The sequence below is a fragment of the Bacillus sp. BS3(2021) genome, assembly GCF_021043345.1.
In the GTDB taxonomy this organism is placed as follows: Bacteria; Bacillota; Bacilli; order Bacillales; family Bacillaceae; genus Bacillus; species Bacillus paralicheniformis.
Window position 1 is genome coordinate 1 of record NZ_JAJNDM010000003.1, and the last position, 57671, is coordinate 57671.

A 57671-nucleotide genomic window follows, 5' to 3' on the forward strand; every position below is an offset into this window, starting at 1 on the left:
TCTTTTTCGATCAGGACGAGTGAGGCTCCGTTTAAGAGAGCGCCGAAGATGTCGAACACCGATCCGTCAAACGAATAATTGGACAGCTGGAGAATGGCGTCATCTTCTGTGATGTCGATATAATTGGTATTTTGAACGACTCTCGCCGCACTGTAATGCGGGATGACCACTCCTTTTGGTGTTCCGGTTGAGCCGGACGTGTAGACGATGTACGCTGTATCGCTTGAGCTATTTACACGCGGAAGATTCTCTTCGCCTAGTAAGTGCAACTCGTCCGAACGCAAATCAACGGTTCTTATATCAAAAGGTTGAAGAAGCGAATCTGTTGTTACTAACAATGCCGCACCGCTATTTTTCAACATATAATCGATTCTGTCTCTAGGCGTTTCAGGGTCGATCGGCAGATACGCACCTCCCGCTTTTAAAATGCCAATGATGCCGATGATCATCTCAAAGGAGCGCTCCGCGATGATCGCGGCAATCGAGCCTCTGCCGATACCCTTTTCCCTGAGGAGTCTCGCGGTTTGGTTTGCTTTCTTATTCAGCTCTTTATAGGTCATGCGCTGAGCACCGAACACAAGAGCCGTCTGGTCAGGCGTCTTCATGGCCTGTTCCTCAAAGAGCTCATGAAGCGGCTTGTCTTTCGGGTAATCCGTTTTTGTATCGTTGAATGTGTGTAAAATCCTCTGTTTTTCTTCTTTTGACACAAGGTTGATGTCTCGTAATGTTTGTATCTCATCTTCCGCCACTTGTTCTGCGACGGTGATGATATGCTTTTCTAGTGTTTCGATGATGGTGTCGTCATACACATTTTCATTAAATGTCAATTTGAGTTTCAGCTGCTCATTTTCTAAAACGCCGGTCAGATTAAAATCATAGTTGGTTTGTTCTTTTCCATGAACACCTTCCAGTTCAAAACCGCTTTCCCCGGATTGGCTTCTGAACAGCTCTTCATCAAACGCATAATTTTGAAAGGCCATGACATGGGTGATCAGCTCTCTTTTCATTTCACTCAGTTCCTGAATTTCCGATAAATTCATATAGCTGTATCGATTGCTTTCGATAGACTCGGCTTGTGTTTTCTTTAACACCTCTTTAAAGCTTCTTGCGCCTTCAAAGCTGATCCGGGTCGGTATTGTATGAATAAACAAGCCGACCATCTCTTCGATGCCGTCAACAGGAGCCTCCCGTCCCGAGACGACGGTTCCGAATACGACTTCATCGGTATTGTTGTATTTGGCGAGAATCATGCCCCAAATTCCTTGAAGAACCGTATTGATGGTGACATGATGCGTCTTGGCGATCCGGGTGATTTTCGTTGTCAGTTCTTTTGAAAACGATATGACTTTTTCTTTGCCGCCATATTCTTCTGACGTTGCGCCGCGATTGAACGCCGGAAGTTCAGACCGCGACTCATACCCTTTTAGATAATCCTTCCAGTATGCCGCCGCTTCTTCTTTATCTTGTTCTTCCAGCCATTTGATATAGTCTCCATACGGCTTCGGCTCTTTTAATCGGCGGGATTCACCTTTCATTATTTTTCCATATAGACTGAACAGCTCGCTCAAAACAATACCCAGACACCAGCCGTCCAGGAGGATGTGGTGATGACTCCAAATCAGCCGATACGATTCGTCATTCATTCTGATCAAACAAACCCTCATGAGGGCTTCACTGCTCAGATCAAAGCCTTTTTCCTGATCTTCTTTTAAATATGTTTCTATGAACCTATGCTGGCGAGTCCGATTTTCGCCTGTCAGATCTATTGATGCGAAAGGCGTTTTCCGTTCTCTAGCTATAATCTGTCTCGGTTCGGATGTGATTTCATATTCAAAAGACGCCCTTAAGATTTCATGCCTCTTCACGATCTCGTGAAAGCTTTCTTCTAAAATGTCCGGATCGACACGTCCTTTTAATTCGATGACAATTTGCTGGAGGTATGCCCCTGATGTCTGATCCATAGCGTTATGAAATAGCATTCCTTTTTGCATGTTGGCCAGCGGATAGATCTTTTCGATTTGAAAAGCGCTGTACTTATCTTTAATACGCTCCAGCTCTTCAAGACCAAGTGAGACATCGCCATAATCGGAAGGCGTCATGTCCGATCCTTCTTTATTAACGCAATGATCGACGATCTTTTCCAGGTTTTCTTTGAATGATTGATTGAGTTGTTCGATTGCGCTTGTTTGGTATTGGTCCTGGTTGAACGTCGTATAGATTGTCAATTCGCCGTTTAAAGAGATCGCATTCATTTCGACGGCGCAGTGCCTAGCGATTTTTCCGCCGATGCTTTCGCCCGGTGAAAATGGCGACTGGGAAAATACTTTTCTATTCATATCATTGTTCATTTCTCCAAAATAGTTAAAAGAAAGCGGAGCCTGAGTTTGTATTTTCTGAAGCTCTTCTGTCATGTATTTTAAAACGCCGTAGCCGATTCCTTTATTCGGTATTTTTCTCAACGTTTCTTTGACCATTTTGATATTTTGCGATATTTCTTTTTCTTCTCCCAAATCGATAAAGACCGGATAAACCGTCGTAAACCAGCCGATCGTTCTCGTGATGTCAACACCGTCTAAGATGTCCTCCCTGCCGTGCCCTTCCATCATGACCTTCAATTTGTTTTCTCCGGTGATATCCCTGACTGCGGCGATTAATGCCGTCAGCAAAATATCGTTGATTTCCGTGTTGTAGGCTTTGTTTGCGTTTCGCAAAAGTTTTGCTGTCACGTCTGGGCTGATTCTGATGCACAAAGTCGCGCTGTGTTCAAACGTGTCTCGTTCAAGCTTTTCAGCAGGAATAAATGGAGCATCCGCTTCCAGGGCCTTTTGCCAATACTCCCTTTCCTTTAACAGCCTGCGGCTTTGGGCATACTTCTTCAATTGACGGGCGAACTCTTGGTATGAATCCGTTTTATATCCGATGTCGAGAGGTTCGCCTTTCAATGCCTGAAGGTACAATGTTTCAAAATCCTCGAACAAAATTCTCCACGATACGCCGTCAACGACAAGATGATGGATCGCAATGAGCAGGTGATCGCCCTCATCAGCCCGGAAGATGCCAAGATGAACGAGTTTTCCTTTTCTAATCGATGATTTTTTTTGAATGCCTGTCGCCAGCTCAAACACCTTTTCCGCTTGATTGTCAAGGCCTCTTACATCATAAACATCCAGGTCGAACAAGTTTTCACGATAGCCTCTGTTGTATTGAATGATGTCTCCGTCTTTTTCTTCATAGATCATCCTTAACGCGTCATGCTGCTCCAGTATTTTATTGAAGGCTGTTCTGACGATGTTTTCGTCATAGCCGTCTTTTCTAAAGAGCATAAATGACTGGTTGAAGTGGTCAAGCTCCTCTTTGTTGTTCGCAAAATATCTCTTTTGGATAGGAAGCAGTTCCGTCTCACCTGTAACGGGTTTGTTATGTTTGCGATGTCTCGTTTCTTCTCTGATCAATCGGCTGAGATCCTTTATTTTCGGATTGGCGAACAGCGCCTTCATCTCAAGTTTCAGGTTCATCTTTGCCAGCCTGGAAACGATCTGGAGCGCCTTGATCGAGTCTCCCCCTGCCGCAAAGAAATGGTGGCTGATCCCGATGTCCTCGGCACCGAGAATCTCTCTCCAGACTTGCACGAGTTTTCGTTCGATTTCATTTCGGGGCGGATCGTACCGAGTTCCTTCTATTAAATTTCCGTCCGCCTCAGGCAGTGCGCTTCTGTCCACTTTACCGCTTAGGGTGCGCGGGAGCCTGTCAAGCTTAACAAAATAGGACGGAATCATATAATCAGGCATTTCCCTTTCAAGAAATTGTCGTACATCAGCTGCAGGCAATTCCTGATCAGACGCGAAATAGGCGCATAAATAGCTGTTGCCGTTTTGATCCTTTCCTGAGATCACCGCCGCTTCTTTAATCTTCTCATGTGACAAGAGCTGCTGTTCCACTTCGCCAAGCTCTATTCGATAGCCGCGGATTTTCACTTGATGATCGGCGCGTCCCAAAAACTCAATCTGTCCATCCGGAAGCCACCTCGCCAAATCTCCGGTTTTGTACATTTTTTTGCCCGGCTCAAATGGATGGTCGACAAACTTTTCCGCCGTAAGCTCAGGTCTGTTTACATACCCTCTGGCAACCCCTTCGCCTGCTATGCATAGTTCTCCGGCAATCCCAACCGGCAGAGGGCGGAGGTCTTTGTCCACAATATAGATGCTTGTATTGAGAAGCGGTCTGCCGATCGGAATGGACGGTGTTTGCGGCACTTTTCCCGATTCGATTTGATGTGAAGCAGCATCAACACAGCACTCTGTCGGGCCGTATACATTCGTGATATTGCATGACAGATTCGGGAATTTATGAAATAGGCCGCCTATGACATCAGGTGTTAAAGCATCTCCGCCGACAATCAATTCCTTCAGATCGAATTCGAGTTCCGTTTTGTCTACATACGCCAGCATGTTTAAATGAGCAGGCGTCATGTCCGATACATTGATGTTGTTTTTCGAATAATACTCAATTAAACTCATCGCATCCCAAGCTGTCTCGCGCGGGACGATGCAAAGGGTATGCCCGAAGAGAAGCGCTGCGAATATTTGTTTGACAGAGGCATCAAATATATAAGGCGCAACCAGTGCTACATTTAAATGAGCATCGAGATGATGGTAAATTCTTTCATTTAATCCATGAACAAGATTGTTCACACTATGATGCTCGATCATGACGCCTTTCGGTTTTCCAGTGGATCCCGATGTATAGATGACATATGCCAAATGCTCCGGCTTGATGTCATGCTTAAGGTTTTCCACGTGGTCATTTTGTCCGGTTTGATCAATCCGGATGATGTCTCCGGCATAAGCTTCACCCAGATCCACATCGCCTGCCGCGCATAATACGCTGACATCGCTGTCTTTTAACATGTAGCTTATTCTTTCCTGCGGATACGCCGGATCGATTGGCAGATAGGCTCCGCCAGCTTTCAAAATACCCATAATACCGACGATCATTTCGATTGACCGTTCTGTGAGAATCCCTGCTATCACATCAGGGCCTACTCCTTTTTGACGCAAGGTGAAAGCCAGGCTGTTCGCCCTTTCATTCAGCTCCCTGTAAGAAATCGTTTCATCCCCGAAGGCAACCGCCGGATGATCAGGCGTTTTTTCCGCCTGCTTTTCAAACAGCTCCGGTATCGTCATCTCTTTGCAGAACACACCGTCTGTTCGGTTAAAATCATACAGAACCCGATGTCTTTCACCCTTTGTCAGGACATCTATCTGATTGATGGCAATGTCCGGATGATCCGCCGCTTGTTCCAACAAGCTGATCAGGTGTTCAGATAGTCTTTCCATTCTTTCCTTGTTGAATAGCGTCGTTGAATACTCAACTTCCAATCTTAATCCGTCTGCCGCTTCACTCGCAGTCACTGTGATGTCAAACTTGGAAATGCCGCGCTTGATCTCCACCAGCCTGCTTCTCAGCCCCTCTGCTTCAAACGGCTTTACGTCAGTGTTATGGTACACGAGCATCGTATCAAAGAGCGGGTTTCGGGCCATGTCCCGTTTGATGTTTACTTTTTCTACAAGCTCTTCAAACGGATAATCCTGGTTTTCATAAGCCTGAAGCGTGTTTTCTTTTACCTCTTGCAAATAATGTCTGAAAGTCTTTTTCCCTTCCGGATGGTTTCTGATCGCCAAGGTATTGACAAACATGCCGATGAGATGTTGAATATCCTCATGATTTCTCCCTGCAGCCGGAGTCCCGACGATGATATCTTCCTGACCTGTATATTTGGAAAGCAGTGCTGTATAACCGGCCAACAGAAGCATGTACATCGTAACGCCGTTTTCTTTCGCCATATGCTGAAGCTTGCGGAATGTTTCACTTTCGATTGCTGCAGTGACGGTGTCACCTTCAGAGCTTTTCGTCAGCGGCCTTTTATGATCTGTCGGGAGATCAAGGACCGGGATATCGCCTTTATACGTCTTCAGCCAGTATTCTTCCTGTCTTTTAAGCTCCTCGCTGCGGGCATGGCTATTTTCCCATTCTGCGTAATCTATATATTGAATATCGAACGGTTCCAGTGATTTCCCTTCATACAGCGCTCCCAGCTCTTGAATGAAGATGTCGGTGGACACGCCATCGGAAATGATATGGTGCATATCGAACATCAGCAAGTGCTCACGTTCATTCACTTTGACGACCTCCGCCCTTAAAAGCGGTGCTTTTTCCAATTGAAACGGCCTGATAAAGCTTTTGATTTTTTCTTCGGCACTTTCTTTGCCGATGTCACTGTATGCGACTTGAAAATCGATCTCGTTTTCAATCTGCTGCATCACTTCACCGTCGATCATGACAAATGAAGTTCGAAATGATTCATGTCTTTTAATCATATTTTTGAATGTATTCTCAAATCGGCGGATATCAAAATCGCCTTCGAGCGTCATGGCAAAAGGCATGTTATATGCAACATGACTGCCTGCTTGAGAAAGGATATAGAGCCTTTTTTGCGCTGAAGACAATCGGTAATATGGTTTTTCTTCCGTTTTTCCTAACGATGTAAAAGTACTTTCCTTCGCCGCACCGATATATTCCCTCAGCCCTTTAATCGTCGGGGTATCGAATATTTGTCTTAAAGGCAGCTTGACATTCAGTTCTTTATGAATAGTTGATACCAAAGCGGCGGCTTTAAGCGAATGCCCGCCGGCTTCAAAGAAGCTGCTGTTGATTCCGATTTTATTGATTCCTAAAGCCTCTTCCCATATGGAAACAAGTTTTTCTTCCATCTGATCCCGCGGCGCTTCATAGCAGCGATCCATTGTGATGCTCCGTTCCGGAACCGGAAGGCTTTTCTTATCCACTTTTCCATTCACGGTAAGCGGCAGCCCGTCAAGCTGGACAAAGTGCTGAGGAATCATATAATCCGGAAGGCTTTTCTTTAAAAACGCTCTGATCTTTTCCTGTTCGACTTCCTTTTTAGCCGTTACATATGCGCAAAGATACGGGTCATGATCTCCGTCTTCTCTTGCGATGACCGCCGCTTCTTCAATCTTTTCATATTTAAGCAGCTGGTTCTCGATCTCGCCGGGTTCGATCCGATAGCCGCGAATCTTAACCTGCTGGTCAACCCGTCCCAAAAACTGAATGTTTCCATCTGGCAGCATTTTGGCAAGATCACCTGTGCGGTACATTCTTTCCCCGGGTACAAATGGATTTTCGATGAATTTTTCCCGAGTCAATTCCGGTCTATTTACATACCCGCGGGCCAGCCCTTCCCCGGCGATGCAGAGCTCGCCGCTGGCTCCGAGCGGACAAAGCTGAAGGTCTTTGTTCAATATATACACTTTGACGTTATCGATCGGTTTTCCGATCGGAATATTTTGATACGATTTGTCGATTGGAAAACTTGTAGCAACGACTGTATTCTCCGTCGGTCCGTAGTTGTTTACGATTTGATAGCTTTTTTCTTTAAAGACGTTTAATTTATCTCCGCCCGTTAACAGCGTTCTTAACGAATGATTGTCAAGCGCTGTAAATTGTTCGCAGACTGGTGTCGGCAAAAAGCTGATCGTAATATGATGGTTATGAAAATACCGGTTCAGCTTTTCAACATCCAGCCTTGTCTCCTGATTGAGGACATGAACGGTGGCTCCCGCTGTTATATAAGGGAACAGCTCCCAGACAAAAGCGTCGAAGCTGATGCTCGCATAAATCGAGCTGTTGTCGTTTTGTCCGACTTCAAAACAAGATTGATGCCAGCGGCACAAGTTGATCAATGATTGATGCTCGATCATCACGCCTTTTGGCTTTCCTGTTGAACCCGACGTATAGATGACATATGCAAGGTCGCCGCTTTGATTGACATTGTCAATGTTTGACCGATCCTGCCCGGCAATCCTCTCATCATCCATATGAATCAACTCGATCGATTCCGCCGTAAGCTCCTCGGCCAGCGGAACGTCAGAGATGATGACTTTGACTTCACTGTCAAAAGCCATGTATCTCATCCGCTCCAGAGGATACTCAGGATCAATCGGCAAATAGGCGCCGCCTGCTTTCAGCACACCGAGAACCGCTGCAATCATATCGGACGACCGCTCCATCACGATCCCGACGAGCGTATCCGGCTTAACACCTTTTTCTCGCAACAGCCTTGCCACTTGATTTGCTTTTTCATTCAACTGTCGGTACGTCAGTTTTTGATCTTCAAAAACAACCGCAGTGTGATCTGGTATTCGATTCACCTGCTCCTCAAACAGCTGGTGGATTGCTTTTCCTTTTGGATATGCCGTCTTTGTATGGTTGAAGGACTCTAAAAGTGTCCGTTTTTCTTGACGGGATATCATATCGATTTGATGTAAAGTAACATCAAGGTTTTCTGAAACTTCCTCTAAAATCCTGAAATAATCTTCCGCTATCTTTTGAATCGTCTCTTCCTTGAAAAGGTTTGTCGAATATTCAATGTTCAATACGATCTTTTGTTCAAAATCCAACACATTAAAGATCATGTCAAATTTTGCATTGTCCAGTTCAAAGATGATCGGACTCAGCTTGACATCGCCTTTCTGTTTGGTAAACATCCTGGCATCTTCCAGAACAAACATCGTGTCGAACAAAGGATTGCGGTTAGACTCCCGTACACCATTGAGTTTGCGGATCAAATCATCAAACGGATACTCGGAATTGTCAAAGGCCGCTATCGTACGCTCTTTCGTCTGCTGCAAAAATTCTTTAAAGCTGTTGGAAGTATCAACCTCGTTCCGCAAAGCAAGTGTATTTACAAAAACGCCGAATACATCTTGCAGATCAGGATGCAGCCTTCCCGCAGCAGCGGTTCCGACAACGATATCTGTTTGATTTGTATATTTATTTAAAAGCACATAATATGCGCTCAGCATCACCGTATAAAGAGTTGTTCCGGTGTGTTTCGCCAGCTTCCTTATATGATCTGACAGCTCCCGCTCCATTTCCAAAAACACGCTGCTTCCTTCAAACGTGTCGATATGATGACGTTTATAGTCATAAGGAAAGTCCAGCTTTGACGGTATATCGCGATAAACGTCAAGCCAATAAGCTTCCTGCTTTTTCATCGCGGCTGATTGATTAAATGTATGATTCCATTCCACATAATCTTTATATTGCACATTTACTTCCGGCAATGGCACATTGCTGTAAAGTTCCAATATTTCATTCATCAGGATCCCTTGAGAAACCCCGTCACTGATGATGTGGTGAAAATTTATGACCAGTATATGCCTATTATCGTCGATTTTGATCAGCTTGGCCCTCATAAGAGGCGGCCGGCTCAAATCAAAAGGCTTAATGGATTCTTTACAGTACCTGCTTGTGATCTCCATTAAAGCATGCTGATCTGTAATTGAAGCGTCTAAGCACTCGTATTCGAGGCGGAATTCGACATTCTCATAAATTTTTTGGATGAGTTCATTGTTTTGAATTTCAAACCCGGTTCGCAAAACTTCATGTCTTTGCAAAAATGTCTTCAATGCGTTTTCAAGCTGTATGGCGTTTATCCGGCCTTCGACAAGAAGGGCCATCGGAATATGGTAAGCTCCCCTTTCATTTTCCAGCATCGACAGCATATACATTCTTTGTTGGGCAGGGGATGTCGGATAATACTCTTTTTCGTGAGCTGTTTGAATCGGATGTTCCATATCGCTTTCTTCTCTGTTTTTCAAATAGTGGTCCAAAGCGATGATTGAATCATTTTTAAAGATTTCGCTGATCGGCATCTCAACATTCATTCGTTTGTTGATTTCCGTGATGATGGATATCGCCTTGAGTGAGTCTCCGCCGATTTCATAATAGCTGACATGAAGATTGATGCTGTCTAGGCCAAATATATCTTTCCAAATCTCCAGAAGCATGGCTTGTGTTTCATTCTCCGGCAGCATCGATCCGCCTCGTTGACCTTCATCTGCGGTATGCTGTTCAGCCAAGTCATGGAGCGTGCGCTTATCGACTTTTCCGTTTACAGTTAACGGGATTTTGTCAATTTCCACGAATTTCGCAGGAATCATATAGTCAGGCAGCGTTTTTTGCAAAAATTCCTTTACATCTAATTGGCTGATCGCGTTCTCTGCTACAACAAAAGCGTATAAGTTTTTGATTCCATCCGGACTTGTGTAATCAATAACCGATGCCTTCGTAATCTCCTGATGGCTTACGAGAGTATTTTCAATTTCCCCCATTTCCACTCTGTAGCCTCTGATCTTCACCTGGCTGTCTTTTCTTCCGAGAAACTCTACATAACCGTCCTCTTTCAAGACGCCATAGTCACCCGTTTTATAGATGTAACCTAATTCCTGATGATGGATAAATGAATGATCCGTTTTTTCTTGATCATGAATATACCCGCTTGCTACCCCTGCTCCGCCTATGTACAGCTCTCCTTCGACACCGACGGGACATAATTGTTTATTCTGGTTCAATACGTATATTTTTTGATTGGCCAGCGGTTTTCCATAAGGAATGCTTTTCCAGTCTTCCTCTACTTTTTGAATCGGATAGTAGATCGACCAGATCGATCCCTCTGTTGCGCCTCCCAAACTAATCACTTCTGCGTTTTTAAACGTCTTCTTTATGGTTGCAGGCAGCTGAAGCGGTATCCAGTCTCCGCTTAGCAGGATGAGTCTGAGATGATGATTGAGCTCGTTGGCCGGGTATACATCGGCCGTCATTCCCATAATCGCCGGAACAGAATTCCAAATTGTAATCCGTTCTTTTTCGACTGTCTCTTTCAGACTGAATACATCCCTTTGGTCATCAATGATGACCAGTGACGCCCCGCTGCTTAAAGCGCCAAACACGTCATAAACAGATAAATCAAAGCACAATGAGGAAATGCCCATTATGTTATCTTGTTCTGTGACGTTGAATTTTTCATTGATATCGAGAATGGTATTCGCTGCGGCACCATGCGTAATCTGAACGCCTTTTGGCTTGCCTGTGCTTCCTGACGTAAAGATGACATATGCCATGTCATCCAAATCGACTTTTCGGTCAACCGGCGCTTTTGAGAAGCGCTCGATATGTTCTTTGTCATACACGTCATGGCTGATGAAGAATTTGCAGTTGCTTTTTGATTGGATATACGCCTTTCTTTCTTCCGGATAATCCGGATCGAGAGGGATATAAGCTGCTCCAGTCTTCAATACAGCCAATAAATTGACAATCGTCCCCAGGCTTCTTTTGCCGATGACACCGATATAGTCGCCCCTTTCAACCCCTTTTCCAATGAGAAATCTTGCGACCTGGTTGGATTTTTCGTCAAGCTCCTGATAGGTCATCACCTCATCATGATGCTTGAGTGCCACTCTGTCAGGTCCATGTTTAACCTGGCCGGTAAACAATTCGTGCAAGGGCTCGGTATCGAAAGATTGATCTGTGTTATTATAGGCGCTGATCATCTGGCGGCTTTTTTCATTTATTTGGATGGTTGAAACGTCTTCGCCGGATACGGCTTTCTGGATGACTGCGATATACTGGTCAAACATCGATTCAATTACTTCATGTTCAAAAATTTGCTCCACATAGTCCCATGTAATATAAAGGCCGCCGTTTATTTCATATACTTGGTTGTCAATGTATACTTGCGACGTTCTCGTGCTAAAGAAATGAATGTTGTCAAAATCGACAAGACTGTCAAATGAGTCGTCGGGATTTTCACTCAGCACGCTTGTGAATACGATCGGCATGACCGCTTTTTTATTCATGCCATTCTTTTTGGCGATGTTTCTGATCACATCAACTCCGTCATAATGTCTGTGTTCCAGTGCTTCTAAAAGCGTGTCCTGAACATTTAAAGCAAATCTCCAGAAAGAGCTCGTGTTTTCTTCGGCATGGATGTCCAGCAGCATTAAAGAGGTAAAATCTCCGATCATGTTTTTGACATCCGGATGAAACGGGATTCTGTTAAATACGGTTAAATTGATAGCAAAGTGGTTTTGCCGGCTCCAATAAGCTAAAATATAGGCATATGCAGCACAAAGGACTGAGGTCGGCGTGAGATGATAATGCCGGGCTTTCTTTTTTAATTCATTCCATGTATGTCCATCCAAAAACGTTGAAAACTTCTTGAACGAAGGTTTCGCTACATGGGCTGGATCTGATTTAAGAGGCAGCTCAGGCGCACTTGGAAAATGATCCAGTTTATCCAGCCAATATTTTTGGTCTTTTTGATATCTGCTTGTTTGCTTAAAATCGATCGAGGCCAAAACATAATCTCTGAAGCTGTATGCTAGTGAAGGCAGTTTGAGGCCGGGGTTTTCATATAGTTGTTTAAACTCCCTGATTAATCGTTTCATACTGCTGTCATCGCAAATGAGCGGGTCCACATTGAGGAAAAAATATTTTTTCTCTCCCGGCAGCATAAACGTTTTGAGTTCAAACAAAGGCCATACACTTGGATCAATGATCTTTGATGTCATCTTCTCCCGCTGTTCTAAAATTCTGGCGTTGATTTCTTCTTCTGTGAAACCTCTTAAATCCTGAGTTTCGATTGTATAACGTTGTGTTGCTTCGAGAATTTTTTGCGTTCCGTTTTCAAATACGATCGTGCGGAGAATCGGATGCCTGTCAATCAATTTTTGCAGTGTCAGCTGAAATCGATTCAAATCGACATCAGCTTCAAATTCGACAGTTAAATTCGTAGCGACTCCGCCGATTTCGAACGACTCATCTCTTCCAACTAAATAAGCCAGCTGAATGCCTGTAAGCGGGAATGTTTCATGGATATTTTCCGGATCGGCAGCCCTTGTCACGAAGCCGTCTCCCTTGTCTTCTTGTTGATTAGCTTCGATAAAAGCGCTCAATTCCTTTATGGTCGCAAGCTTAAATAGCTGATGCAGCGGAATTTCAACATTCATTTTTTCCTTTATTTTGGCGATGAGCTCCATCGCATGCAATGAATGTCCGCCCATTTGTGCAAAATGATCATGAATGCCCGCTTTTTCAACGTGCAAAACATCCTGCCAAACAGCTGCCAGCTTTTCTTCCGTTTCATTTCGCGGCGCTTCATATTCGTTTTCCGCCCCCGCCGTTCTGTCCGGCTCAGGCAGGGCTTTTCTGTCCACTTTCCCGTTTTTGGTGAGGGGCAGCTTGTCCAATTTGACAAAATATGCGGGGATCATGTAGTCCGGAAGCCTTTCACCTAAAAATCCTTTCAGCTCATCAAGGGAAATCTCATGATTTGCCGTGATATAGGCGCAAATGTACGGGCGGCTTTCTTCGTCTTCCCGGACGATGACGATCGTCTCATTGATGTCTTCATGCATCTCCAGCCGGCTTTCGATTTCGCCGAGTTCGATCCTGAAACCGCGGATTTTCACCTGGTGGTCGATTCGGCCGATGAATTCGATGTTGCCGTCAGGCAGCCATTTCGCTAAATCACCTGTTTTGTACAGCCTTTCTCCCGGCATAAACGGATGCGGGATGAATTTTTCCGCCGTCAGTTCCTCGCGGTTTAAATATCCTTTGCTTAAACCGTCGCCTGCGATGCACAGCTCTCCGGGAACCCCGATCGGCACGAGCTTGCCGGCTTCATCCATGATCAAGACTGACGTATTCGCCAGCGGGCTGCCGATCGGGATTGTATCGGCTTTTTCATCTATTTCATTGATGAAATAATATGTCGCATATACCGTGCTTTCCGTCGGGCCGTAAACATGAATCAATTTATCCCGGCCGACATGATTCAGCACTTTTCTCACATGCGGAATCGACGCTCTCTCCCCGCCGAAGAGGATTTTTCGTAAATTCGACAGACAGTCGACATGAATATCTGCAATCATGTTGAACAGTGCCGTCGTAATGAACATCACGCTGACCTTCTCCTCATTGATAGCGCTTCCAAGTCTATTGATGTTCAATAACGCTTCCTTCTCAATCATGACCAGCGACGCTCCGTTTAATAAAGCGCCGAAGATGTCGAACACTGATCCGTCAAACGAATAATTGGACAGCTGGAGGATCACGTCGTCTTCTGTGATATCGATATAATTGGTATTTTGAACGACCCTTATGACACTGTAGTGCGGGGTGACGACGCCTTTTGGCGTTCCCGTGGAACCTGATGTGTAGATAATATAGGCGGTATCGCCGGAATCATTGACAGAACTGAGCGGTTCTTTACTGAATCCGTCTGAAGCCTTTTTGTCCAGCTGAACGATGTCAGCCTCACAATCGATTCCGTCTGCCGCTTTTCCTTGCGTTAGCAGCACCGCGGCTTTCGTGTCGCTGAGCATGAAGGCCATTCTGTCTTTCGGCGTTTCAGGGTCGATCGGCAGATACGCACCTCCCGCTTTTAAAATGCCAATGATGCCGATGATCATTTCAAAGGAGCGCTCCGCGATCATCGCGGCAATCGAGCCTCTGTCGATCCCTTTTTCCCTGAGAAGTCTCGCAGTTTGGTTTGCTTTTTCATTCAGCTCTCTGTAGGTCATGCGCTGAGCACCGAACACAAGAGCCGTCTGGTCAGGCGTCTTCATGGCCTGTTCCTCAAAAAGCTCATGAAGCGTCTTGTTTTTTGGATAATCGGTCTTTGTGTTGTTAAAATGTAGGATCAGTTCTTTTTCATTCTCTGTCATTTTGTGAAATACCCCATTTTCTAATGAATGTTTAGCAACCATATAAAAATTCTCCTTTTTGATAAAATATTCACCATAATATTGGTCTGTAGTTGCTCTTTTACCGATTTTTTATTGAACCTCCGTCTTGTGAAAACAGATTATCAAAAATAATCATTATTTTCCATGGGAATATTGTTTAATAATGGTTAATTTTTTATGAATTGGATATTTTATATTTTACATTGTCGATACACGTATTTATGAGACAAGATAAACAGCAACCAGATCAAAAGACCTAAAAAACACTGTTCCGATTATAATAAAAGTAATTTTCGAAGCTGCGGAGGAAGGAAAAATAGATTAGGCCCGGGCTTGAATCTCGCCGAAATCGTAGGTTAAAACGTCCGGCTGGCTGTCAATGAATGATTGATGATGCCGGTGATCTTTTCAACGTGATGGTGCAAAAAGAAATGATTCCCCTCAAAGTAGTAGGCTGTAAAGTGTCCTGAAGTATGATGTTTCCAATCGGATACATCTTCCTTGCTCATAGCGTCTTCTTTTCCGTTGAGAACGGTAATGTCGCAATCTATTTTGCTGTTTCTTTCTTGATAGATATAGTTTTCTACCATTTTAAAGTCGCTTTTGAGAATGGGGATAAACAATTCAAATAGCTCTTCATGATTGATGAGCTCCTCAGGTGTTCCCCCGAGCTCGACAATTTTTTTCTTAAAAATAGGATTGGGCAAGGTATGCAGTTTTTCTTTCTTTCTGATCCTGTTTGGCGCTTTATAGCCCGAGAAAAAAATGTGAACCGGTTTTTCAGCTCCCGCCCCGCTCATTTGATAGTAAAGTTCATATGCCAAAAGGCTTCCCATGCTGTGCCCAAAAAGAGCGTAGTCGTCACCTTTTCGTTCAGCTTGAACCTGCTCAAAAATGTCTTGAACTGCTTCTTCAAGGCTTTCGTAACAAGGCTCGTTGAAACGCCGGCCCCTTCCCTTCAGCTGAATCGGACAAATCTCAATGTCGGGCTGCATATGGCCTTTCCAGGAATAAAATGCAGATTCGGATCCGCCGGCGTAAGGCAGGCAAAATAATTTCATTTCTATCATTCCCTTTCGTTGTAGATATTTTTTGGTGAATAAGCCGTTAATCGACAGATACGTCAGCCGTCCGATTCAGCGCTAAAAACTTCGGAAGGATAATCATGTAGAAAACGCCAACAGCAATCAGGCTTCCCCCGACTAGCCAATACAGGCTTTCAAGCGCGATCCATGCCGGGTAAAGCCACGCAATAAACAGAAGGGTCAGCGACTGTGAGAGCATCATAAGCGGATGAATCCACCCCTGCACCCTACCCATCATTTTCGGATTGACGATGTTTGGTATCCACCCTCCGATGGCAACGTTGATGCTTGGAAGCGAAACCGCGATAAAGCAGGAGCAGACCATATACAGCCACAAACTTTTAACCAGGGAGCCGGAAATCGTGGCACATCCGCAAACAATCAGCGCTAGGATCAAAAGTTGATAAAGCTTCAATTTTTGAGAAAGCAAGGATGCGGCGATGCTCCCCGCCAAAAACCCCGCACCGAAAACAATGCCGAGTACAATCGACATCTCTTCATAGTTTCCAGGTGCAAGCTTGTATTTTAATATAAACACCTGCATGACCGAGAGCCCCCCATTGACAACTCCGAAAAGGACGAATCCGGACACGAGGGCAAGCAGCAATTTATGGTTGAGAATATAAGTAAAACCAAGTGTGAAATCTTTCCATATACCAGCGATATTCAGCTGTCTAATGGAATGTTTTCCATTTGGCATGCGGACGGCATCGGAAATCCGGCAGGCTTGAATTAAAAGCCCGCTCAGTGCGAAGCTGGCTGCATCAACCATAACGGCTCCTTCAACTCCAAGCGTCCAATAACAAAATACGCCAAGCCCGTTTCCGAACAGCATAAATAAACTGGCTACCATTTGATTCAATCCGACGGCCAGCGAATATTCGTTTTCAGATAATATTCCTTGAATAAGAGAAGTTTGGGCAGGGGTGAAAAAACTTTTAACGGCATTTCTTAAAAAAAGAACGGCAAATGTAAACGGCATCCATTCAAGATAGAGAGACAGCAGTAATACAATCGATAGTCCCATACAGATCCAATCGCAGTTTTTGGCGATTTTCTGCCGGTCAAACTTATCCGCGAAAACACCGACGAGGAAAAATACAGCCAATGTAGGCAATGACAGCATCAGCTCGGTCATTGTGGCATATGCAGGCTGATTGGAAAAACGGTCTAGCAGGTAAAACAAGAGGGCAGTGAGTCCGATGATCCCTCCCATTTGTGAGGTAAAGGATGCGAAGAACAGTAGCGCATAATTTTTATTTTGAAAAATAGAAAACATTTTTTTCATAGGCGCCTCCTAATTTGTATTGAGACAGACGGCTCCATTTGTTATTCTGAAAAAATAACATCATTCTAATTTTCCGTCTCTTATCACGCTGATTTTCATTTTCAAAACTACACTTCTATCATTTAAAGTGTCACAGATTGAATTTCCCAATATAAAATCGCTGCTTCTCATAACGATTGCAGCCGTCTTTTTAACCCCCCGTTTCTTCTTTCAGATAGTATTCTCTAGCAAAGTGGAAGGGAAATCCTTGATCTCTACCCTTCAAATTTACAAAGAAGTAAATTTATGAAAAGTAATTCTAAGGTTATAGATTCGTCCTATTTCAACAATATCCTCTATCTTATATTCAATTTTTTAGAAAATGTCCTTTTTAAAAAACAATTACTATATTTAAAAAATAAAAAACGCTTCCAATATGGAAGCCGAAAGACTCATCATACTGGAAGCTGTTTAGATGTTCATTTTTTTATGAAATTGTTATCCAGCACTTCGATCACCGAAGAAGTCGTTTTTGAACGGTCTTTTGTTTGCTGCACCAGTTTGATGATGTCTTTGTATGCCTGCTGCGCTCCGAGCACCAGCAAAGGAACCCCGATCGGATCGATTTTCAGCCTTCTTGAAAATAAACCGCCGAATGTCATCGCAATGGGCACAGTCGGAGACGTGTTTGAAAAAACGACTTTTTCCTGCAGTTTTCCGTTTTTTTCAAACAGCTCAAAAACGCCCAGCATGGCTGGAATGACCGCTTTTGATGATCCTCTGCCGATCGTGTACACCTGGTGGCCTTCTTCATCAAGACCGTGAAAGATTAATTTTCCCATTTCCTTCGGACTTAATTGATTAAAACAGTCGGTGCTTAAAATTTCGTTTTTCGACGGTTTTCTGCTGAATGGGAGCTTTTTCAGATGATAAGCGGCGGCAAGTGCAGAAGAATGAGTGCCGCCGTAACAGTTGTATATATAGATCAACATACTCACCCTCTTAAATGTCTTTAGTTTTAATGTGACCCAAATATACAATCTTATTTATACCGCGTTTCCAAAACTTCTTTAACAGCTGAGACATACGTTTGGAACGTCTCATTTTTAGAACTTGCCCGCGTCCACAGGCCGAACTCCGAAAAAAAAGCCTCTCGTTGAGGCGTGCTGATTTCCAATTGAATGCTTTGACCTGTTTTGCATTGATTATTGATATTTTCGGGATTTCCCCCTGCAAGCCGGTGGCTTGGGCTGACCAGCTCCGCTGAAAAACCTTGGTTGTGCAGCGCTCTGACAATCGCTTTCGCCCCTCCGGTATCCGTTCCTCCTACAAGCGTATGTTCAACGATGTCATGATATCCATGAAAAGCCAGCGTATAGTTGTGCTCTTTGACCGCTTTGACGGCCTGCGGTTCATCAAAATGATTGCTTGTGATGTGAAGATCCCAGTTTTGCGAGGGTTTGATTCCTTCGAATAAGTAAGTGGAATAATCGGCGCTGAAGGCGCGGACAAGTTCACTGACACCTCCTTCGATTCCTCCGCCGTGCGGCGAAAGAATCAGCAGTTCGGTGCCCATGTCTGTATATTCGATTTGATAATCTTCTCCTTCTGTTTCATGTTCGGCAAGCTCGGCAAAATTGGCGTATTTGTCTGCAGATGAAGCGACGCTCTGCAGCGGAAATTGAAAGATGACCGTTAAGCAAATCCCCGTGACTAACCAGATGATGCAACGATTTTTCATCAATGGGTTCCATTCTTCCTGCACCGTTAAGAAACTCCTTTTATCGTGTATTTTGTTTTCGAGTATCACGTGATATCATGTTTCGGCCGGGATGAGAGAATTTCAATAAATGGTAAAATATTACTCCTTTTCGTCACCCAGTTGCCATTTTATATAAGAAGAACAGCATAACGAAAGCGACCTTTACCTTATTTTTCATCAGCGGCCGGCGCGTGTTCCCGGAAGCACGGAATCTTTCGGCATACAGTATTTTTATATCGATTGCCTCAGACGGGACAGGTGCCTTCAGATCAAGCAAAGCCTATAGAAGGAAGCACAGGTTCGGTGCAGCGGTTTGAAGAGGGACAAAGTCTCCCTGTCTTTATATGATATTTTGAGCCTCTCTGACAGGAGATCATCTAAAAAAATGCAAATAAAAAAGAAACGGACGATTCCGTTCCTTTCAGAGACGATCATTTTTTATAGAAAGCGCTCCGGCCTGCTCGTTCAACCAGGGCTGGGAAGAGCTGATAGAGTTTGCTGACGCCGTTCATCCAGCCTGGAAGATTAATTTCTCGCTTGTTCGTCATCATTGCCGAGACGACTTTCTTAGCAACCTGATCCGGATCAAGCATCCATCTCTCGACGCTTTTGACATAATCCCCTCTTTTATCGGCCGTCTTAAAAAAGTCGGTTTGAATCGGTCCAGGATTGACCGTTGTCACGTTGACCCCCGTTTCGGCAAGCTCCATTCTCAAGCTGTTTGAATACCCGAGCACAGCATGCTTTGTTGCCGCATAAAGGCTTGACTTGGGCGTCGCTAATTTGCCCGCTTGCGAGGCGATGTTGATAATATGGCCTTTGTCTTGCCTGATCATATGCGGGAGTGCCATTTTCGTGCAGGCGATCAGACCGAATACGTTGACCTCAAACATCGCTTTCATATCTTCAAGGGAAGCGTCAAGCGCGTTTTCGAAAATACCGAATCCCGCGTTGTTCACAAGAATATCAACCGGACCGGCCTCTTGAAACGCCGCTTTTATGTCATCCGTCCGGCTGACGTCCAATGCGATTATGCGGCATTTTGCACCGGTTTCATCGGCGATGTTTTGCTTCAAAGCCATGAGGCGGTCTTTTCTGCGCGCAGCCAGAATGACCTCGGCTCCTTCCTTGGCGGCATGGTATGCGATCCGTTCCCCAAGTCCTCCTGAAGCCCCTGTAATCATCACGTTTTGCTCTTTCAACTTTTGCTGCATGTTCGTCACCTACTTTGCGTAATAGTACTCGATTCCATCGGCCGTTTCTGCTCCGATCCTCCCTTGGGATTCCAAATCGTCAAGCTGCCCAATCGTTTCTGACATCGTTAAGAACAGCTCTTTTTCATAGACTGCAGGGAACAGTTTTTGACATATCTGATAAGGTGAATGCGGTTTTTCAGTAAGGATGCGGTACACCTCTTCGGCTCTGTTTCGCTGCTTTTCCAGCCTTTTGGCGACAAGCTCATTCACTTTTGTGATGTCCTCCCCGTGGCCGGGATAAATAATGTTGAGCGGAAGCTCCCGCAGCCTGCCGAGCGATTTCAAATAGTCCAGCAGCGGAGTCGGGCGCCTTTCTCCTTTTTGCGGCACTTCAAGAAGCGGATTTGAAGAAGACGGCTTTAACAGCAAGTCTCCTCCGAGCATGCTTCCAAGCTCCTCATGATAAAGGACAATATGTGAAGCGGCGTGTCCGGGCGTCTCAAGAACCCTCCACCCTTCAAGCCCGTCAATTTGCTCGCCTTCTGAAACGGTCTCTGTCAAAGTCCGATTACAGGAAAACCGGTACGACGCTTTTACCGTAAGCCCCGGCGGCTTCATATCGCCGGGAACGCCGAATCGCTGATACAGGTATGTAAAAAAGGCCTTTTGTTTTTCAATAAAATCGGGATTTTGGCTGATATACGGTTCATTGAACGGATGGCCGATGATGTTGACCCCTGCGGGGAATTCGTCCAGCAGTCCGGCGTGATCAGCGTGATGATGGGTCAGAACGACCTGGTCAATATCGTTTAATGACAGTCCCTGGCCGGCCAGCTCTTTCTTCAAAACGGCGGCCGCCTCCTTTGTGTTGGGCCCGGCATCGACCAGAGTCAGCGCCTCGCCTCTGACCAAATAAATGTTGACGTCTCCGACTGCAAACGGAGTCGGCAGTGAAATAGGAATGATTCTTGCGTCTTTCATCGTTTGATTCTCCTCATCCTGCGAATTGATGTTGATCATATTTTACCTTTTTCTCCCGCGCATGTCATTTTTGCTTCAAATGCCTGTTGACATTTCATCATTCCTCATAGCATAATGAACAACAAATATATGCAGGTAAATGATTGAAGACGCAATGAAGAGGAATAGTAAACAAGCAATGGTGAAAGAGAGTGAAATCCACGGCTGAAAGATTTCACAGCCCGCTTGCATGTTGAACCTGCCCTCAGAGCGCTTAGGCAAACCTAAACGTATCCCGCGTTACGGGGCAAGAGCTGAGCATGTATATGCTAATGAAGGTGGTACCGCGAAACCTTTTCGTCCTTTGTGAAGACGGAAAGGTTTTTTTGTTTTTTAGAAGGAGGAATTCATAATGAAACGAATGGGATTTATCGGAGCCGGTTCGATGGCTGAAGCGATGATTAAGGGGCTTGTCAAAAGCGGTGCGATGGAGCCGGAAGCGATATTCGTTACGAATCAGTCGAATACGGCCAGACTTCGTGAGTTAAGCGAGACATACGGGGTGTGCGGAGAAGCCGATACGGCAAAAGTCGCCGCCCGTTCGGATACACTCGTTTTGGCGATGAAGCCGAAGGACGCGGCGGCCGGAATGGCCGCACTCCGCCCCTATTTGCGAAAAGATCAGCTGCTGATTTCAGTCCTTGCAGGCATTCCGATTCGCACGATCCAGCACTACGCCGGGCTTGATCTGCCAGTTGTAAGGGCCATGCCGAATACATCGGCCTCCATTCAAAAATCAGCCACAGCCTTTGCGGCAAGCCCGCTCGTGACGAAAGAGCAGATGCGGGAAGCAGCTGACCTCTTTGCGACAGTCGGAAGCGTTGCAATCGTTGAGGAATCTGCCCTTGATGCGGTGACAGCAGTAGCCGGAAGCGGCCCCGCTTTTGTTTATCGATTTGTCGAAGCCCTGCAGGCGTCAGCTGCGGAATTGGGACTTCCTGAAGAAACGGCGAAACAGCTGATTATCGATATGATGTCAGGTGCGGCTCAAATGCTTGAAACCGGCAGGAACCCTTCTGTCATGAGAAAAGAGATTACAAGCGCCGGAGGGACAACAGAAGCGGGCCTTCGGGTGCTTGACGACCATCAATTCGAACAGATCGTCATATCCTGCGTCAAAGAAGCGGCGAATCGTTCTGCGGAAATCAGGGATATGTTTGCGGCCAAAATTTAAAAAAACCGGGAGACAGCGTATCGCTTGTTCCCGATTTTTCCCCAAGCGGCCCCGTCCGTATACTCAGAGAAGCTTGTGTATCGCCAGCCGGAGGATATCGGGCAGCTTTCCGAATGAAAACGGCACATGGAGGCGTTCCGTCCATTTATGAGGGTCTTTGCCGGCCGGCCCGATATTGATGACCGGCACAAACAGTGCGTTTTCTCGTCCTTTAGGCAATGAATAGCCGTGTTGAAACAGCGGCATATTGGATGTGAACGCATCGACAGACTGCTTTTGCAGCTGAAGGTAGCTTAAATCGGACAGGCCGGGAAAATATTGGACTTCTGTAAATTCAATACCGTACCTGTCGGCCGCATACTGTTTCACATCTTTTATCACCTTTCGGATCAAAGGATCGTCCTTTGAAGAAACAGCCGGATAAAACGGCGGACTGTAAAACAGAACGATCATCGGAGCATCTTCTTTGCAGAGCGAAGCCAATTCAGACACGATTTTCGTTGAAAAATCGCGGTCTCCAAGCTTCCCCCTGTTGGCAAATGCAAAGTTGAGTATGCGCTCCGCCTCGGACTTCCCGGCCTTTTCCTTTGCTTTGTTCCACAGCTCCTCAAACGTCAGCACGGAAACGGTCGGATTCATTGGCGTGAATGCTTCAAATCGCTGATATTCGGCCGTTTTACGCTCAATATTTGTTTGAATATTGGCGGCCGCTTCCTTGGCTGTGTCAAGCAGCATGTGATGGAGCTCGGCGGCGGAACGCTCCATCATCAGCACATTAAAGAGCGACACCGCTGCGTGAGGAGTCTGAACCGAGTACGCTTCCTTCAAATCTTTTTGCATCAGATTGGCCGGGGGAGGCGTCACTTCTCCATCCGCTTCTTCGCAATAGTCAACGTTTAATTCGAGCAGCCTGTTGATTTCGGACACCATTAAATTCGCATTCACCCCTGCAAACGGCTCGCCGACATGCGTCTCAATCCCTTTGCAGAAAAATCCGGCAAGCGCTTTGCCGATGCTGCCTGAATAGACGTATTGCTTCTGATCTCCCGGATGCTTTTCAAACATCGGCTCACAATTTAAGCATGATGTATAATGAAGGCCAAATTCCTCTTCTAAAGCTTTCAGTGCGGGTACAGCTTCAAGCATCCCCTGTGAGTTGACTTCTTCGTCCGGAACCGTAATTAATAGAAGGTTTCCGTCAAATTCTCCGTTCATCGCCCGTTCCAGCATCGAAAATTGAACAGCAAGACCCGCTTTCATGTCCATGCTTCCCCTTCCAAACAGCCACTCGCCGCTTTCCAAGTCACTTCTGACCCGTTCAGGCAAAAGTTCTTTTTTATCATTTAATACATCCATGAGTTCTGGGACTTTGCATGCCGTATGTTTGAATTCGCCGTAGTCTGCCGTATCGACCACGTCAAAATGGCTCAAGAGGAGCACCGTATTTGATTTCTCTTCCTTTTTGACGAGGGCGGTTAGAAAATAACGCCCGTCTTCCATCGGGTGAAGCTTTAAATACTCAGGATTCTTTTGAAAGTACGAACGGTCTTTTAATAAATCATGCATATACTTCGCAAGCGCCACTTCTCCGGCCGTGTCTGAGATGCTTTCGTATTGAACTAGAGAAATGAGCAGCTGTTTCAGTTCTTCCACTGTCTGCCACTTCACAAAGCAAACCCCCTCTTTCGCTGTTTTCCGCAGGTGTATGCAAATATCGTATTTAGTAAAAAATAGAATGTGAACAACTTTATTGTACTGAACATTCTTACATATGGAAATGACTTGAGCAGTTTATATGACGTGAATGGGCAGAATTGGTATAATCGAGGCGAAAACTTACGGGAGGCGAAAAAATTTGAGTAATCGAAAACTGTTCACACCATGGAGTTTAAAAGGAGTTACACTAAAAAACCGGATTGTCATGTCGCCGATGTGCATGTATTCCTCCCATGAAAAGGATGGAAAAGTGCAGCCGTTCCACATGACCCACTACATCTCCCGCGCCGTCGGACAAGTCGGACTGATCATGGTAGAAGCTACCGCCGTCACCCCAGAGGGCAGAATCTCCGATCAGGATCTTGGTATATGGGATGACGCGCATATTGACGGACTTGCCGCATTAACGTCACAAATCAAGCCGTACGGCAGCAAAACGGCGATTCAGCTGGCACACGCCGGAAGAAAAGCCGAGGTCGAAGGTACAATCTACGGGCCTTCAGCTCTTCCTTTCGACGAAAATTCGCGAACACCTGTTGAAATGACAAAAGAAGACATAAAAGAAACCGTTCAGGCTTTCAAAAAAGGAGCTGAACGCGCGAAAGCCGCCGGCTTTGACATCATTGAGATTCATGGGGCCCACGGATATTTGATCAACGAATTTTTATCACCGCTTTCCAACAAACGCGAGGATGAATATGGCGGATCACCGGAAAACCGCTACAGGCTGCTTCGCGAAGTCATCGACGCTGTAAAAGAAGTCTGGGACGGACCATTGTTCGTACGCGTTTCAGCTTCAGACTACAAAACAAAAGGCCTTGATGTCGCCGATTATGTCGGTTTCGCCAAATGGATGAAAGAACAGGGCGTTGATTTGATCGATGTCAGCTCCGGTGCAGTCGTGCCTGCCGACATCAACGTCTTCCCGGGCTATCAAGTCGGCTTCGCCGATACAATTCGCGCCCAAGCCGAAATCCAGACAGGTGCAGTCGGGTTGATCACAAGCGGCCTTCAAGCTGAGGAAATCCTCCAAAATGGACGCGCAGATCTCATTTTCGTTGCGCGAGAGCTGCTGAGAGATCCATACTGGCCGAAAACCGCTGCCAAACAGCTGAACACAAAAATTGAAGGACCTGTTCAGTACGACAGAGCCTGGTAAGTTGCTGATATCCCGCCTCAAGGCGGGATATTTCTTTTTTTCAAACTCGTGAGAAACGAACATCCTTGTTCGTGCGTCTTTCCTAATAGAACACCATATACAGAGAGAGGATGACCTCTATGACCATAACGGAAAGAATATATACAGTTGAAGGATGCATGTTTTACACAAAGCAGAGAAAAGGAAAAAAGAACGCAACCATTATTTTTGAAGCGGACTACGGTTCTTCTTCAAAGACTTGGCAGCCCATTTTACCCGATATAGACGAAGATCTCGGCTTGTTTGCATACGACCGTGCAGGCCTTGGCAACAGCGGGCCGAGCAGCAGCAAAAGAACAGCGGATCAGATGGTGAAGGAACTAAAAGCTCTGCTTGCAGCAGCAGGCGTCAAACCGCCATACCTGTTTGTTGCCCATTCGTTCGGCGCCGTCATTGCAAGGTTGTTTGCAAGCCGGTACAGCGATGAAGTCATCGGCATGGTGCTGCTTGATCCCGCTTGTGAAGATCAGGAGGAAACAGTGCTGCCTCTTCTTCCGGAAACATTAAAAGAAGACTACAGCAAACAGTTTTCGATCGAAGGGTCCCATGAGGACTTCCAACAAAGCCTGGACATTCTGAAGCAGGAAAAGAAACACCTCGGTTCGGTTCCTTTGCTCGTCCTTTCGGCTGGAAAAAGAACGGAGGCGGCGAAACAGGCTCATCACGAGTGGCTGAAGCTTCACAGCAGACTGCTGTCTCTTTCGCATCAAAGCGGCTGGATTCAAGCGAAAAACAGTTCGCATTTGATCCATCATGATGAGCCCCACATCGTCCAGCTTGCGATCTATGATGTGTGGTATGCCGCACAGCAGCAAACATACGCTTATCAAGCCGCCAATTAAACAAAAAAACCAGCAGACATTCTGCTGGTTTTTTGTTATTTTGTTTCTCGGTGTATCGTGTGCCTTTTCAGACGCGGAGAATATTTTTTCAATTCCAGGCGATCCGGATTTGTACGTTTGTTTTTTGTCGTAATATAATTGCGGTCCCCCGTTTCAGTACACGCCAATGTAATTTTGACTCTCATGTTGTCCTCCTTATCAAAACGTAATGATTACGCTTTATTATACACCATTTTAAAACCGTGTCAACAAAAAAAGCTTCCCGTCCCGCATTGCCGGAACAAAGAAGCTTCGAATGCCAATTAAGTTCTTTTGATCTCATGCTCATAAAAGTCAAAAGCTGCCACGGTATCAGGAAAGATCGCTTTCGCTTCATTGACCAGTTCAAGCACGTTTTCCCCCTGGTATCTTGCACTGATATGGGTTAAAATCAGTTCTTTTGCGCAGGCCTCCCGCGCTGTTTCCGCCGCTTGTTCTGAAGTGCTGTGATAATAGTCTCCGGCAAGCTCCCTGTCGCCTTTCGCAAATGTTGCTTCATGGATGAGGACATCGGCTTTTTCGGCAAGCTTCTTCACATTCTCGCATGGCCTCGTATCTCCGGAAAAAGCGACAATCCGCCCTTTTTTCGGCGGTCCGATAAAGTCTGCACCGCGAATCTTCCGGCCATCTTCCAATGTGACAGTCTCCCCGTTTTTCAGCTTTTGATAAACAGGGCCAGGCGAGACTCCAGTCTGTTTCAGCGCTTCGGCGTCAAGTGCGCCTGGAACATCTTTTTCCTGCACGCGGTATCCAAAAGCGGGGATGCCGTGAGATACGCTTCTCGCCGTCACGATAAACTGGTCATCTTCAAAGACTGTCCCTTCTTCAATCTCCTTAATCACAAGCGGATATGTGACATGCGTCCCCGATACGTCAAGCGCCGTTTCAAGAAACGTTTTGATTCCTTGCGGTCCGTACACGGTCAGCGGACCTTCTCCTCCCTGGAAAGAGCGGCTGCTGACAAGACCCGGAAGCCCGTATACATGATCGCCGTGAAGATGGGTAATAAAAATCTTTTCAATTTTTCTGGGCTTGATCGATGTATGTAAAATTTGATGCTGTGTGGCCTCCCCGCAGTCAAACAGCCAAACAGACCGCCTTTCTTCTAAAAGCTTCAATGCAACGGATGTGACATTCCTCGTTTTTGCGGGGATGCCTGCTCCCGTTCCTAAAAATAATAACTCCAATATCCTTTCCTCCTGCTAAAAACTTCATCTATCACAAGCATACAGGAAGTCTGAGAAAAAAGAAACGCCGGCTTCACGCCATGCTATGCAACTAAATACCCTGCCCGTTTTCAGTAAACTTTTCATACGATTCGATCTCAAATGTTTGCTTTAAGGGATTATTAGCTTTAAAATGAAGAAAATAAACTTAGCTTCGAATAAAGTGAGGTACGTTTAATTGAAAAAAGATCAAATGGAACCAAAAGCAGTTATCGTAATATTTGGCGCAACAGGGGATTTGGCAAAACGAAAACTATATCCTTCTATCCACAGGCTCTACGAAAACGGACAAATCGGGAATGAATTCGCGGTTGTCGGAGTCGGCAGACGCCCTTGGACAAATGAAGACTTTCGCAGTACCGTACAGCAATCGGTTTCGAAGTTTCCGTTAAACGAAAAGGATGTAGACGAGTTTACATCTCACTTCTACTATCATCCTTTTGATGTTACAAATTCCGGCTCATACCGGGAATTGAACGAACTTTTAGAGAAGCTGGAAAGTACATATGATATTCCGAATAACCGGATGTTTTACTTAGCGATGGCTCCTGAATTCTTCGGAACGATTGCAAAGTTCCTAAAATCAGAGGGTGTCACTTCAACAACAGGCTGGTCAAGGCTCGTGATCGAGAAGCCTTTCGGACATGATCTGCCGAGCGCAAAATCCTTGAATCAGGAAATTCGTGAAGCCTTTACAGAAGATCAAATCTATCGGATTGACCATTATCTAGGAAAGCAAATGGTGCAGAACATCGAAGTCATCCGCTTTGCCAACGCGATTTTTGAGCCGCTTTGGACAAACAGATACATCTCGAACATTCAAATCACGTCAAGTGAAGATTTGGGTGTGGAAGACAGAGCGAGATATTATGAAAAATCCGGTGCGCTTCGAGACATGGTTCAAAACCACATTCTTCAAATGGTGGCGCTGCTTGCGATGGAACCGCCGATCAAGCTGAACACGGAAGAGATCCGCAGCGAAAAAGTGAAGGTGCTCAGAGCCCTTCGTCCGATTCGAAAAGACGAAGTCGATCAGTTTTTTGTGCGCGGCCAGTATGACGCGGGTGTCGTTGACGAAAAACAGGTTCCGGCTTATCGCGATGAGCAAAATGTAGCAAAAGAGTCCAATACGGAAACGTTCGTTGCCGGCAAACTGCTGATCGACAACTTCAGATGGGCCGGTGTGCCGTTCTACATCCGGACAGGGAAACGGATGCAGAAAAAATCAACCCAGATTGTCGTCCAATTTAAAGACATTCCGATGAATCTTTATTACGGAAACGGCAACACGATGCATCCTAACCTGCTGGTGATCCATATTCAACCGGATGAAGGCATCACCCTTCATTTAAACGCAAGGAAGCTTGGAGGCGGCACTTTTGCCCAGCCGATCAAGCTCGACTACTGCCATAACTGCGGGGACGGCATCAACACGCCTGAAGCTTATGAAAAGCTGATTTTGGACTGTTTGCACGGAGACGCGACAAACTTTGCCCACTGGGATGAAGTTGCGCTTTCCTGGAGTTTTGTTGATGCGATTTCTCAAAACTGGGAGGAAAACAAAACCCTTTCCCCTAACTATGAGGCGGGCTCTATGGGACCGAAAGCTTCTGATGACCTGCTCGCAAAAGACGGCTTTCATTGGTGGCCGCTTTAATAAAAAACAGCCTTCACATTGAAGGCTGTTTTTTTATTTATGCTTTTAAGGCCTGCATTTCTTCTGGATGGCTTTTGTCCCGCTTCCACATCAGCTGAAGAACGAACAACAGAAGGAATATGCCGAGACCGATTATGTCGGAATAGCCCTCCGGATAAATCAGCAGAAGACCGCTGGCAGCCGCCATTATTCTTTCAAACCAGAACACTTTTCTCATCCAGAATCCAATCATGCCCGCACCGATGGCAATCATTCCGGACAATGCGGTAAAGATCACCCAGAGAATTTCATACCAATGTGCGTCAATCATGAGAAGCTCCGGAGACAGGACGAATACATACGGGATGATAAAAGCGGCAATCGCAAGCTTTGCTGAATTGATCCCCGTTCTGATCGGCTCTCCTCCCGCAACACCGGCGGCGGCAAATGCGGCCAAAGCAACGGGCGGTGTAATGTCAGCTACGATGCCGAAATAAAACACGAACAAGTGGGCCGACAGATCAGGAACATTCAGCAAAATCAAGGCTGGTGCGGCAATCGTTGACGTAATTACATAGTTTGCCGTCGTCGGCGATCCCATTCCGAGAACAAGAGCGGCGATCATTGTCAAAAAGAGCGAAGGCAGCAATGCGCCTCCTGCCAAATCGAGCAGGCCGTTTGCAAGTTTGAGGCCGAGACCCGTCTTTGTGACGACTCCGACGATGATGCCGGCAGCTGCCGTTGCCGCCGCAACGGAAAGCGCCATTCTCGCTCCTTCCGCGAGAGCCAGCACAATCCCTTTAACGCCCATTCGCGTTTCCCTGTTGAACAAACCGACCAGGATCGCCAGAACGATCGAATACAAAGCGGCATGCATGACCGTGATGCCCGACATTAACAAAAAGACGACCGAAACGATCGGAAGCAGCAAATAAATCTTTTTGAATACTTCCTTGCGGTTCGGCATTTCTTCTTTCGTTAATCCGCGCAGGCCGAGGCGCTTCGCTTCAAAGTGGGTCATAATCCAGATGCCCGTAAAGTACAAAACAGCCGGGATCATCGCGGCTTTCGCGATATCCCAGTACGTAATGCCTCCGCCGATGAACTCAACCATTAAAAAGGCGGCGGCTCCCATGATCGGAGGCATCAGCTGCCCGCCTGTAGATGCGGAAGCTTCGACTGCACCGGCAAATTCTTTTTTATAGCCCAGTTTTTTCATCATCGGAATCGTAAACGATCCGGAAGTGACGACATTGGCGACAGAGCTTCCGCTGATCGTTCCCTGAAGCGCACTTGAAAAAATCGCGACTTTTGCCGGTCCGCCAGTGCTTCGTCCGGCGATCGCCACAGCAAGGTCATTAAAATACTGCCCCACACCGGTTCTGACAAGAAATGAACCGAACAGGATGAACAGGAAGATGAATGTCGAAGACACAGCGAGCGGCGTGCCCAAAATTCCTTCCGTCGTAAAATACATCGTCTGAACGAGCCTTTCCAGCGTCAGGCCGTTGTGAGACAAAAAGCCCGGCAGATACGAGCCGTAAAGGCCGTACAAAAGAAACAGGCCGGCGATGATCGTAATCGGCAACCCGACAGCACGTCTCGTCGCTTCCAATACGAGCAGGACGGCCAACAGTCCGACATAAAAGTCCGTTTCCGTGATCAATCCGATCCCGCCTACAATCGTTTCATAATTGGCGACCCAATAAGCGCCGACGCCCGCTCCTAATACGGCTAAGATTGCGTCATACCAGGCGACTTTGAATTTGCCGGTCTTCCGTAAACCTTTTGTCGCCGGAAACAATAAAAAAATCAGACCGAGCGCAAACCCTAAATGAACCGACCTTTGAATTTGAGCCGGAAAAACGCCAAAAATGGCTGTGTATAATTGAAACAAAGAAAAAGCGAGCAGGCCGACAAATGCAATGACCCCCGTCAACCCTTTGAGCTTTCTCGTTCCCGCTTCAGGATCGTATTTCTCCAGCAGTTCCTGCTGATCTTTTTCCGAAAGCTGCTCAGTCATTGATCTTCACTCCCCTCAGTTGTTGCAAGACATTTTGTTTTCGGACACTCATCCTTGTCCATGTGCCGGGGCGGATGTACCGCTTTAACTCATGTTCAGCGCCTGAATACTTGATCCTGTGATTCGCCCTCACCCTTCCGATCCGCATATCAATGAACGGAAAGGTCCTCTTCATATCCGAAATGGTATAGACACCGTTATTGATGACGAGCCTTTCACCTTGCTCCGCGTTTGCGGGCATCCCGACGGCCGGATCATGATAGGTCAGAGCGGTCTGCCGAATCATTCCTTTTTTCCACACATACGATTCGATCACTTCTGTCCGATGGATGGAATGCGTATAGATCACATCAAAGCTTTTCTTCTTTTGGAGGGGAAGAAAAGCGATGATCTCGCCGCTGTCCTCTTTCTCGAACACGACAGCGGTCTGATAAGGAATCAGGCATGCCGTTGCAAAAGCGGCAATGATCAGCGCCGGCACAAGCCGTTTTACAATTTTAAATTTCCCCATTTTTCCAAATCCCCTGCCGAATAGAAAAACGATAGACCGATGTTTCATTGCAACGGTCTATCGATTGTCCGGGCTTGTTCATCGCTTATCTGCCTGCGGCTTTACGATTTTTCTATCCCTTTTTCTTTGAAATATTTAGCCGCTCCAGGATGAATTTCAATATCGCCCAATCCTTCAAGCGCGGTTTCAGGCTTGATAAATTCGCCTTTGGCATGATTGATTTTATCGGCTTCAAACAGCGCTTTCGTCATTTTATAGACGGTGTCCTCATCCATCTTGTCGGATGCGACGAGCATCGCTTTGACAGCGACCGTGTTCATATCGCTCCCGATGCCGTAGGTGCCTTTTTTGATCGTATCCTCAGCATAGAACGGATACTTTTCCATCAGCTTTTCCTGCTTATCTTTTTCAATATTTAAAATTTTTATTTTATTTTGCGCAGAAAGCCCTTCGACAGCCCCGGTAGGCGTTCCAGCCGTGATGAAGGCGGCATCGATCGCGCCTGACTGAATGCCGTCTGTCGACTCTTCAAAAGACAGGTTTTGCGGTTTGATGTCGTCAAAAGACATCCCGTGAACCTCCAAAATCTGCTTGGCATTAATGTTGACCCCTGCACCCGCAGCACCCACGGAAACCGTTTTGCCTTTTAAATCTTCAATCGAATTGATTCCGCTTTTTTCTGTTGTTACAATCTGTACAGTTTCAGGATACAGGGCGGCAATCGCCTTGATTCCTTCAATTTTTTCTTTAAACATTTCTTTGCCTTCTATGGCATAAGTGGCAATGTCCGTCTGAGAAAAAGCGACCTCAGCTTCCCCTTTTTGCAGAGTTGCCATGTTTTCAGCAGAAGCACCTGTAGTCTGCGTCGTAAATTTGTCTCCTGTTGCATCCTCCCAAAGGTTTGCAAATTGACCGCCGAGCGGATAATATGTACCGCCGGTTCCCCCTGTCAGCAGACTGTAGCTTTCTGATCCTTTTGACGCAGATCCGCCGTCCTTATTTCCTGATGCATTGCCGCTTCCGCACGCTGCCAATCCCATGACAAGCGTCAGTAGCAATACAATCCATGATAAGCTTTTCCACTTTTTCATTCATTCTCCCCCTTTGCTTGTTGGACAAATAACAATCCTATCGTACCACGAAAAATGTATTAGTTGTCAATATATTGTTTTATTTCTAATTATTTAGTTAATTTTATGAGCAGCTGGTTCTGAATATGCGCACGGCCTCGGAAATTCCCGTCCGCTAAAGCGGTGGTAGCCCACGATCTCCTCGGAGGAACAGCGTGCTGGAAGATTGCATGACAAAACAAAAAACCCGCGGTTATGCAGGTTTTTCATTTCCGAACATGGACGCTGGAAAACACAAACTTGTCGTAGCGATGCCTTGCAAAAGAATATTCAAACGGTTCTCCCGTATTTAAAAAAGCGACCTGTTCAACTTCAAGAACCGGATCGTCAGGGGCGCATTCCAAGTACTCTCGGTCGAGCGCATTCGACTTATCCGCCCTGATCTTCCGGTGCGAGCCGGCGATTGTCAGTTTCAGCGTCTCGGTGATGTGCCGGTAAACGGAGCCGTGAAGAACGTCTTCATTTAATTCAGAGATGACATTCGAAGGCATATACGTTTCTTCAATGACATACGGTTCGCCTTCAACCTTTCTGAGCCTGATGATATGATACACCGGAACGGTCTTTTCGATTGACAATTGCTTAGCCACTTCATCTGAAGGGAATTCGACATCAAATTGAATGATGCGGCTTTCGATTTGTTTATTGGCGAGAAGCTTGGTCAGCCCGAGGTTTTCGCGGTCTGTCACACTGACGGGAAGCTGCTGAATCGATGATTTTACTATGAAGGTGCCGTGTCCGCGCTTGCGGTACAGCATGCCTTCTGACACGAGAATATCGAGGGCTCTTTTCATCGTCATTCTGCTGCAGGAAAATTCTTTGGCGAGAGAAAGCTCATCAGGTATGGGCTGATCAATCGGATAGTATTCTTCCTGAATCCGCCTCCTCATTTCGTTTGAAATATATTCGTATTTTCTCATGTTTTAACCACCATTACTAAGGATTCTGTATGCTTGTAACACCTTCCTTATCATTATATCGGTTTTGAAGCAGAAATAAAAAGATGGCCCAACAGACCATCTTTTAGCCCGAGTCCTTTTTAAAAACCGTTGTTCTCGGCAAGTTTCTTAAACCAGTATCCGCTTTTTTTAATCGTTCGTTCGCCGTTTTTGTCAAGGTTGACAGATACAAATCCGTAGCGGTTTTTATAGGCGTTCGTCCATGACCAGTTGTCCATGAATGTCCAAAGGTGATAACCTTTGACATTCGCTCCTTCCTGAATCGCTCTGTGCACCCATTTTAAGTGTTCTTCGATAAACGCAATTCGGTAGTCATCGCGGATTATGCCGTCTTCGCCACGGAAACGCTCTTCTCCTTCAACACCCATTCCGTTCTCAGAAATAAAGCATTCAATATTTCCATAGTTTTCTTTGACATTCATTAAAATATCATAGATTCCTTTTTCGTATATTTCCCAGCCGCGGTGGCGGTTCATTTTTCGTCCGGGCATTTCATAATGGTCAAAAAAACGCTCCGGCATAAAAGGCGCGTCCGGATGAGGCATGTGCTCCTTCGCTTTCACCCGTCTCGGCTGATAATAATTGATGCCGAGCAGATCGACAGTGTGATTTTTGATCAGCTCCAAGTCTCCTTCTTCCATGACAGGCAAATAGCCTTTTTCTTTTAAAATATCTGTTAAAAGCTGCGGAAACTCACCCTTAACGGCAGGATCAAGAAACGACCGGTTAAAGAAAGCGTCAGCTATTTCAGAAGCTCTCACATCTGCCGGGTGCTGGCTTCGCGGATAGGATGGCGTTAAATTTAAAATGATGCCGATTTTGCCGTCGCCTCCGAGTCTGCGGTAGGCTTCGACCGCTTTGGCGTTTGAAAGAATTTCATGGTATGCGACCTGGACGGCCTTTTGAAAGTCGATGATGTTCGGATAATGAAAATCGTATAAATAGCCGCCTTCAGCAGGAACGATCGGTTCATTGTGGGTAAACCATTTTTTCACACGATCCCCGTACAGCCGGAAGCACGTTTCCGCGTATGAAACAAAGTGATCGACGACTTGCCTGTTTTCCCATCCGCCGATATGCTGGAGCGCAAGCGGCATATCAAAATGATAAAGGTTGACAAAAGGCTCGATCCCAGCTGCCAGCAGCTCATCGATGACTTGGTTATAAAAGGCAGCTCCTTCCTCGTTCAACCGCCCTTTTCCTTCAGGAAACAGACGGGCCCACGAAATGGAGAAACGAAAAGAGTTGTGGCCGAGCTCCTTCATCAGCTGAATATCTTCTCTGTAAGTCTCGTAAAAACGCGAAGTCTTCTCAGGGCCTACTCCGTCAAAAAATCGGTTCGGCTCTTTTTCGTACCAGTGATCCCAAATGTTCTTTCCTTTGCCTCCTTCAGCCGCCGCTCCTTCAGTCTGAGTCGCGGATGCCGCCGACCCCCACCAGAAGCCTTTTGGAAAACGGTATTGAATTTGTTCTAGCTGCAGTTCTGTTTTTGACATGTCATCAATCTCCTTTTAAAGTCCTAGCGTTGTCTGATCTTGTTCCGCTGCATTGATTTCCTGCTCTTTTTTCATATTCATCCGGTCGATGAATTTCAAAAACGGGAACCAGATCATAAAGACAACGGCTAAATTGACAATCTGTAGAATGCCACCGGCAAGCGAATTGGTCGCCATCATTCCGCTGATAAAAATCGGCACAGTCCAAGGAATCGTGACCCCGGTCGGCGGCGGCACAAGCCCGGACGCCATTGCGAAATACGTAATTAAAGTGACGATCATCGGCGAGATCACCCACGGAATAAAAATGAGCGGGTTCATGACGATCGGCAGGCCGAAAATGATCGGTTCATTTACGTTGAAAATCCCCGGCGCTGCTCCGAGTTTTGCGACCTGCTTCATTTGCTTGCTCTTCATAAACAGCAGGATGGCAATAATCACGGCCAGTGTCATCCCGGTTCCGCCCATTCCGACGGTGTACACTTCCATAAACTGCTTATTGATAATATGCGGAACTTCCCCTGTTGCGGTATAGCTATTCAAATTTTCGATCGAAAGCGTATTCCAGATCGGATCCATAACAGAGTTGATGATAATTTGCCCATGGAGTCCGAAAAACCAGAGAAGCTGAGTAAAAAATATAGCAATCAAGGTCGGAATGATACCGCTTCCAAGGCCGACAAGCGGAGCCTGTACCAGATTGTAAATTAAATCGTGCATATTCGTATTGAACGCTTGGGTCACAAGGATATTGATGACCAAGTAGACGGACAAGGTCATCACCGCCGGAATCAGCGCGGCAAAAGATTTAGCTACAGCAGGTGGAACGCCGGCGGGCATTTTGATTGTATAGTTTTTCTGGACAAAAAATCTGAAAATCTCCGCGGATGTAAAGGCGGTAATCATTCCGAGGAACATCCCTTTCGCACCGAGCCTGTCAATCGGGATGACGTTCGGAATCACTTCCCCTCCTTCGCCGTTTAATACAAACGGAGTCAGCAGAAGGAACGATGCCAAAGCGACGACTCCTCCAAAAACCGCTTCGACTTCATAAGTTTTGGATAAATAATACCCGATCCCGAACACGACGAAAACGGACATAATGCTGATCGTTGCACTCGGCGCTATGCTTAAAGCCGACTGGAACGTTTCAAGCGCCGATTTGCTCATCATTTTATTGAGAAACGGCAAATTGGTTAAAACGACAATGATCGATCCGAAAATGGTGAGCGGAAAAGCCAGCATAAACGCATCCCTCAGCACGCCTAAATACCGGTTGTTATTCAGCTTCCCGGCAATCGGCACCAAGAGGTTGCTCAATTTTTCAAACATGGTCTCTTATCCCCCTTCGATTTTGCCATACAGTGCGAATCATAGATTTTTCTCTTTGAATAATTCCAATAATTCGGACACAAGTTCCTTCATCGTGAGCGTCGACATCAAATGGTCCTCCGCGTGCAAGAGCAGCAAAGAGAACTCACTTTTTTCCCCGCCCGCTTCTTTTTGAATCATTTGAAAGTGAATATCATGGGCCTGCTGCAAATCGGCTTCAGCCTGGTGCAGCAGCTCCTCTGCTTTCTGAACGCTGCCGGCGCGGTATGCCCTGATGGACTGAATGACTTTGCTGCGGGCGTTTCCGCTATGAAGAATGAGCTGAAAGCAAATTTGTTCGCCTGTTAATTCATCGAGTTTTAATTTTCCCATCATCATCAATCTCCGATCAAGCTGAGCGCCTGTTCATAAGCTTTCTTTCCGTCTGCCATTCCGTAAGCCATCATATCAATCACATCAACCTTAGTACCGTACTGTTCTGCTTCTTTCTGCAGCTCGCCTTTTAAAAAGCTCATTTGCGGGCCGATGAGAACGACGTTTGCCTCTGCCATCTCTTTTTTTGCCTGGTCCTGTCCGACCGCCCAAATTTTTGCCTCGTCACCGATTGAATGCGCGTATTCCTCCATCTTGGTGACAAGGAGACTTGTCGACATACCCGAACTGCATGCAAGTAAAATCTTTTTCATCGTCATATCCTCCTTTATTAAAAGCGCTTTCACACAACTATTATTATATCTTTTTATTTTTATATGTCTAGACATTTAAAAATAAATGTATGTATTTATTTTGAATAATAAAAACCCCCTCTTCTTTCAAGAGGGGGGCCAAACAAATTATCGGGCATATTTTTTGAACAGCTGAACTGCTTCCTTCGGCACGTAGAAGGATCCATTGCTTTCAACAATCACGCTGTCTAATTCATATTCCTTTCCGTTGATTCTGATGAGGTTTTTGTTCACCGGCATTTCGGCTTTCCCTTTTTTGCGCGATGCGACAAGAACTGGATTAGCCGGATCTTTCTGATCGATCGTTACGCTGGCTCCGGCTTTTTTAAATGCCTGTTTTGCTTCGATAAATAATTCGTTTGTTAATTTGTCTAAGTTGAAGCCCATTGCTTTTGCCATCGTTTTAGCGATGCCGGTGTTATCGACGAGGCCCTGCGGCTTTTCGGGACCGTACGAATACAGGAAGACATCTTCACCTGTATGACCGCCTGTTGTGAATCCGATGTTGGCTCGGTTGCTGAGCAGCTTGGTGAATAATGAAGCCGCTTCTTTTTTGTTTTTCACGCTTTTCAGCTGTTCCTTCTCTGCCGGCGTTAAATCATCAAGTCCGTAAAGCTTTGCCGCTTCTTCGATATTCGATAAATCGTCTTTTAATTTGCCGGTTGCGCCTTCCACCGTCATTTTAGCCTTTTTCAGCGGATCGATATAGGCTGATACCGGCGTTGTGTCATAGCCTTTCGTCGTGTTGCTGTTGCCGATGGAGATGCCGCTGTTGCCGTGGTCTGAGACGGCAATAACCATTGTATGTTTGTCTTTTTTAGCGAATTCAAGCGCTTCTTTCACCGCGTTATCAAATGCCAATACATCGCTGATCATGCCGATCGGATCGTTTTGATGCGCTGCCCAGTCAGGCTTGCTTCCTTCCACGAATAAAAAGAAACCGTCCTTGTCTTTAGAAAGCGTCTGAATCGATTTTTTCGTCATCTCCGCAATCGTCGGCTGCTCTGGATGCGTTGCACGGCGGTCCATGTCATACGCGAGATCGCGCTGTGAGAATGCGCCCCAAATTTTTTTCGATTTTGACTTGAGGAGCTGATCTTTCGTTTCAACAAAATCGTACTTTTTATCTTTGAGCACTTTGACAAGGTCTTCACCGTCTTTGCGGCTTTTATCCTTTGTCCCCGGCTGAAGCGATTCTTTTCCTCCGCCAAGGACAACGTCCATGTTTTGATAAACCTGCTGTTCACCGAGCACTTCAAAGTTATTGCGGTCCTTATGATGGCCGGAATAGCCGGCAGGTGTGGCATGCTGAATTTCAGAGGTTGCAATAATGCCAGTTGCTTTTCCCTTCTGTTTGGCGCCTTCCAGCACGTTTGCCACAGGCCGGTATTGATCTTTTTTACCGACCTTCTCGACACCTGGTGTATTCACCTTTGAAGGCAGCACTCCAATATAGGAAGAATTTGATTTTCGTCCCGTTGCCATCGCAGTTGCTGCAGGTGCAGAATCAGTGATCGCCGATTCTGCCGAATGCGTCCGGACACCGCCGCTGACAATCTGGTCCATCGCGAGCGGTTCGCCTTTATACCAGCGTGCCAATGTTGTTGCAGAAGAGCTTGTTCCATCCATGACCATCATGATCACGTTTTTCACCTTTGGTTGTTCCTTCTTTTTCGCTGTTTCCATTGCTGCACTGCCTGTTCCCGCTGATCCTAAAGCGACTGCGCCTGCCAGTGTAATGCCGACGATTCTGTTGCGTAAGAAACCCATTCTTATGTACTCCCTCCATAACCGCTTTTTGTTGACAAACCTACACTATCATTGCTATGTAAACAGCACTTTTGCTTTCTATTAATCTTATGTAAATTTTTTTGGGCTTATGATGAAAAGAAGGCACCCCGCCTTCTTTTCATCCTTTTCCAGCTTGGAATCCCGGGTATTTCGTCATTCCGCCGTCCACATACAGCGTCAGGCCCGTCACATAGCTCGCTTCTTCGGATGCGAGCCAGGCCGCGCAAGCCGCGACTTCCTCCGGCTTTCCGATATACCCGATCGGAATCAATTCAACAACGCCTTTTTTCAATTCGGGATCAGCGAATTTTTCGGCGTTAATCGGCGTATCGATCGCACCGGGTCCGATCGCATTTACCCGAATTCCTTTCGGGGCATATTCAAGGGCAAGGGTTTCCGTCAGCAGTTTTGCCCCGCCCTTGCTTGCCGCATAATGGACAAAATGCGGCCACGGGATTTGCTGATGGACGCTCGACATATTAATGACCGAGCCTTTAATATTATGATCGAGCATATAGCCGATCGCTTCCCGGCATCCTAAGAACATCCCTGTCAAATTAGTTGATATGACGCGGTTCCAGTCTTCCAGAGACAAATCCTCAGAAGGTACTTCATTTTCCACCCCAGCGTTGTTCACCATCACATCAACGGAACCGAATGAGTCAACGGCCTGTCTGATCAGCGCTTTTACATTGTCTTCTTTTGAGACATCTCCTTGAACGGCAATCGCGCGCGCTCCACTGTTTTCTATTTTCTTCACCGTCTCTTCAGGATTTTCTTCTTCCTTGAAGTAATTGATCACTACATTGGCTTTTTCAGAACCGAAGCGAAGTGCCATCGCTTTTCCAAGACCTGTACCCGCCCCTGTAATAACCACCGTTTTTCCCTCTAAACTCGGATACATGGGTTAATTCCTCCTTATTGAAACTCTCTTTTGAGTAGGTTTCCACAGAAGCGCTTAAACATGCATCCTTCCGAAATCAAAAAACCGCAAGCTTTTCAGCTTGCGGTTTTACATCTTATTTCATCCACTCAGTGTGGAAAATGCCTTCTTTATCTGTACGCTCATACGTATGTGCGCCAAAGTAGTCGCGCTGCGCCTGAATCAGGTTGGCCGGCAATGTCGCAGTGCGATAGCTGTCAAAATAAGCGAGAGCGCTTGAGAAGCAAGGTACAGGAATTCCTTGTTCAACCGCAAGAGAAATCGTTTTGCGGAGAGCGCCCTGATAGCCTTCAACGATATTTTTGAAGTAAGGATCAAGAAGCAGGTTGTCAAGCCCCGGATCGCGGTCATACGCTTCTTTGATTTTTTGCAGGAACGCCGCGCGGATGATGCATCCTCCGCGGAAGATCATCGCGATATCGCCGTATTTCAAATCCCAGCCGTATTCTTCTGATGCGGCTTTCATTTGAGCGAAGCCCTGTGCGTAAGAACAGATTTTGCTCATGAAGAGTGCTTTTCTGACCGCTTCGATCAGCTCTTCTTTGTTCTCGGCGGCCGGTTTCGCTTCAGGACCTGTCAGAAGCTTGCTTGCTTTGACGCGCTCTTCTTTCATGGAAGAAATGAAGCGGGCGAAAACGGATTCCGTAATGATCGGAAGCGGCACGCCCAGGTCAAGAGCGCTTTGGCTCGTCCATTTTCCTGTGCCTTTTTGACCTGCTTTATCGAGGATGACGTCAACGAGCGGCTTGCCAGTTTCCTCGTCTTTTTTCGTGAAAATATCAGCCGTGATTTCAATCAGATAGCTGTCAAGCTCTCCTTTATTCCACTCGGAGAAGACTTCGTGAAGCTCATCTGAAGACAGACCGACAATGTGTTTCAAAATAAAGTATGATTCTGAGATCAGCTGCATGTCTCCGTATTCGATGCCGTTATGAACCATTTTTACATAATGGCCGGCGCCGTCTGGACCGATGTATGTCGTACACGGTTCGCCGTCTACTTTTGCAGAAATGGCTTCAAGAATCGGCTTGACAAGCTCATGGGCTTCTTTTTGTCCGCCTGGCATGATAGAAGGACCTTTCAGAGCGCCTTCCTCACCGCCGGAAACACCGGTGCCGATGAAGTGAATGCCGCTTTCGGCCAGCTCTCTGTTTCTTCTCTGCGTATCTTTATAATATGTATTTCCGCCGTCAATCAAAATGTCGCCTTTTTCAAGATGAGGCAGGAGCGATTGAATCGTTGCGTCTGTCGGTGTTCCAGCTTTGACCATCAACAGAATTTTGCGCGGTTTTTCAAGAGATTGAACGAACTCTTCAATGCTGTATGTACCGACAACGTTTTTGCCTTCGGCTTCTTTCAGAAACTCTTCCGTTTTCTCGCTTGATCTGTTGTAAACAGAAACCGTAAACCCGCGGCTTTCAATGTTTAAAGCCAAGTTTTTTCCCATTACTGCTAAACCAACTACACCTATTTGTTGTTTTGCCATGTCAAACGTCCCTTCTAAAGCGTTTAGCATTTTAGTTTAATTTTTATTTAAATTGAAATTACCACACTTTGACCTACATTTTCAAGCTATTGATCTTGTCTCTCGTCCTGGAAAAAATCTTTGTTAAAGCTTGTTCCGCTCGTCTTGCTTTCTTTTTTCACGATCCTGATCCCTTTTTTGATGAGGTCTGTTCCATATTTTTCATTCAATTCGGCCATCACTTTTTGGATCGGCTCATCTTTGGCATCCTCATGAAACGAAAATAAATCAAGCTGTTTGACGGCTTCCTTCCGATTGACGAGGTCTGTTCCCGTCACGCCTAAAAGTCTGACAGGGCTTCCGTGCCAATGCTGCCTGAAAAGGGCTTTCGCTTCCTTCGCAATATCTTCTCTTGAATCGGTCGGATTCAGAAGGGTCTTGCTTCTGGTTATGTTTGTCCAATCCGCAAAGCGGATCATGATGAAAACTTTTGCTGCCATGACCTCTTTTCGCTTCAGCCTGTCGCTTACTGAGACGGAAAGCTTGTCAATCAGGCCGCACAATTCCTTCTCATCTGTGCTGTCATACGGGAGAGTCGAGGAATTGCCGACGCTTTTGAATTCGTATATCCTGTCGGGATTCACCTCTCCGGTGTCGATGCCGTTTGCCCTCCTTTTTAAACGGGGGCCGTTGATACCTAGGAGGCGCTTTAAAGCATACTCATCTGCGGCAGCCAAATCGCCGATCTTGCCGATATCAAGCGTCTTGAGCTTTTCAGCGGTTTTCCGGCCGACTCCGTACATCTCGCTGATGTCCATGGGCCAAAGAATCCGGGGCACTTCGCGCTTTCTCAATATCGTAATGCCGAGCGGTTTTTTCATATCCGAAGCCATTTTGGCCAGGAATTTATTCGGAGCGATCCCGATGCTTGACGGAAGAAGCAGTTCTTCTTGAAGGCGCTCTTGAATTTCCTTCGCCGTTTCATATGCCCGATTTCTGTATGGCGTGTCCGTTAAATCCATGTACCCTTCATCAATGGAAACGGGCTCGACAAGGTCCGTATACTCCCTGAGCACTTGAAACATTTCTCTTGAAGAGCTTCTGTAGCGGTCGAAATTCGGCGGCTTGACGATCAGCTCGGGGCAGAGCCGCTTCGCTTCCCAAAGCGGCATAGGCGGTTTTACGCCGCGTGCTCTCGCCTCGTAGCTGCACGTGACGACGATGCCTTTCCGCTCCTTTGCATTTCCCGCGATGGCGAGCGGCCTGCCTTTCAGCGAAGGGTCATACGCCATTTCAACAGACGCGTAAAAGCTGTTCATATCGATATGAAAGATGACTCTTCCCTTTTGTTTATCAGCAGACAAAACGGCTCCCTCCTGGTACTCAGATTAGACATCCCGGCATTCATATAGTAAGATGTTAAATGAAACGGAAGTGATAATAGATGATTCTTGAATCTTTCAACGATGCTTTTTTACTGTTTGAGTTTTTCACAATCGTCCTTCCCGCACTGACGGCGATCGGTATCGCCCTCATCCTAAAGGACTGCAGTACGGGCGACAGCTGGAAAACGAAACGGTTTGAAGAATATCATGCAATACAGTTTGTTTCTGCAATCGATTTTCTTATCATCCTATATCATCGCATTACGGTATGGATAAGTAAAGTCATTCGCATGAAAGCTTCATCGAACGACGATGAAGACCACCGTTCCCTTCTTCTTTCAATTTAAACGGGAAAAGGTGTCCGGCAGACGGGCCCTTTTATTCAGAAGGAGGAGAACGTGTTGAACACGAAATTAAAACAATTGTTTGCGACTGCAATGTTTTTGATCATGACCATGTTTATAGGTGAACAAGCTTCGGCAGCCACCGGCAGTACCGGAGGAAGCGACAACTTCTTCCAACACTATGTCGTGGGGCCTTTTTCAGAGCTGATTAAAGGAATCGCCGGATTTTTCCACGGAAACTACGGACTGTCGATTATTTTTGTGACCATCATCGTCCGGGTTCTCGTCTTTCCGCTGTTTGCCAACCAGTATAAAAAACAGCGGGCCATGCAGGAAAAAATGGCGCTTGTCAAACCTGAGCTGGATGCGATTCAAAGCAAGCTAAAAAAGACGAAAGATCCTGTGAAGCAGAGGGAAATTCAGCAGGAGATGATGCAGCTTTACCAAAAGCATAACATCAATCCGCTGGCGATGGGCTGCCTGCCGATGCTGATTCAGTTTCCGATCCTGATCGGTTTTTATTATGCGATCCGCTCGACGCCCGAAATTGCTTCACACTCTTTTCTCTGGTTTAACCTCGGGCATTCGGATATTATCGTATCTTTATGCGCCGGGTTCATGTATTTTATCCAGTTCTATGTGTCTCAAAAGCTGAACGCACAGAACGCCCAAACAAATCCGGCGGCTCAGCAGTCCGCCAAAATCATGGGCTTCTTTTTCCCTGTGATGATGACGATCTTTTCGATCAACGTCCCTGCAGCCCTGCCGCTGTACTGGCTGACAAGCGGACTGCTTCTGACGATTCAATCCGTCGTTCTTCATCAAGTTTACCAAAAAAACAAAAAAGCCATTCAGCCTGCTGAATCGGCTACAAAATAAAAAAGCTTGCGCCTTTAAAGGCGCAAGCTTTTTTGCGTTTCCCTTCCATCTTCTCGATCGCGACTTCAGGTAGTGTGACCGTTTCCGCTGAAACCATCGGCTCGAGCTGAAACGGTCCCTGTAAAAACCCGCCTTTATGACGGGTTTGCTACTTCCTCAATAATGGCAACAACCATTTCTGCAGTTTTGACAAGTTCCTCAATCGGCATTTTTTCGTTTTTCGTATGGATTTGTTCATATCCGACTGCAAGGTTGACAGTCGGAATGCCGTGTCCTGCGATGACGTTCGCATCGCTTCCTCCGCCGCTCGTTAATAGCTCGTACGGACGGCCGATTTTCCCGGCGGCTTTTTTGGCGATTTCAACGACGAGATCCCCGTCTTTGTATTTAAAGCCCGGGTACATGACTTCGATTTCCACCTCGGCTCTGCCACCCATTTCAGCGGCGGCTGCTTCAAACGCCTGCTTCATTTTTTCGGTCTGCTTTTCCATTTTTTCCGGAACAAGCGAACGGGCTTCAGCGAGAATGTCGACCTGATCGCAGACGATATTGGTTTGCGTTCCGCCCTCAAAGCGGCCGATATTAGCCGTCGTCTCCTCGTCGATGCGGCCAAGCGGCATTTTGGCAATCGCTTTTGAAGCGATCGTGATCGCGGAGACTCCTTTTTCCGGCTCTACTCCGGCATGAGCCGTTTTTCCGTAGACAGTTGCTCTAATTTTCGCCTGTGTCGGCGCTGCTACGATAATATTGCCGACCTTCCCGTCGGAATCAAGCGCATATCCGTAATCGGCTTTGATCAGAGATCGGTCTAAAGCTTTCGCTCCGACAAGCCCCGATTCTTCGCCGACCGTAATGATAAACTGGATCGTTCCGTGCGGAATGTTTTTTTCTTTCAGCACTTTTACGGCTTCGAGCATCGCTGCAAGGCCTGTTTTGTCGTCAGCTCCCAAAATCGTTGTGCCGTCTGTTTTGACATATCCGTCTTCAATGACCGGCTTCACGCCTTTTCCGGGCACGACGGTATCCATGTGGGATGTAAAGTAAATCGTGTCCGCCTCTTTCGTTCCAGGAAGCGTGCACACGAGGTTTCCCGCTCCGTGCCCCGTTTTTGGCGCGGTGTCATCCTCCACGACATCCATTCCAAGAGCAGCAAATTTTTCTTTCAGCACCTTGCAAATATCAGCTTCGTGTTTTGTCTCGGAATCAATTTGCACAAGTTCTAAAAACTCTTCTAACAGGCGTTTTTCATTCATGCTAGTTTCCCCTCCATTTTTAAAGCGGTATATTTCCATGCTTTTTGTCCGGCCGGATTTCTCTTTTGCTCTTCAGCATGTCAAACGTTTGGATCAGCTTCTTCCGCGTCTCTTTCGGATCGATGATATCGTCTACCATGCCGTATCTTGCAGCGGCAAAAGGGCTTGAAGCGTGCATGCATTTCCGGATTTTTTCCTCGCGGGCGGCCCGCGGGTCTTCCGACCGTTCGATTTCCTTCGCGAACAGCACATCTGCAGCTTCCGAGGCGCCCATCACTGCAATTTCTGCATTCGGCCAAGCAAATACGGCATCCGCTCCAAGCGCCTTGCTGTTTAAAGCGACATATGCTCCGCCGTATGCTTTTCTTAAAATGACCGTCACCTTGCAGACGGCGGCTTCCGCATACGCGTATAGGATTTTAGCGCCGTGTCTGATCACCCCGCCGTGCTCTTCGCGTATTCCCGGAAGAAAGCCGGGGCAATCCACCAAAGTCAAAATCGGGATCTGAAAGGAATCGCAAAAACGGATAAACCGGGCGATTTTGTCAGCCGCATCCATGCTGAGGCTTCCGGCTAAATACTTCGGCTGGTTGGCCACGATCGCCGCCGTTTCCCCCGCTATCCTTGCAAAACCGATCACCGCGTTTTTGGCAAAGTGGCGCTGCACTTCAAAAAATGTTCCGCTGTCTGCGATTTCCGCGATGATCTGTTTGATGTCATACGGCCGCTGACCGTCTTCAGGCAGAATCGTCATTAAATCAGGCCTTACCTCATCGTCTTTCGCCTTTCTCGCCTTAGCCGGGGGCTTTTCTTCGTGATTCTGGGGGATGTAGGACAAGAGCTTGCGCACCTCACTGAGGACGGCCTCATCGGAATCCCCGGAAAAATGGGCATTCCCGCTGATTGAATTATGTATATAGGCGCCCCCCAATTCTCCGGAGCTGACAGCTTCGCCTGTCGCCGTTTTGATGACTTTCGGACCGGTAATGAACATCTGTCCGGTTTTTTCGTTCATGAAAACGAAGTCGGTCAAAGCTGGAGAATAAACCGCGCCGCCCGCACAAGGGCCGAGAATGACAGAGATTTGCGGAATGATGCCTGAGCAAAGGACATTTCGGTAAAAAATATGACCGTATCCATCTAATGATAGCACACCCTCTTGAATTCTCGCACCACCTGAGTCGTTCAGACCGATGAAAGGGGCCTTATTTTTGAGGGCAAGATCCATGACGGCCGCTATTTTTTTGGCGTGCATTTCTCCGAGCGCTCCGCCGGTGACGGTAAAATCCTGGGAAAACAGATAAACGGGCCGCCCGTCGATTTTTCCGAATCCCGTGACAACCCCGTCGCCTAACGGGCCGCCGGACTGCCGGCTTCTGGCAAAAGCATTCAGCTCAGTGAACGTTCCCTCATCAAGCAGAAGATCGATTCTCTCTCTGGCGGTGAGCTTGCCTTTTTGCTTCTGCCTGTCGATCCGTTCCTGCCCGCCCCCAAGCAAAGCTTGTTGACGGCTGTTGTTTAAATCGTCGACTCTTTCAAACATATTCATCGTGTTCTGCCCCTTCTCTATTTGATTCTTACACGAAACTTGTCCGATGAAAAAAAGCAGTATAAAATAATGGGAGATTAAAAAACAGAGGTGAAAAGCTTGTCTCGAAAATTCATCAAGTTCATGGTTATTTTAATGATCGGCGTCATGGTGCTGACGACTCTGCTTACCGGACTCAGCATGATTTTTTAATACAAATCATGAAAGCAGGCGGCTCTTTTTGCGGAGAAACGCCTGCTTTTCTTCAAGCCCGGACTTCCGCAGGAATAGAAAAAACCGCACGGGTTTCCCCCTGTTCCATTAGATTGACCAATGAAGGAGAAACTCATGCGGTTATGCAGGAGATTTAATTCCTTTAAAGTAGCTCTTAATCACAAGATACTGTTCCATTTCGCCGAGAAAATTGAAAAGAGCAGCGCGCGCTTCAAATTCTTCGCGTGTCGTCGGCAGCTCCATCTCATCAATTTCCTCTCTCATTTTCACGAGCCGCTTCAAAAACTTATGAGCCGTATTGCCGGGATGGATGGCTCCTCTTAAATCATGAAGAAACGCTGCGATCATATGCCCCTGTTCAACCGTCATCGAAATCGACGTGATTTTCGGCAGGACCCTTTCGATAATTTCAAACTGCTTTTCTCTCATTTTAAAGTAGTGATAATAGAGATTTTCGTGCCTGAGAAAGTGATTTTCCACATCGCGGTATGCCAGGGTCTTCGCTTCATTGATCAAACGGTGCGTCTCAGGAATCTCTTTTCCCGTCCAGTCCTGTTCCCCGGTCAGCAAATAGCGTTCGATTTCTTCAAAAATCTTGGCAAAGTTATCTTCGATTTTCTGCTGATACTGTTTGAGCTCTTTATCGAGGCTCGGCATGTACAAATTCATCAGCAGGGCAACGCCGATTCCCGTAATGATGATGAGGCATTCATTCCAAATGAGAGAAAGGGTGATCCCTTCTGACATATAAAGATGAAGAATGATGACCGAACTTGTGACGATTCCTTCTTTTATTTTCAGAAGAACGGTTGTCGGAATAAAGAACAGCAGCATCAGACCGATGACAGCCGGATGATAGCCGATCAGCTCAAAAAACGCGTATGAAAAAACGATCGCAAGAATGCATGCCGCAAACCGGGCCCATGATGCCTGAAGGGACCGCTTTTTCGTCACTTGAATACAGAGGATCGTGATGATCCCTGTCGACACAAAATTATGAAGGCCGAGCAGCTGTGCGATATAGATGGCCAATGCTGTGCCAAGCGCTGTTTTTAATGTGCGATAACCTATTTTAAACATCGTTAACCCCAATCTTTTCTGCTAGTCTTAGTGAATAAAAAAGAAGAAGATCAGCATCTTCTTCAGCTTATTTTATAGTATTTTCTCTAAAAAGTCTTGAGCTCTTTTCGATTTTGGAGAAGAAAAAAACGCTTTAGGATCATCGTCTTCGACAATGGTTCCTTCATCCATGAAAAGCACCCTGTCGGCGACTTCTTTGGCAAAGCCCATTTCGTGCGTCACGATCACCATCGTCATCCCGGTTTTCGCCAAATCCTGCATCACCTGAAGCACTTCTTTGACCATCTCAGGATCAAGGGCCGATGTCGGCTCGTCAAACAGCATGATGTCCGGATTCATCGCCAGCGCCCTCGCAATCGCAACGCGCTGCTTTTGCCCCCCTGATAAACGGTTCGGATAATCATCTTTTTTATCGATAAGCCCCACTTTCTCAAGCAGTTCTTCCGCTTTTTTCGCTGCCGCCTGTTTGCTTTCTTTTTTGACATGGACAGGTGCATACGTAATATTTTCAAGAACCGTTTTATGCGGAAACAAATGAAAATGCTGAAAGACCATGCCGATGTTCTCTCTGATTTTCAGCACATTTGTTTTCGGTCTTGTAATCTCTTGATCCTGAATGAAAATGCTGCCCTCCGTCGGCTTTTCGAGCATGTTTAAGCAACGCAAAAACGTGGACTTGCCTGAGCCTGACGGACCGATGACAGCGGCTACTTCGCCTTTTTCAAAGGAAACGGAAATATGTTTAAGCACCTCGTGCTTTCCGAAAGATTTTGAGAGATTGCGAACATTAATCATTGACATTCAGCTTCCTTTCAATCGCTTTGCCGACAAACGTCAGGATCAAAACGAGCACATAGTAGATGAGACCCGCAAACAGCATCGGCTCAAGCGGGCTGTAGATCGCCGCTCCCGCCTGATAGCTTCGTCTCATAATATCGCCGAGTCCGATGACGGTGACAACAGCCGATTCCTTTGTCAGTGTAATCGATTCGTTGATCAGCGCTGGCATGATATTTTTAAAGGCCTGCGGCAGCAAGAGATCCTTCATCATCTTTGCATACGGGACGCCCAGCGCCATCGCCGCTTCTTTTTGCCCTTTGTCGATCGCATTGATTCCGGCTCTGATGATTTCTGACACATAAGCGGCGGAATTTAAGCCGAATGCGATGACGGCCGCCCAGTAAGCATCAATATCGAAGCCCAGCACCTGAGGCAGCCCGTAATAGACGATCATCAGCTGCAGAACAAGCGGTGTCCCCCGGAATATGGAAGTGTAAAAATCGGCAATCCATGCGAGGGGCTTGATCGAACTGATTTTTAAAAGCGTAATCAAAACCCCCAGCAAAAATCCAAGCACGGCCGCAGCCGCGACCACTTTTAAGGTGACGCCCAAGCCTTCCAAAATGAAAGGCATCTCGGGTATTGTACTAGAAAAATCAAGAAAATTCATGTGACTCTCCCTCTCCCGCCTCATCATCAAAGAGGCGCACATCGCTTTAGAAAAAAAAGTTCAACAAAAAGTTGAACTTTTCACGCTTACTTTTTCGTTTCTCCGCCGAACCATTTTTCTTTCAGCTTTTCAAGTTCTCCGCTTTTCTCCATTTCTTCAAGCGCTTTGTTGAACTTCTCGGTCAAATCGCTTCCCTTTTTGAAGGCGATCGCGGAGCCGGCTTTTTCATCCGGTTCTTTCGGCAGATTGTAGCCAACCAGTTCTTCATTTTTATTAATATATTTTTCGGCAACGATATCCTCTATAATTGCTGCGTCAAAGCGGCCCGCTTTGATTTCTTCGGTTAAATCCGAAATGCGGTTGCGGTTTTCAACTTTTAAATTATAATCCGGCGTAAGCTCCTTCGCTTTTTCTTCCTGAATGGAGCCAAGCTGCACGCCGACCGTTTTTCCTTTCAAATCGTCAAGCGATTTGATGCCGCTTGATTTTTTTGTAACGATCATGTTGTGAGCCGTATAATAGACGTTTGAAAAATCGACCTGCTTTTTGCGTTTAGGCGTCGGCGTCATTCCTGAAAGCACGATGTCGACTTTGTTTGTTTTAAGAGCGGTCACCAGGCCGTTGAAGTCCATGTCTTTCACTTCGATTTCATGGCCCGTTTTTTTAGCCAGTGCATTGGCCAGATCAACATCAAAACCGACAATCTTATCTCCGTCTTTCGATTCAAAAGGCGGGTAATCGGCTGAAGTTCCCATCACCAATGTTTTTTTATCAGCAGAACTGCTGCTCGTCCCGCATGCAGTCAATGCAAATGTGACACATGCTGCCACTACCATTAACATCCATTTTTTCATGTTGTGTATCCCCCTGAACCTTTTTTGAATATTTATTCGTTGATATGTATTTTAAACATTTTCTAGGCCAGATGCAATACCATTTTGAAAAATAACTGAAAAACCTTCAAACAAGCATTTAAATACCAATTGAAAGCCTGTGTTTTCATCTTTCCGATTGCATATAAAAAGAATTTTTATACACAAAAAAAGCCTGCCATTGTTTTGGCAGGCGGTATTTCCTTTACCTTATACTTCTTCACAGTATTCTTCAAACAATCCTTGAAGCTTAGTGATGACAGCCATCGGCTCATAGCCTTCAATTTCATGGCGTTCGACCATTTTTAAAATCTTGCCGTCTTTTAAAAGAGCGAATGACGGAGAAGAGGGCGGATATCCTTCAAAATATTCCCTTGCTCGAGCCGTCGCTTCTTTGTCTTGTCCGGCAAAAACGGTGACGAGATGATCCGGGCGCTTATCGTAATGAACCGCATGATGTGCGGCTGGCCTTGCAATTCCCCCTGCACAGCCGCAGACGGAGTTGACCATCACAAGCGTAGTCCCTTTTTTCGTGAGCGCTTCATCGACCTCTTCAGGCGTTTTCAATTCGGTGTAGCCGGCAGCCGTTATTTCCTGTCTGGCTTGGCGCACGACATCATTCATAAACAGATTAAAATCCATGTTCACTTTAAGATCTCTCCTTTTTAGCCGCCTTTAGCATGATGCTAAAGGCGCTGTTTGCTCATCTGTTCTAATGATACTTTGAAACCGTCCGAACCGCAAATCAGGCGATTCGTGTTCCTTCAGGTTTATGGCACGGGCAGCCCGGGGAAAAATAAGTAAAGACTCTATCAAATAAAGGAGCACCTTTATGAATCGAAAGAAAGCAATGCTGATTTACAACGGAAATGCAGGACAAAAAAATGTTGAAAAAACACTGGGTGCTGCCGTACCTGTTCTTTCACAGGCTATAGACGAACTCATCGTAAAACCGACGAGAAAGAAACGTGATGCATTCGAATTTTGCCGAAAGATCGGGGAGGATATCGGGCAATTGTTTATATTAGGCGGTGACGGAACGGTGCACGAATGCATTAACGGCATCAGCCAGCTTCAAACGAAGCCAGATATCGGCATTCTCCCGGGCGGCACATGCAACGACTTTTCGAGGGCGCTCCGCATTCCCCAGAACATTGAAAAAGCGGCGGAAGCGCTCGTCAATGGAAAACCTGTCCCGGTCGATGTGTTAAAAGCAAATGATCATTATTGTCTCAACTTCTGGGGCATCGGATTGATTACGGAAGCTTCCACCCATATCAATCAAACGGAAAAAGCGCTGCTCGGGAGAATCAGTTATTTTACCAGCGCACTGCGGACCATCTCCAATCTTGAGCCTTTCTCTTTCCGCCTGTCGATCGACGGAGAAGAGTTTACTGACGAAGCGGTCATGGTGGTCGTGCTGAACGGAACATTTATCGGAACAAACAAGATCCCCCTTCCGCAGCTGAGCATTAACGACGGAAAAGCGGACATCCTCGTCTGCCGGAATACGAATCTGGCTGCATTGAAAGAACTTTTTGCAATGGATGATCCCGAATGGGATTCCTTTGCAGGCGAGCTCTCCTATTATCAGGGGCAAACCGTTGAAGTTGAAACCGTCCTCCCAATGGAAGCCGATACAGACGGCGAAATCTGCACAAAAACTCCGGCTTCAATCGAGGTGCTAAACGGACATCTCCGCATGCTCGCCCCCTTAGAAAAAGAAAAGAGCTGACCCTTAACGGGCCAGCTCTTCTTTTTTAATAAATGGAAGTATGATCATCGATTTGTTCCAAAATCTCTTTCACACGGGCAAGGAATCTGCCGCAAACGAGGCCGTCAAGCACTCTGTGGTCGAGGGATAAGCACAGGTTCACCATATCTCTGACCGCGATCATGCCATGCTCCATGACGACGGGACGCTTGACGATCGATTCAACCTGCAGGATGGCCGCCTGTGGATGGTTGATGATCCCCATTGACTGAACCGACCCGAACGAACCGGTATTGTTGACCGTGAACGTACCTCCGCTCATATCCCCGCTCGTCAGCTTGCCGCTTCTGACCTTATGAGCCAGTTCGTAGATTTCTCTCGCGATGCCTTTAATTGTTTTTTCATCGGCATGCTTGATGACAGGAACGTACAGCGCATCGTCAGTCGCTACTGCAATTGAGATGTTGATGTCTTTTTTCTGAATGATTTTATCTCCGGCCCACATGCTGTTCATTTGCGGGAATTCCTTCAGCGCCTGTGCGACCGCTTTGACAAAGAACGCGAAAAAGGTCAGGCTGAAGCCCTCTTTCTTCTTAAATTCGTCCTTTATTTTGTTGCGGTAGCTCACAAGACTTGTGACATCCACTTCCATCATCGTCCAGGCATGAGGGATTTCATGCTTGCTTCTGACCATATTGGTCGCAATCGCATGACGGATTCCGGTCACAGGAATCTCGACGTCTCCAGCCGCACTCTGAGGCGGTGCAGCTTGAGGGGCGGCTTGCGCCGGCTTTTGGACGGGCTCACTCGCTCCCGCGGCATTTGTATCCGGCTGTTTTTCCGGCGCCGCATCAGCTTGAGGAGCAGCTCCGGAAGCAATGATGCGCTGGATGTCTTTTCTGGTGATCCGTCCGCCGGCACCGGTACCTTCCACCTGCTCCAAATCAATGTTGTGCTCACCGGCAAGTCTCAGCACCGCCGGGGAATAACGTTTTTTCTGAGATGTATCTTTTTCCTCCGGTTTGGCCGGCTCCGCTTCCGCTTGATCCAGATTGGAAACAGCCTCAGCCTCCGGTTTCGCTTCTTCGTTTGTTTCGACTTTGCAGATGACGTCTCCGACTTGCAGAGTTTCGCCTTCTTTCCCGACAAGCTCGGTAATCGTTCCCGTGAACGATGAAGGGACTTCAGCATTGACCTTATCCGTCATCACTTCAGCAATCGGATCGTATTTGTTGACGTGATCTCCGACGCTGACAAGCCATTTGCTGATGGTTCCCTCCGTCACGCTCTCTCCGAGCTGCGGCATTGTCATTTGTTCCACTGCCATACGATATGTCCTCCTTCGCTATATTAAAACTCGGCCAATTCTCTCATTGCTGCTTCTGCTTTATCCGGATTGACCATAAAGAATTTTTCCATTGTAGGAGCATACGGCATTGCCGGGACGTCAGGGCCCGCCAACCGCTTAATCGGCGCATCCAAATCGAACAGGCAATGCTCTGAAATGATCGCGGCTACTTCACTCATAATGCTGCCTTCCTTCGTATCCTCGGTCATCAGAAGCACTTTGCCCGTTTTGGAAGCCGCTTCAATAATCGCTTCCTGATCGAGCGGATATACTGTTCTTAAATCAAGGATATGTGCGGAAATCCCGTCTTTGGCAAGCCGCTCGGCAGCCTGAAGGGCGAAATGGACGCACAATCCGTATGTGATGACGGTAATGTCTTCGCCTTCCCGCTTCACATCCGCCTTTCCGATCGGCAGCACATAGTCGTCACTCGGCACTTCGCCCTTGATCAGCCGGTACGCACGTTTATGCTCGAAGAACAGGACAGGGTCGTCATCGCGGATGGCCGCTTTCAAAAGCCCTTTGACATCATAAGGTGTCGAAGGCATGACGATTTTCAGCCCGGGCTGGTTGGCAAATACGGATTCAACTGACTGAGAATGGTACAGCGCGCCGTGCACGCCTCCGCCGTAAGGTGCGCGGATGACGATCGGACAATTCCAGTCATTGTTGGAGCGGTAGCGGATTTTTGCCGCTTCTGAAATAATCTGGTTGACAGCCGGCATGATAAAATCTGCAAACTGCATTTCGGCGACCGGTCTCATCCCGTACATGGCAGCCCCGATTCCGACGCCGGCAATTGCGGATTCCGCCAAAGGCGTGTCCATCACCCGCTCTTCGCCGAACTGGTCGTAAAGACCGGCTGTTGCCTTGAACACACCGCCTTTTTTGCCGACATCCTCCCCTAAAACAAAGACGCGGGAATCCTTTTCCATTTCTTCTTTCAAAGCCAAAGTGACAGCATCTATATATGACATAACTGGCATTGTTCTTCCCCCTTACTCCGCATAAACATGCCGCAGCGCATCTTCCGGATCTGCATAAGGTGCATGTTCAGCATAATCTGTTGCTTCATTGACGATGGTTGTGATCTCATCCGACATTTGCTTCTCAGACTGGTCGTCCAGAAGCCCTGTTTCTTTTAAGTAATGCGCGAATTTGTTAAGCGGATCATTTTTCTTCGCCTCCGCCACCTCTTCGCGCTCTCTGTAGCTTCGATCATCATCATCGCTGGAGTGCGGGGTCAGCCGGTATGATATCGTTTCGATTAATGTCGGACCTTCGCCTCTTCCGGCACGTTCCCTTGCTTCTTTAACCGCTTTGTAGACTTCAAGCGGATCATTTCCGTCAATGGTCACGCCGGGCATGCCGTAACCGACGGCGCGGTCGGAAATGTTTTCACAAGCCACCTGCTTTTCGTAAGGAACCGAAATGGCGTATTTATTGTTTTCACACATGAAAATGACGGGAAGCTTATGAACGGCGGCAAAGTTCGCCCCTTCATGGAAGTCCCCCTGGTTTGAAGAGCCTTCACCGAACGTCACAAAAGTCGCGATGTCTTTCTTTTCAAGCCTTCCGGCAAGCGCTACACCCACCGCGTGCGGAACTTGCGTTGTCACTGGCGAAGAGCCCGTGACGATCCGGTTTTTCTTTTGACCGAAGTGGCTCGGCATCTGCTTTCCTCCCGAATTCGGATCCTCGGCTTTTGCAAACGCCGACAGCATTAAATCTTTTGCCGTCATGCCAAAAGCAAGGACAACGCCCATATCTCTGTAATATGGAAGCACATAATCGTTCTCACGGTCTAATGCAAATGCCGCTCCGACCTGGGCGGCTTCCTGTCCTTGACAAGAGATGACAAAAGGAATTTTGCCTGAACGGTTTAAGAGCCACATCCGCTCATCAAGTTTTCTGGCTAAAAGCATGGTTTTGTACATGTCGATTGCTTGTTCATCTGTTAATCCAACTGCTTCATGACGGTTATTGCCCATTTTTTTCACTCCTTCATGCTTTCTAAAAATGAATCGCCTTTCCATCTACGGCAAGGGCGGCTTCTCCGATCGCCTCCGACAGCGTCGGATGCGGATGGATCGTTTGTCCGACTTCCCACGGGGTGGCGTCAAGCACCTTTGCCAGACCGGCTTCAGATATCATGTCTGTCACATGCGGGCCGATCATGTGAACGCCCAAAATATCATCTGATTCGCGATCGGCGACGATTTTGACAAAGCCGTCCGTCTCACCGTACACGAGCGCTTTGCCAATCGCCTGAAACGGAAATTTGCCTACTTTGACGCTTTTGCCCTGTGCCTTCGCCTCATCCTCTGTCAAGCCGACCGATGCGGCTTCAGGACTTGAATAGATGCATTTTGAGACAAGCGAATAGTCGATGTCGTGCGGATTCTCGCCAGCAATATGCTCAACAGCCGTAATCCCTTCATGGGAAGCAGCATGTGCAAGCTGAAGGCCGCCGATCACATCTCCGATCGCATAGATGTGGGATTCTTTTGTCTGGTACATGCTGTTTGTCGCGATAAAGCCGTTTTCCACTTGGATATCTGTGTTTTCCAGACCGATCCCTTCAACATTTGCCTGCCTTCCGACAGATACGAGCATTTTCTCAGCGGAATAGGTCTGTTTTTCTCCGTCTTTTTCCGCTTGAATGCTGACCGTATCGCCTTTCGCCAATGTGTCGGGCAGCACTTTCGCTCCCGTGATGATGGTGATGCCTTTTTTCGCCAGCTGCGTCTGCATTTCTTTAGAAATATCGGCATCTTCAGTCGGCAAAATCCGGTCTGCATACTCAATGACGGTCACGTCAACACCGAAATCGCACAGCATGGAAGCCCACTCGATTCCGATGACACCTCCTCCGACAATCAGCATGGAAGCCGGAAGCTGCTCAAGTTCAAGCGCTTCGTCGGATGACAGCACGTTTTCCCCGTCAAGCTCAAGCCCCGGCAGCGACCTGGGCCTTGAGCCTGTGGCGATGATGACGTTTTTCGGTATGAGCATCTCATTCTCATCCCCGTTTGCCATCTCAACGGAAACCGTCCCCGGCATCGGGGAAAAAATCGACGGCCCGAGAATCCGTCCGATTCCTTCGTAAACATCAATCTTTCCTTTTTTCATCAAGTGTTTGACACCGTTGTGCAGCTGGTCAATTATTTTTTGTTTTCTGCTTTGAACTTGAGAAAACCGCAGGCCGACTTCAGAAATGACCACTCCGAATTCGTCCGCCTTTTTTGCTGTCCTGTAAACTTCCGCGCTTCTTAGGAGCGCTTTCGACGGGATGCAGCCTTTATGAAGGCACGTGCCGCCGAGTTTCCGCTTTTCAACGACGGCTGTTTTCAGCCCCAGCTGCGAAGCTCTGATGGCAGCCACATAGCCGCCTGTGCCCCCTCCAAGAATCACGAGATCGTATTCAGTTGCCATGACTTTCCCTCCTCTGGTTCGGATACTGTTTCGCCTCTTCTTCGCCGTTCAATACGCGAAATGCACCTTCAGCCAATGCTTGAAGCTCATTTTCTCCCGGAAAGACGACGACATCCGAAATCCAGTCTATGTATTGTCTGATCGAGGTAACAAACGATTTTCCGTACGCCAGTCCGCCTGTCAAAATAATGACATCGACTTCGCCTTTTAAGACGGCGCTGGCCGCCCCGATTTCTTTGGCGATTTGATAAGCCATCGCTTCATAGATGAGCGCAGCCTTTTGATCGCCTTCCTTGATCATTTTCTCAACTTTAACCGCATCCGTCGTGCCGAGATAGCCGGCGAGGCCTCCGCCGCCGACTAGCATTTTCATCAGCTCGCCTTTCGTATACTTGCCGGAGAAGGCCATTTCGATCAGATCACCCGCAGGAATGGTTCCGGCCCGCTCCGGACTGAGCGGACCTTCTCCGTGGAGGCCGTTGTTGACATCGATCACCCGACCGTGGCAATGAACGCCGGTCGTAATGCCGCCTCCCATGTGGGTGATGATCATTTTCATATCTTCATACCGCTTTCCAAACTGCCAGGCCGCTTTCCTCGCGACAGCTTTTTGGTTGAGCGCGTGAAAAATACTGCGCCTTTCAATGGCCGGCGTGCCGGAAATTTTTGCGATAGGGGCCATTTCATCCACAACAACGGGGTCGACGATAAAAGCGGGAATATTTAATCCGTCGGCAATCTCCCTGGCGATGATACCCCCGAGATTTGATGCATGCTGCCCCGCATATCCGTTCTTCAAATCGGTGATCATCGCATCGTTGACTTCGTAAGTGCCGCCTTCAATCGGTCTGAGCAGCCCTCCCCGGGCGCAAACGGCATCCAATTTAGAAATATTGATTCCCTGTTCATGCAGGGTTTCGAGTATCGCCTGTTTTCTGAACGAATATTGATCAATAATGGTTTGGTATTGCTGTAACTCAGCCTCGTCATGACGGATTGATTTT

Annotated in this window: 42 protein-coding genes and 1 other annotated feature (1 of these 43 running past the window's edge); of the genes, 8 read left to right on the forward strand and 34 right to left on the reverse strand. The window is 46.8% G+C overall.

The genetic code is table 11. The annotated features are described in order from the left end of the window. The 7 genes from bacA to LQ247_RS07680 all read right to left on the reverse strand — a co-directional run. Nucleotides 1–14630: bacitracin non-ribosomal peptide synthetase BacA (gene bacA, locus LQ247_RS07650; RefSeq protein WP_231005859.1), on the reverse strand; the 14630-nt coding region annotated here is incomplete at its 3' end. Nucleotides 14631–14965: 335 nt separating this feature from the next. After that, entirely contained in the window at nt 14966–15670 is a 705-nt protein-coding gene (locus tag LQ247_RS07655; RefSeq protein WP_025811196.1) for a thioesterase II family protein, read from the reverse strand. 46 nt (nt 15671–15716) lie between these two features. Further along, nucleotides 15717–16982, reverse strand: a complete 1266-nt coding sequence (locus LQ247_RS07660) for an MFS transporter (RefSeq protein ID WP_105980396.1) — start codon at nt 16980–16982, stop codon at nt 15717–15719. A gap of 458 nt (nt 16983–17440) precedes the next feature. Next, a complete protein-coding gene (locus tag LQ247_RS07665) occupies nt 17441–17950 on the reverse strand; it encodes a DUF3189 family protein (RefSeq protein ID WP_023855132.1) in 510 nt (169 codons plus the stop codon). Nucleotides 17951–18003: 53 nt separating this feature from the next. Further along, nucleotides 18004–18726: a poly-gamma-glutamate hydrolase family protein gene (locus tag LQ247_RS07670; RefSeq protein WP_026579336.1), complete on the reverse strand. Its 723-nt coding sequence runs from the start codon at nt 18724–18726 to the stop codon at nt 18004–18006. Between the two features lie 428 nt (nt 18727–19154). Continuing rightward, nucleotides 19155–19937 carry an SDR family NAD(P)-dependent oxidoreductase gene (locus LQ247_RS07675; RefSeq protein WP_023855134.1) on the reverse strand — a complete coding sequence of 261 codons (783 nt, stop codon included), beginning with the start codon at nt 19935–19937 and terminating at the stop codon, nt 19155–19157. Nucleotides 19938–19946: 9 nt separating this feature from the next. Continuing rightward, nucleotides 19947–20900, reverse strand: a complete 954-nt coding sequence (locus LQ247_RS07680; protein ID WP_231005860.1) for an MBL fold metallo-hydrolase — start codon at nt 20898–20900, stop codon at nt 19947–19949. Between the two features lie 145 nt (nt 20901–21045). Further along, nucleotides 21046–21247 (forward strand) — a binding site (T-box leader). Nucleotides 21248–21291: 44 nt separating this feature from the next. On the opposite strand from LQ247_RS07680, the gene proC reads away from it, so the two are divergent. Continuing rightward, entirely contained in the window at nt 21292–22113 is an 822-nt protein-coding gene (gene proC, locus LQ247_RS07685) for a pyrroline-5-carboxylate reductase (protein ID WP_144498463.1), read from the forward strand. Between the two features lie 63 nt (nt 22114–22176). On the opposite strand, the gene LQ247_RS07690 is transcribed toward proC, so the two are convergent. Then, nucleotides 22177–23781, reverse strand: a complete 1605-nt coding sequence (locus LQ247_RS07690) for a M20/M25/M40 family metallo-hydrolase (RefSeq protein ID WP_144498461.1) — start codon at nt 23779–23781, stop codon at nt 22177–22179. A gap of 136 nt (nt 23782–23917) precedes the next feature. On the opposite strand from LQ247_RS07690, the gene namA reads away from it, so the two are divergent. Both namA and LQ247_RS07700 read left to right on the forward strand, forming a co-directional pair. Then, nucleotides 23918–24988: an NADPH dehydrogenase NamA gene (gene namA / locus LQ247_RS07695; RefSeq protein ID WP_095323518.1), complete on the forward strand. Its 1071-nt coding sequence runs from the start codon at nt 23918–23920 to the stop codon at nt 24986–24988. A 119-nt stretch (nt 24989–25107) separates the two neighbouring features. Further along, complete coding sequence (locus LQ247_RS07700) at nt 25108–25869, forward strand: alpha/beta fold hydrolase (RefSeq protein WP_033155092.1); 762 nt, start codon at nt 25108–25110, stop codon at nt 25867–25869. Nucleotides 25870–25904: 35 nt separating this feature from the next. Here the strand turns inward: LQ247_RS07700 and rpmG are convergent, their stop codons facing one another. Further along, the gene (rpmG, locus tag LQ247_RS07705; protein ID WP_003183271.1) at nt 25905–26054 is read right to left on the reverse strand and encodes a 50S ribosomal protein L33; all 150 of its coding nucleotides are present in this window, start codon (nt 26052–26054) and stop codon (nt 25905–25907) included. 117 nt (nt 26055–26171) lie between these two features. Next, nucleotides 26172–27095, reverse strand: coding sequence for a ribonuclease Z (gene rnz, locus LQ247_RS07710; RefSeq protein WP_025811189.1), 924 nt, complete (start codon nt 27093–27095; stop codon nt 26172–26174). 232 nt (nt 27096–27327) lie between these two features. On the opposite strand from rnz, the gene zwf reads away from it, so the two are divergent. After that, entirely contained in the window at nt 27328–28791 is a 1464-nt protein-coding gene (gene zwf / locus LQ247_RS07715) for a glucose-6-phosphate dehydrogenase (protein ID WP_031304722.1), read from the forward strand. Nucleotides 28792–28828: 37 nt separating this feature from the next. Here the strand turns inward: zwf and LQ247_RS07720 are convergent, their stop codons facing one another. The 12 genes from LQ247_RS07720 to LQ247_RS07775 form a co-directional block, all read right to left on the reverse strand. Continuing rightward, nucleotides 28829–30793, reverse strand: a complete 1965-nt coding sequence (locus LQ247_RS07720) for a TRAP transporter permease (protein ID WP_101561064.1) — start codon at nt 30791–30793, stop codon at nt 28829–28831. After that, entirely contained in the window at nt 30786–31304 is a 519-nt protein-coding gene (locus LQ247_RS07725) for a DUF1850 domain-containing protein (RefSeq protein ID WP_231005862.1), read from the reverse strand. The genes LQ247_RS07720 and LQ247_RS07725 overlap by 8 nt, the downstream gene beginning before the upstream one ends. Before the next feature lie 101 nt (nt 31305–31405). Next, nucleotides 31406–32395, reverse strand: coding sequence for a TAXI family TRAP transporter solute-binding subunit (locus LQ247_RS07730; RefSeq protein WP_023855143.1), 990 nt, complete (start codon nt 32393–32395; stop codon nt 31406–31408). A gap of 245 nt (nt 32396–32640) precedes the next feature. Next, nucleotides 32641–33354, reverse strand: coding sequence for a GntR family transcriptional regulator (locus tag LQ247_RS07735; protein WP_020452095.1), 714 nt, complete (start codon nt 33352–33354; stop codon nt 32641–32643). Between the two features lie 119 nt (nt 33355–33473). Continuing rightward, nucleotides 33474–34889 (reverse strand): glycoside hydrolase family 1 protein, encoded by a 1416-nt coding sequence (locus tag LQ247_RS07740; protein ID WP_023855144.1) that lies wholly within the window; start codon nt 34887–34889, stop codon nt 33474–33476. A 15-nt stretch (nt 34890–34904) separates the two neighbouring features. Continuing rightward, nucleotides 34905–36221 carry a PTS cellobiose transporter subunit IIC gene (gene celB / locus LQ247_RS07745; RefSeq protein ID WP_035338357.1) on the reverse strand — a complete coding sequence of 439 codons (1317 nt, stop codon included), beginning with the start codon at nt 36219–36221 and terminating at the stop codon, nt 34905–34907. 39 nt (nt 36222–36260) lie between these two features. Further along, entirely contained in the window at nt 36261–36593 is a 333-nt protein-coding gene (locus tag LQ247_RS07750) for a PTS lactose/cellobiose transporter subunit IIA (RefSeq protein ID WP_025811183.1), read from the reverse strand. A 5-nt stretch (nt 36594–36598) separates the two neighbouring features. After that, nucleotides 36599–36907: a PTS sugar transporter subunit IIB gene (locus LQ247_RS07755; protein WP_020452099.1), complete on the reverse strand. Its 309-nt coding sequence runs from the start codon at nt 36905–36907 to the stop codon at nt 36599–36601. Between the two features lie 147 nt (nt 36908–37054). Further along, nucleotides 37055–38716, reverse strand: coding sequence for an alkaline phosphatase (locus tag LQ247_RS07760; protein WP_020452100.1), 1662 nt, complete (start codon nt 38714–38716; stop codon nt 37055–37057). Nucleotides 38717–38855: 139 nt separating this feature from the next. Further along, nucleotides 38856–39641 carry an SDR family oxidoreductase gene (locus LQ247_RS07765; protein ID WP_020452101.1) on the reverse strand — a complete coding sequence of 262 codons (786 nt, stop codon included), beginning with the start codon at nt 39639–39641 and terminating at the stop codon, nt 38856–38858. Between the two features lie 115 nt (nt 39642–39756). Then, on the reverse strand, nt 39757–41166 hold the full coding sequence (gene gndA, locus LQ247_RS07770) for an NADP-dependent phosphogluconate dehydrogenase (RefSeq protein ID WP_020452102.1): 1410 nt from the start codon (nt 41164–41166) through the stop codon (nt 39757–39759). 86 nt (nt 41167–41252) lie between these two features. After that, the gene (locus LQ247_RS07775) at nt 41253–42509 is read right to left on the reverse strand and encodes a DNA polymerase IV (RefSeq protein ID WP_020452103.1); all 1257 of its coding nucleotides are present in this window, start codon (nt 42507–42509) and stop codon (nt 41253–41255) included. 80 nt (nt 42510–42589) lie between these two features. Here LQ247_RS07775 and LQ247_RS07780 point away from each other — a divergent pair, with 80 nt between their 5' ends. Both LQ247_RS07780 and LQ247_RS07785 read left to right on the forward strand, forming a co-directional pair. Beyond that, nucleotides 42590–42877 (forward strand): hypothetical protein, encoded by a 288-nt coding sequence (locus LQ247_RS07780; RefSeq protein WP_020452104.1) that lies wholly within the window; start codon nt 42590–42592, stop codon nt 42875–42877. Between the two features lie 90 nt (nt 42878–42967). Next, the gene (locus LQ247_RS07785) at nt 42968–43753 is read left to right on the forward strand and encodes a membrane protein insertase YidC (RefSeq protein WP_229078641.1); all 786 of its coding nucleotides are present in this window, start codon (nt 42968–42970) and stop codon (nt 43751–43753) included. A gap of 134 nt (nt 43754–43887) precedes the next feature. On the opposite strand, the gene LQ247_RS07790 is transcribed toward LQ247_RS07785, so the two are convergent. Continuing rightward, nucleotides 43888–45006, reverse strand: coding sequence for a tripeptidase T (locus tag LQ247_RS07790; RefSeq protein WP_023855148.1), 1119 nt, complete (start codon nt 45004–45006; stop codon nt 43888–43890). 19 nt (nt 45007–45025) lie between these two features. Further along, complete coding sequence (locus LQ247_RS07795) at nt 45026–46555, reverse strand: acyl-CoA carboxylase subunit beta (protein WP_103749516.1); 1530 nt, start codon at nt 46553–46555, stop codon at nt 45026–45028. A 90-nt stretch (nt 46556–46645) separates the two neighbouring features. Here LQ247_RS07795 and prli42 point away from each other — a divergent pair, with 90 nt between their 5' ends. Continuing rightward, nucleotides 46646–46747 (forward strand): stressosome-associated protein Prli42, encoded by a 102-nt coding sequence (prli42, locus tag LQ247_RS07800; RefSeq protein WP_230368212.1) that lies wholly within the window; start codon nt 46646–46648, stop codon nt 46745–46747. A 141-nt stretch (nt 46748–46888) separates the two neighbouring features. Here prli42 and LQ247_RS07805 read toward each other — a convergent pair whose 3' ends face one another. From LQ247_RS07805 to LQ247_RS07825, 5 genes are all read right to left on the reverse strand, one after another. Continuing rightward, complete coding sequence (locus tag LQ247_RS07805; RefSeq protein WP_020452108.1) at nt 46889–47848, reverse strand: aromatic acid exporter family protein; 960 nt, start codon at nt 47846–47848, stop codon at nt 46889–46891. Between the two features lie 72 nt (nt 47849–47920). Further along, nucleotides 47921–48643 carry an amino acid ABC transporter ATP-binding protein gene (locus LQ247_RS07810; RefSeq protein WP_041817247.1) on the reverse strand — a complete coding sequence of 241 codons (723 nt, stop codon included), beginning with the start codon at nt 48641–48643 and terminating at the stop codon, nt 47921–47923. Then, nucleotides 48636–49298: an amino acid ABC transporter permease gene (locus LQ247_RS07815; protein ID WP_020452110.1), complete on the reverse strand. Its 663-nt coding sequence runs from the start codon at nt 49296–49298 to the stop codon at nt 48636–48638. The genes LQ247_RS07810 and LQ247_RS07815 overlap by 8 nt, the downstream gene beginning before the upstream one ends. An 86-nt stretch (nt 49299–49384) precedes the next feature. Next, nucleotides 49385–50152 carry a transporter substrate-binding domain-containing protein gene (locus LQ247_RS07820; protein WP_216920100.1) on the reverse strand — a complete coding sequence of 256 codons (768 nt, stop codon included), beginning with the start codon at nt 50150–50152 and terminating at the stop codon, nt 49385–49387. Between the two features lie 228 nt (nt 50153–50380). Then, nucleotides 50381–50818, reverse strand: a complete 438-nt coding sequence (locus LQ247_RS07825) for a BrxA/BrxB family bacilliredoxin (RefSeq protein WP_003183325.1) — start codon at nt 50816–50818, stop codon at nt 50381–50383. 184 nt (nt 50819–51002) lie between these two features. On the opposite strand from LQ247_RS07825, the gene LQ247_RS07830 reads away from it, so the two are divergent. Beyond that, the gene (locus LQ247_RS07830) at nt 51003–51905 is read left to right on the forward strand and encodes a YegS/Rv2252/BmrU family lipid kinase (protein WP_231005863.1); all 903 of its coding nucleotides are present in this window, start codon (nt 51003–51005) and stop codon (nt 51903–51905) included. Between the two features lie 25 nt (nt 51906–51930). Here LQ247_RS07830 and LQ247_RS07835 read toward each other — a convergent pair whose 3' ends face one another. The 5 genes in view from LQ247_RS07835 to buk are tightly spaced (at most 23 nt apart) and all read right to left on the reverse strand, a layout consistent with a single transcriptional unit that may run on beyond the window. Then, nucleotides 51931–53211, reverse strand: a complete 1281-nt coding sequence (locus LQ247_RS07835; RefSeq protein WP_095291144.1) for a dihydrolipoamide acetyltransferase family protein — start codon at nt 53209–53211, stop codon at nt 51931–51933. A 23-nt stretch (nt 53212–53234) separates the two neighbouring features. Beyond that, nucleotides 53235–54218: an alpha-ketoacid dehydrogenase subunit beta gene (locus LQ247_RS07840; protein ID WP_020452114.1), complete on the reverse strand. Its 984-nt coding sequence runs from the start codon at nt 54216–54218 to the stop codon at nt 53235–53237. Nucleotides 54219–54230: 12 nt separating this feature from the next. Continuing rightward, nucleotides 54231–55223: a thiamine pyrophosphate-dependent dehydrogenase E1 component subunit alpha gene (locus LQ247_RS07845; protein WP_231005864.1), complete on the reverse strand. Its 993-nt coding sequence runs from the start codon at nt 55221–55223 to the stop codon at nt 54231–54233. 22 nt (nt 55224–55245) lie between these two features. Continuing rightward, nucleotides 55246–56667 (reverse strand): dihydrolipoyl dehydrogenase, encoded by a 1422-nt coding sequence (gene lpdA, locus LQ247_RS07850; protein WP_020452116.1) that lies wholly within the window; start codon nt 56665–56667, stop codon nt 55246–55248. Beyond that, nucleotides 56657–57671, reverse strand: partial view of a butyrate kinase gene (gene buk / locus LQ247_RS07855; protein ID WP_023855156.1) — the 3' portion only. It continues 92 nt past the right edge of the window; 1015 of the gene's 1107 nt are visible here — the last part of the coding sequence; its start codon lies off the right edge, out of view — the gene reads right to left on this strand; the stop codon is at nt 56657–56659. Before buk ends, lpdA begins: the two co-directional genes overlap by 11 nt.

Bases quoted from the DNA above. Each gene is read 5' to 3' on its own strand.
- proC (WP_144498463.1), top strand. From the start codon at position 21,292: ATGAAACGAATGGGATTTATCGGAGCCGGTTCGATGGCTGAAGCGATG.
- LQ247_RS07830 (WP_231005863.1), top strand. From the start codon at position 51,003: ATGAATCGAAAGAAAGCAATGCTGATTTACAACGGAAATGCAGGACAA.
- LQ247_RS07660 (WP_105980396.1), bottom strand. From the start codon at position 16,982: ATGAAAAAAATGTTTTCTATTTTTCAAAATAAAAATTATGCGCTACTG.
- LQ247_RS07730 (WP_023855143.1), bottom strand. From the start codon at position 32,395: ATGAAAAAGTGGAAAAGCTTATCATGGATTGTATTGCTACTGACGCTT.
- LQ247_RS07790 (WP_023855148.1), bottom strand. From the start codon at position 45,006: ATGAATGAAAAACGCCTGTTAGAAGAGTTTTTAGAACTTGTGCAAATT.
- LQ247_RS07750 (WP_025811183.1), bottom strand. From the start codon at position 36,593: ATGGGAAAATTAAAACTCGATGAATTAACAGGCGAACAAATTTGCTTT.
- LQ247_RS07765 (WP_020452101.1), bottom strand. From the start codon at position 39,641: ATGTATCCGAGTTTAGAGGGAAAAACGGTGGTTATTACAGGGGCGGGT.
- LQ247_RS07700 (WP_033155092.1), top strand. From the start codon at position 25,108: ATGACCATAACGGAAAGAATATATACAGTTGAAGGATGCATGTTTTAC.
- LQ247_RS07755 (WP_020452099.1), bottom strand. From the start codon at position 36,907: ATGAAAAAGATTTTACTTGCATGCAGTTCGGGTATGTCGACAAGTCTC.
- celB (WP_035338357.1), bottom strand. From the start codon at position 36,221: ATGTTTGAAAAATTGAGCAACCTCTTGGTGCCGATTGCCGGGAAGCTG.
- LQ247_RS07805 (WP_020452108.1), bottom strand. From the start codon at position 47,848: ATGTTTAAAATAGGTTATCGCACATTAAAAACAGCGCTTGGCACAGCA.
- LQ247_RS07840 (WP_020452114.1), bottom strand. From the start codon at position 54,218: ATGCCAGTTATGTCATATATAGATGCTGTCACTTTGGCTTTGAAAGAA.
- LQ247_RS07820 (WP_216920100.1), bottom strand. From the start codon at position 50,152: ATGAAAAAATGGATGTTAATGGTAGTGGCAGCATGTGTCACATTTGCA.
- LQ247_RS07780 (WP_020452104.1), top strand. From the start codon at position 42,590: ATGATTCTTGAATCTTTCAACGATGCTTTTTTACTGTTTGAGTTTTTC.
- rpmG (WP_003183271.1), bottom strand. From the start codon at position 26,054: ATGAGAGTCAAAATTACATTGGCGTGTACTGAAACGGGGGACCGCAAT.
- LQ247_RS07815 (WP_020452110.1), bottom strand. From the start codon at position 49,298: ATGAATTTTCTTGATTTTTCTAGTACAATACCCGAGATGCCTTTCATT.
- LQ247_RS07720 (WP_101561064.1), bottom strand. From the start codon at position 30,793: ATGACTGAGCAGCTTTCGGAAAAAGATCAGCAGGAACTGCTGGAGAAA.
- LQ247_RS07845 (WP_231005864.1), bottom strand. From the start codon at position 55,223: ATGGGCAATAACCGTCATGAAGCAGTTGGATTAACAGATGAACAAGCA.
- LQ247_RS07735 (WP_020452095.1), bottom strand. From the start codon at position 33,354: ATGAGAAAATACGAATATATTTCAAACGAAATGAGGAGGCGGATTCAG.
- LQ247_RS07835 (WP_095291144.1), bottom strand. From the start codon at position 53,211: ATGGCAGTGGAACAAATGACAATGCCGCAGCTCGGAGAGAGCGTGACG.
- lpdA (WP_020452116.1), bottom strand. From the start codon at position 56,667: ATGGCAACTGAATACGATCTCGTGATTCTTGGAGGGGGCACAGGCGGC.
- LQ247_RS07680 (WP_231005860.1), bottom strand. From the start codon at position 20,900: ATGAAAGACGCAAGAATCATTCCTATTTCACTGCCGACTCCGTTTGCA.
- LQ247_RS07740 (WP_023855144.1), bottom strand. From the start codon at position 34,889: ATGTCAAAAACAGAACTGCAGCTAGAACAAATTCAATACCGTTTTCCA.
- LQ247_RS07795 (WP_103749516.1), bottom strand. From the start codon at position 46,555: ATGAATATGTTTGAAAGAGTCGACGATTTAAACAACAGCCGTCAACAA.
- namA (WP_095323518.1), top strand. From the start codon at position 23,918: ATGGGCAGAATTGGTATAATCGAGGCGAAAACTTACGGGAGGCGAAAA.
- LQ247_RS07810 (WP_041817247.1), bottom strand. From the start codon at position 48,643: ATGATTAATGTTCGCAATCTCTCAAAATCTTTCGGAAAGCACGAGGTG.
- LQ247_RS07760 (WP_020452100.1), bottom strand. From the start codon at position 38,716: ATGGGTTTCTTACGCAACAGAATCGTCGGCATTACACTGGCAGGCGCA.
- LQ247_RS07725 (WP_231005862.1), bottom strand. From the start codon at position 31,304: ATGGGGAAATTTAAAATTGTAAAACGGCTTGTGCCGGCGCTGATCATT.
- zwf (WP_031304722.1), top strand. From the start codon at position 27,328: ATGGAACCAAAAGCAGTTATCGTAATATTTGGCGCAACAGGGGATTTG.
- LQ247_RS07785 (WP_229078641.1), top strand. From the start codon at position 42,968: ATGTTTTTGATCATGACCATGTTTATAGGTGAACAAGCTTCGGCAGCC.
- gndA (WP_020452102.1), bottom strand. From the start codon at position 41,166: ATGGCAAAACAACAAATAGGTGTAGTTGGTTTAGCAGTAATGGGAAAA.
- LQ247_RS07675 (WP_023855134.1), bottom strand. From the start codon at position 19,937: ATGCAGCAAAAGTTGAAAGAGCAAAACGTGATGATTACAGGGGCTTCA.
- LQ247_RS07655 (WP_025811196.1), bottom strand. From the start codon at position 15,670: ATGAAATTATTTTGCCTGCCTTACGCCGGCGGATCCGAATCTGCATTT.